Below are 57671 nucleotides of genomic sequence, written 5' to 3'. Positions count from 1 at the left end.
GCAGGTAGTCGAATCGTTGTGTTGCAAATCGATCGTCGCGAAGAACGTTTCCTAACGCCACCGGCTCCGGGGCTCGCCCGCTCATCAGCATGCTGGAGCGGGCGATTGCCCAGCTCTCATGGTTTAGTTCCTGGCCGGACAGGAGGACGTTGGCCTCGGGGTTCATGTCGGTGATGCGGTCGGCCGCCTCGCCGAGCAAACCGCCAGCGCCACAGACAGGATCGTGGACCGTCCTAACCAATCCGGGAGCAGCGAGTTGTCCCGAGTCGGGCTCGGTGACGAGCGCGGCCATGAGCTGGCTGACGTCGCGAGGTGTGGTGTGCTCGCCACTAATCTCACTTGACTGTTCAGCGAAGCGCCGTACCAGGTCCTCAAAAATAAAGCTCATCTCGTGCACGGAGAGAGCTGGACCCAGATCCAAGTGCTGGAATCGGCCAACGACGTGATGGAGCAGATCGGAATAAGATAGGCGCTTTATGGTGGCGTCGAATTCGAAACCTTCGAACACCTCCTGAATATTTTGCGAGAAGCTGCGCACATAGTCGAGGAGAAGCCGCTCGGTCGTCTGTGGGCCATTGGCAACGATGTCCCCCAGAATAAAGTGACTGGTGTTGTAGAAAGGGTGACCGGAGGCATCCCGGAGTGCCGCGTCCGAATCTGCGGAGCCCTGACCCAAACGCTCTAAGGCGTCGAGAACGCTGCGACGGGTTGACATAAGAAGACAGTCGAGGCGGCGAAGCACAGTGAACGGCAACACCACACTGTCGTAGTCTGACCTCTTGAAGTCGCCGCGCAGTAGGTCGGTAACTGACCAGATTAGCCTAGATAGCTGCGTCACCGAATCACTCATACGTTCCCCTCACCTCGGGCACGCGGTTCTTCCGTCCTCACCCGCTGTTCCCCTCGATTAGTCTCGAGAAGCCTACCTGGAGAAAGGGTTGCACGTACACGAGATTCGGGAACCGCCGAGGTCCGACAGTCTCGAAAGTGTTCGTGGCGCGCGTGTACTGTCATCACCCTCCAAAACCTCGGCGATCGCGCAACCCGGACGGTGTTGCGTCGTGGCGCATCCTGCTTGAACCCGTGATGACCGCCACCCCAGTGCTCGTTCACTACGCCCGGTTCGTGCGGCAGGCCCAGTGCCGCACCTACTGGGAACTACCGAACCTCGGTCGCCCTCGTGTAGGTCCAGGACACCATCCGGAACCAGCAGTTGACGGACCGCGCTGCCCGCGATCACAACTTGCTCAGCCCATACCGCGCCGGTCTCGACCTGCGTGGGCGCCCTCCAAGGACCGCCTGGCCCACCCGACCGGTCAGGCTCGCACTGTTGCGAGTCCTATCGGCCGTATGGCGGGACCGTTACACCCAATGGAGTGGCAGTACGGCCTGCGTCCGGCAAGTTGCTTCTTGTTAAGCAGTTAGATGTCCGCCTTGGTCACCATGGAGGCGGGTACGGCAGTTGCTGTCAAGGTGAGTGCTCTGGCAGCCGCGCTCCGTCTGTACTTGACCGATACGGGTGTAGGAGATTCCACCGGCGGCAGAACGGACATCTACGCTGCTCCGACCTACGTGGAGTGGTGCAGTGGAGGTCGCCATGGCCGAGCTGACTCTGGTGTTGGAGACGGCCGAGGGAACCTTGGTTCGGCGCATCCCCGATGCCTCGCTGTTGCCTGCGGTTGACGAGCAGGGGTACGAGGCCGAGGACGCCTCTCGTAACGCCGCTTCGACGTTCGGCATGCCGGACTTCATGTTCTTGCCGAAGCAACAGCGCAACGGTTCCGGCATGCGGGAGCTGGGTGACGGGACCGTGGTCGTCGGTCCGCGTGCCGCGGTGTTGCAAGTCAAGAGCCGGGTGGCACCCAGTGGTGACGCGGCCAAGGAATCCGCCTGGCTCACCAAGAACATCTCCAAGGCATACAGGCAGGCGAGCGGGACCGTCCGACGCCTGACCAACACACCAGCGGTCCTGAGCAACGCCAGGGGACGGTCGATCCACGTCGCCGGATCCGCGCACCAGTGGCTGTCGATCGTGATCGTCGACCATCCCGACGTGCCGGAGGGGTACCGACCGCCACCCGGACCGGAGGACACACCCGCAGTCGTGCTGATGCGGCGCGACTGGGAGTTCCTGTTCAACCACCTCTACTCGACTCGCGCGGTACTGGCCTATCTGCATCGTGTCGCTGGCGAACCGCTGGACCTGGGCGGCGAGCCGTGCCGCTACCACGAGTTCGCGCTGGCCGACCTGGAGGCGGAACCCGACCCCGTCGCCCTGGACCTCGCCGGGTTCGGCACCGCGGTGTCCACGGCGCGAGCACCCCTGAGCCCGGCGGGACGTGACGACATGGCGGCTCACCTATTGCTGCGGGTCATCATGGAGGACATCGCCCGCGCGCCTCTCGTCGAGGAACGGGAGGCGGATCGGATCAAGGTGCTCGCCGACCTCGACGGGTTTCCGATCGACGCGCGCACCGAACTCGGGCGGACGCTGTTGGGTTTTATGTCTGCCATTGGCTCGTGGACCGGGGAAGGCGTCCGCACCGAAACCCGGCTCGTCGCCCCCAACCCAGACGAGTTCACCCCGATGGTGTTCATGGTCGCCTCGCAACTCGACGAGCACGCACGTGGCGTATTCGAAGGACGGGTGCACCTGTTCCACTACGACCTGCACGGTTCGGAAGCCGCAGATCGCCAGCGTGGTCGGCGTGATGCTCACGCCCAGTCGGCATCCCGAGCGATTGTGGGACACCACGATGTTCGCCGTGGACGGCCCGCAAGGGTACGAGCCAGCAGGCATGGAGGAGGTCCGCGCAGTGTTCGCGCAGCACGCCCCCTGAGCCGTCAGACGGCACCGAGGGCCCCACCAGCGGCTCTGCACTGAGTGCTCGGCGTAGCGGGGGAGGGCGACGATCGGTAGGCCCGGAGACACCATCGGCGGGCCAAGTATGCGATCGAGCGTTCGGCGAGGTGACCACACTTGGTCTTGCACGCTCCGTATGTGGTCACTCGTGTACGAGGTTTGTCGCAGGTGCGGTTGAGTGCTGTTACCTGCGGTTTCGTGCTGTTGAGCGCAGTTGGTCACGTCTCCGAGGACTCCTACTGTGTCAACGTACATCGCCATCTGGTCTGACCTGCGGAAACGCGCCTTCTGCAGGCTGTGTGGGTGCAGTTGGCCGCGGCTGAGAGCCGTTGGATGCGGTTGGGCGCGTCTTGCGGCTCCCAATCTGCTCCCACAGCGCTGCTCCCAGGCGGTTGGTCGTACGTGGTGAGTCGCCACCGCTCATGTCGCGAGTCGCGCGTTTGGAACGGATGCGACGACAGCGTGGACCAACGCGACTGGGCGATGGATGATCGTCGCCGAGCGCGGGGTGCTGCAGCAGTCGCTCGTGCCGCACCCGACCACCGCACCGGTGGCGAAGCTGATCTTCTCTTCACGTCTGACGGGGCACAGTGCTGCGAGCATCGCCCGACACCTCATAACCCGTCACTCCTTTGGGTGAAGAAGTGGCCGGGGGTGCAACGTAGCGTCGGTCACTCCGACAAACGGGTACGAGATGGGATCAGGTTCGCATGAACGATCACCTGCAGCCGTTGCGGACGCGGGTAACGCGCCATCTGAAAAGCGGAAGAAGATCGGCCCATGGGTGATGACACCTTCTCCGTCGAGACGTACATTTTGGATGACGCTTCTACACTGCGTCTCGCGGATGTCCTGAGTGTTAATCGTAACGACAATTGCCGGTTCTTGCGAGGGCTTCGTGACTACGAACACCGGGAGGTCAAGCGATACAATATCCTCATGTATTTGCTGGCGGTGGTGTTGGTTGCCGTATTGTCCGGTCTTATCGTCGCGACATTTTTCACAAATGACCGGAACTGGGTAGAGGTAGGCGTGAGTCTGCTCGGCACGATCGCGAGCGGCACGGCCGTCGCGTGGATCGCCAAACAACGCAATGAACATCAGAAGCTGATGAACAAGTACACGCGGGCGGTCGACGCGGCATGCTCCTCCGCCGGTTGATGCGGAACTTCTCCAGCGGTATCGCTATCGGGGGGTGTATCTGCGGGAATTTCGAAATTCCGCTCCCTATGGGATTGGGCAGCGTCGCGGAATCCGTTGAGAAGAGTTGTTCGTAACCGGTCGGACGTATGTTCCGAAGGTTGTGCTGTCGTCCGACTCGTCACGCCTGTGAGGTTCCAGAAGTCGGCCATACGGTCTGACCTGCGGTTAGGCTGTTGTGGGTTCGTACTTGTTGATAAGGCCGCCGAGGACTGGTCGGCGGCGTTTCGAGACAGCCCGGCTCTGCGATCGGTCGGTCGGGTCGTGGTGGCGCGAGTTGCCGGGCTTGGTGTGGTCGGCGGTGGTTGTAGTGGGTCGCGTAGCGGTCCAGGACCGCCCGTAGGTGGTGTTCGTTGACGATGAGCAGTCGGTCGGTGACTTCGCGTCGGACGGTTCCGGCGAACCGTTCGGCGTAGGAGTTGGCCTGCGGACACTGTGGCGGGATCTTCACGACCTGGATGCCGGTGTCGGAGAAGACTGCGTCGTACGAGGCGGTGGACTGGCTGGCCCGGTCGCGGATCAGGAACCGGAAGCCGTCTGCCCGGTCGGCCGGGTCCGTGGGCAGGTTGCGGATTTGTTGGGTGGTTCGGGGCGCGTTGGGGTTGGTGGTGGTGCCGAGGATGTGCACGTAGCGCGTGGCGAGCTCCATCACGAAGAACACGTAGACCCGCTTGAGCGTGTCGGCGCAGTCGACGTGGGAGAAGTCGCAGACCAACATGCTCGCGGCCTGCGCGTGCAGGAACCGTCGTCAAGAGCTGTCAGTGTCTTGCTGGGGCGCGGGCGGTACCCGCAGGCGCTTGAGCACACGGCGCACGGTCGAGGCGGCTATACGGTGACCGAGCTTGAGCAGCTCTCCCTAGATTCTGCGGTAGCCCCGACCGGCGTTGTCCCTGGCCATCCGCTCGATCAACGCCACCACGGCATCGTCGACCGGTGGACGCCCGGTCGGGTTCGGATAGGTCCATTTCCTCGCGACCAGGCGCCGGTGCCAGCGTAGGAGGGTTCCCGGTGTCACAAACCGGTGCTCGCGCAGCTGTCGGGGGAGTCGGCGAACCAGCGCGGCGAGCACAGCTCGATCGGCCCACTCCAATCGCGGGCGGGGATTGGTCCGGTGCAGCACGGCGACCTCGTGCCGCAGCACCAGCAGCTCCACGTCCTTGGCCGCCGATGACCGGCCCAGCAGAACCAGCCGACCGCCGAGCCGGACGAAGATCAGGTACAACAGTCGTAATGCCACCCCTCACGATCCTGCCCTGAAGCCCAGAGTGCAGGATCACCGCAGCTCAACGCTCGAGTACAGAGTTCTGGCACCCCACACGGATTCGAGATCACCCGTTCGGACGAGCCGTTGTCCCGGACTTGTCCCATTGGCTGTCCCCGGACCTGTCCCGGGGTGCGTCGCATCCTCTTCTCGGCCAGCCATCCGCTGGCTGCTACAGGAGAGGAGGACCAGGGATGAGCCCGTTCAGGTCCCACGTCCCACCACCGGACCAGGCGCAGCCGCCGCGTCCGTGTTTGCCCTTCCCCGCCCTGTTCCGCCTCCACCGGCAGGGAAGGGGGGTGAGGACATGATCATCACACTCATCGCGGTCACGGTGGATCGGTTCCCGTGCGACCCGAAGACGTCGGACGAGGCCTGACATGATGTGGACAGGAGAAGTGTGATGCACCGCCCACGTATCAAGTACGAGCACTTACCGGTCCGCCACGGCGACGACTCGGTGCAGATCGGTGGCTCCCTGCCGGGAATCGCCGCGACGATCCCTGACCCGGACGGCACGGTGTGGACGCTGCTCACACTTCTCGACGGGACGCGCACGGTGGACCAGGTGGTCGCCGACCTGGTCCACCGCCACCCCGACGAGCCGCCCGACACGATTCGCACGGCGATCGACACGCTGGCCTCCTCCGGCTACCTGGAGGATGCCGACGAACCGCCACCGGAGGCGCTCTCCGACGCCCAGCGGGAGCGATTCGCGCGTAGTCGGGCGTTGTGGCGGTGGATGGACGCCGCCCCGCGCACCAACGGTTGGCACGCGCAGTTGGCGTTGCGGCAGGCGCGGGTCACGGTCGTCGGTGTCGGTGGGGTCGGCAGCACCGCGGCCCTCGCGCTGGTCCAGTCCGGGGTGGGGCGGTTGCACCTGGTCGAACCGGACCTGGTGGAGCTGTCCAACCTCAACCGGCAGGTCCTCTACACCGAGCACGACCTCGGCCGCGCCAAGGTCGACGTCGCGGTCGAGGTGCTGCGCCGGCACAACGGCGAAGTCGAGGTCACCGGCGAGGAGACGACAGTCGACGGCGTGGGGACGCTGCGGCGGCTGGCGGCGGGGTGCGACGTGCTGCTGATGGCGGCCGACACCCCGCACGAGATCCGGTCGTGGACCAACCGGGCATGCCTGGACACCGGCACAGCCTGGGTCCACGGCGGCTATCACGGGCCCAGAGCGGGCGTCGGGCTGTTCGTGCCCGGCGATGGACCTTGCTACGACTGCGCACGCACCGCCGCCGCGCGGGAACAACTTGCGGCACCGCCGCCGACCCCGTGGCCGGGCACGAGCGGGACGATCGGGACGCACGCGGTCAACGCCGTGTCAGCCGGGATCGCCGGGCACCTGGCCGGTCACGCCGTGATGAGTCTGATCACCGGGATCCCCCGCCTGCGGACGAACCGCCAGATCGGGTACAACCTCATCACGCTGCAGCACAGCACGTTCTACGAATCGCCGGAACCGGAGCCGGACTGCCCCGCCTGCGGGCGGTCCGCCGGCTGACCTGGCCCGTCGGCGCGTGCCGAGGCGAGATCCTCGGCACGTCGCCGAACCAGTTCGGCGCGCGGGTCGTCCAGGTCCGTCAGGATCGTGGCGGCCCGCCGCAGGTCGTGCACGGCCCGGTCGTCCCGGCCGGTGGCGGCCAACGAGACGGCCATCGCCTCCAACGCCGCGGCCAGATGTGATTCCGCGCCGCTGTGCCGCGCGTAGACCTCCGTAACTTTCTCCCACAATCCGATGGCGGTGTCGTGCTCACCCAATCCTTGTCGCGCGAGCGCCAGGTCGTCCTCGGCATAGGCGATGACCAACGGATTACCGGTGCGGCTGCGCAGCTCCCAAGCACGTTGGGCGTAGTCCAACGCCTCGTCGAACCGCCCACGCTTCGCGTTCACCAGGCATAGGTTCCCCAACGCGATGGCCTCGGCCGCGGAGTCGCCCTCTTGCCTCGTCGCCTCCCACATCGCCAGGTAGTAGTCCGCCGCTTCGTCGTAACGCTCCTGTGCCTCCCTCAGGCTCGCCAGGCCTGCCAACGCTCGCCGCCGCAGGACCTGATCGCCGGACCGCGCCGCTGAATCCAACACGGTCTGGAAGTCGGTCTCCGCCGCCGCCTGGTCACCCGCACTTCGGTGACTGTGCCCGCGCAGGACCCGGAGGAACGCCTCGGCCTCCTGGACTCCCGACACCCGAGCCGCCTCGATCCCGCGCGACTTCGCTTCCAACTCCTCTGGCCACCACGACCGCGGCCCCAATCCCAGATGGCGCGACGACAACGCCAACGCGATCACCACTTCGTGCATGCTGTGGTCCAGAGCCATGCGCTGTACCGCGGACAACACGACTCGCTCAGAACGCAACCACCCCAGCGCCTCCTCCCGGTCGCGCACCGGCGCCTGCACGACGGGAAGTTCCACAGGTAGCCGGGCTGACACTGGGTACACGAGACGATCTGCCGAGTCCGCCACTGCGGCATACCAACCCAGCAGGCGCGACGCCGCCTCCTCCCGAGCCACAGGTGTTTCGTCCAGGTCCGCGCGGTGGGCGGCATAGTCGTGCAGCAGATCGTGCATCCGATACCGCCGACGAGCCACCGGCTCGACCAGGTGCTGTTCCGCCAAGTCCTCCAGGACGTGCGTCGCGGAGCGCAGGTCGAGCGCGGCCAGGGCGGCTACGGCAGGTGCTCCGAACTCCGGCACCGGGTGCAACCCCAGCAACCTGAACACCCGAGCGTGCACCGGGTCGAGTCGGGAATAGGACCAGTCGAACACCGCCCGCACGCCACCCAGCCCGCGCCACGGCCCGTCCATCCCGATCAGGCCCCGTTGTTCCTCCCGGATCTCCTCCACCACGTCGGCCACCGACAGGAACGGGCGCGACGCCACCCGCGTCGCCGCCACCCGCACCGCCAAGGGCAACCGCGCGCACACCCCCACCAGTTCCTCCACCGCATCGGGCTCCGCAGCGGTTCGGGCCTCACCCACGACACTTTCCACCAGACGCACGGCGTCCACGGCGTCGAAGACGTCCACCGCGACCCGCCGGACCGCCTCCGACACCAACAACTCCGACAGTGCGCCCCGGCTGGTCACCAACGCCAGCGACCCCGCCGCGCCGGGCAACAACGGACGCACCTGCTCGGCGGACCCGGCGTTGTCCAACACCACCAGCGCCCGCCGGACCGTTACCAGCGATCGGAACAACGCGCCCTGCGCCTCCACGCCCTCGGGAATCCGCCGCTCCGCGACACCGAGCGCGGTGAGGAAGTCCGTCAGCACGACCTGCGGGGGCAACGGGGCGCTCGGACCGAAACCGCGGAGGTTCACGAACAACGTGCCACCCGGGAACCGGTCCTGGACGCGGTGTGCCCACCACACCGCCAAGGTCGACTTGCCCGCTCCCGCCGATCCGTCCAACGCCACGACCGTCGCCCCGCCACCGGCATTCCGCTCCGATTCCGCCAGCAGGGCGTCGAGAGCGGCGACGTGGGTGAGACGTCCGCAGAAATCGGGGACCGCGGTCGGTAGCTGTCGCGGCACCACTACGGCTTCCGGAGCAGGCACTACCACCTGATCGATCCGGCCTGCTTGCACCACCACGCCCTGGACCGTGCCGCTCATGTCGTTGCTGACACCACCATCGGCCATGAGCTCTGAGTATGGCTTGCAACTCCGCCAAAAACGGCCCAGAGTACCGATAATCACCCGGTCAGCTACCAGCGCCCCACGGGTCCAGCCTGTGACGAGCGAGCGGGCGTCGGTCTCGTCGTCAGAAGATTGCTGTGCCGGCGAAGGCCAGCAAGCCGATCGCGACAAGGGCGGACAGGAGCAGGAGGATGCGGGCCACCAGGCGGCCACGGTCGGTCGATGTCGTCATGGGGTGGTTCCTGTCAGCAGCCAGTGGATGGGAGCGGCCGGGTCGTCGTGGGGGTCGGGGGAGGCGGTGAGGTAGGTGACCACGAAGTAGTGGACGTGGGGGAAGTGGTGTTCCGCGGAGTGGACGAGATCGGCATGGCCGTGGGTGATGAGCCACGCGCGGACTGCGGCGGGGCGGTCCGGGGGCTGAGTGGAGTAGGGGTGGAGGGAGTCGGGGAGGGTGTCGCCCTTGGTGACGACGACGGCGATACGGCGGGGCGTGGCGGTGTGGTGCTCGGTGAGGGTCTCGGTGAGCAGGTCGAGGACGGTCTTGGGGTCGATGCCGGACGACCGCGTGCCGGCGAGGACGTCAGGGTCGGCGCGGGCGCGGACGGCGGGGAGGGCGAGCGGGTCGACGACGAGAACCACACCGTCGCTGAGGGCGAGGAAGGCCGAGTCGGCGATGCGGTCGGCGTCCTGCACGATCTCGCCTGCCGCGTCGTACAGGTGTAGGAGCCGGTTGCGCACCTGCAGGGTGTGCGAGACCGGTTGGCTCACCGGCGTGCGCGGTGGGAACACGCCGTCGGCGAGGAGCGCGTCGGTTTCGGCCAGCCTGCTGTCGGTGAACGGGTCCGCGGGGACGGCGTCGTGATCGGATCGCATGCGGGCGACCGCGGTGTGCAGGAACACCGACTTGCCGGCGCCGGTGCCGCCGACCACCGGGACGTGGCGCGTGGGCATCGTCTGTGTCGCGGAGGGCAGGGAGGCGTCGCAGCCGCCGCAGCGCGGTGAGAGACCGTTTTTGCCTGCGATCAGCAGTGTGGGCAGTCTCCGGCCGCAGTGGCAGGTGCGGAGGAAGGCACCCTGCGCGCCCGGGATGAGCTCGTGGTGCTCGCGACCGCAGGGGCAGACGAACACCGGGCGGGCGAGGCGGGCGTGGCAGCGCGGGCACTCCGTCGTGATTCCCCTCAGCGCCAGGGAAAGAGACTCGAACAGCCACAAGACGCCGGCGAGAAGTCGGAAACCCGCTACCACGGCGGTGAGGAACACCAGTTGCACCGACCAGGTGGTGGCCAACAGGACGAGCGCGATGGTGTAGCCGATGGCGAACCCGGTGCGCGCGGCGATCGCGAGGAACGGCACCGCGGGCGAGCGCGTGACGACCTGGGACTCGCGGATCGGGCGCACCCGCCGAAGCCCGTTGCCCGCGAAGCTCTCGTCGAGCTGGGTCGACATGCGCTGGTGCAGCGCCACGAAGCAGGCGACGCCGAGGCGCCGGTGATCGCGCAGGGCCGGGCCGGACAGGTACCGCCGGTCGGCGGGATCGGGCAAGGTGTCCAGCTCCAGGTGCTCGGTGCTCGCCCGAACGGCGAGGCAGTCGAGCGCTTCCCGGGTGACGACAACCAACGCCAACGTCAGGCTGAGCGCGACCGCGGCGGCGAGGACCGGCCCGCTGATCACGAGCACGACCGCGCCCAGCAGCAGGTAGAGGAAGAGTTGGGCGATCACGATGTGGTCCTCTCCGCGCCCCGGAAGGCCGGTATCGCGCCGAACTCGGCGAGCAGCCACAGCAGCGGGTCCTCCACCCGGTAGGGCACCGGTTCGCGCCTGCCGTCCGCCCGGTCGCCGAGCGCTGTCGCGGCGAAGCAGCGGTGGCGGCGGAAGGCGGTGCGGGCACCGCGGATGAGGTCCGCCTTGTTCCAGCGGCCGAGCCAGGCGGTGGTCTCGTGGTGGACGTCCACACCGTCGGACACCGCGTAGCCGCCTGTCCGAGGCACGGGTCGCAGCAGCGGCGACCCGGGGTCGACCATGTCCCACACTGTGTCCAATTTGGTCAGTACAACGGCCAGCGGAAGGCTGATCCGGTTGTCAGGGCGCAGACCGCGCGCGGTGCGCACGGCTTCGGCGAGCCGGGCGATCCCCGCGTCGCCAGGCTCGGCCCCGGGTTCGACGGCCAGGACGAGGCCGTCGGCGTGCGCCAGGCTCTCCGCGGTCCCGTCGGTGCTGTCGTGGAACGCGATCACCACCGCCCGCGCCCGCGGCCGGACGCGCAGGCTGACCAGCAACGGCTCGGGGCCGGTGGTGCGGTGCAGGACGGTTTCGGCGACCAGCACACGGTCTCGCTCGTGCCGCAGCCTGCTCTTCTCACCGAGCACGTCGAGGGACATACCGGGGAATCGGTCGTCCAAGTGTCCTTTCGCGACCGACCGGATGACCGACGCCAACCAAGTGCTCTTACCGGACCCCACCGCCCCGACCACGGCGACCACCTTCGGGTGGCCCTCGACGTACTCACGCGGCACGGCCTGCCCACAGGCCGGGCACACCTGGCGGGCCATCGGAGCACGCCCGTGCGGGCATTTGCCCTTGCGTGCGGCGGACACCGGGAATTCGATCGCGGTCTCGCCGCAGCGCGAGGCGCACTGCCTCAGGTACGCCTTGACCGGCGTCCGGGTGTGGCAGTAGGGACAGGCCGGGACGCGTCGGGTCGGGACGTTCCAGGTCGGAGCACGCACAGCGGTCTCCTCTCGGGTCAGGGCACGACCAGGAGGTGCGGGGCCGGGTGGGCGAGCGCGACGGTCTCGTCCAGGGAGAACGCGCGCAGGAACACCGGCCGCCGCAGGTGGCGCGGCACCCGGAGCCGGACGGGCTCGGACGGGCCGGGGGCGGGCAGCCTCAGGACCTCGACGCCGTCCTCGGGTGCCAGCGGGCGCGACCCGGACTTGGCGACGACCGCGATGTCGGGGGCGGGCTCCGGACCGTGCACGGTGACCAGCAGTTCGCCCCGTCGCCACCAGGCCACGCGCCGGACGCTGTAGCGCACCTCGCGCAGCCGGATCGAGCACACCGTGACCATGGGGCCGAACCGACCGGACTCCAGGACCGACACCCCGAACCAGTGTTCGCCGGGCAGGGTCGCGGTGATCCGCGCGCCCCGGCCCTCGTACGCCGACCTGCTGATCTCGAACGCGGTGGCCTGCGGGTCCAGCGGCCCGGTGGGAGGCCCGTCGAGCCGCCAGACCACCCGCACGTCGGTGGCCCACATCGGCCACTGCCACGTCAGCACCACCTGCGGGCCGAACCGCCTGGCGTGCAGGCCGCTGACCGGCTCCAGCGGGGGAGTCACCCGCGTTGCCGGACCGATGGCGGCGAGTGGGCCGGACACCGTGACCGGCACGAGCACCCGATGCCCTGCCAGTTCTGCCAGAGGGACCGAGGCCCGGCCCGTGTCGCTGACCGCGACCACCCTGCCCGCGACCACCGCGTCGGCGGCACGGAGAACCTGCGGCGCGGGCGCGACCCCGTCGTGCGGGACGCGGATCACCAGCGGAGTGCCGCTCTGCCTGGTCCAGGTCAACTCCACGGTGTCGCCCGAGAGACCGGCCCGCAGGTCGTCGACCTGGCGGGGGTTCCCCGGACACTCGCCGCAGACCACCAGGCCCGAGCTGTCCTGGGGCTCGCCGGCGCGGCCGGGGTAGCGGGCACGCACGACGTAGCGGTACTGCACACCGGGCACTACGGAGACGTCGTCGAACCGCGTCCCGTCGGACGTGGCGATCTGCGCGGTGTCGCCCGACGGTGCGATCCTGGTCACCGATGCCCCGACCGCTCCGGGAGGCAACCGCCAGCGGCCGTGCACCGACAGCATCGTCGACTCGACCGCCAGGTCCAGCACCTCGGGCGCCAGCACGACCTCCCCGCTGTGCGCCGTCCCGCCAGGGATGCCGTTCCTCAGGGTCTGCACTGTGTACGACGTCGGCACACCGAAGGGCGGCACGTCCGACACCGCCAGGGCGTCGGTGTCGTCGGCGATCACCGATCCGCCTCGGCTGACCCGATAGGTCAGGCGTCCCGCGGTCGATGTCGACTCCTCCCACGTGATGACGATGGCGTCGTGGTGCACCCGCGCGGACACTTCGGCGGGAGCCATGGCCGGACAACGGTGCAGGCCCGACATGATCGCGGGGTCGGTCAGCTCCCGGCCCGCCGCCAGGTAGCGGGCAGCCGCGTCCTCCGGCGCGGTGTCCTCCAGTTCGCGGGCAGCCGTGAGATCGGCGGCCAACCGGTCCACGGTCGCGGCCAGCGCGTCCCGGACACGCTCCCAGTCCCCGGTCAGCTGCCTGCTCGACAGCACCCCGAGCGCGGCGTGCAGCCTGCCGTCGGCGACGGCTTGCCGGTAGTCGGACTCCCAATCGGATCGGTGCGTGCGTCGGCACCAGACAGCGTAGGCGAGCGTGTCGGGGTCGCGGGGGAGACCGCTCGCGACACTGCGCTGCGGCTCGGCCGCCGCGAGGAAGCTGACCTCCTGGTAGCCCAGCAGCACGGCTACCGACAGCTCGGTGAGGAACTCGTGGCGCAGCAGAGCGCTCAGTCCTTCGGGCTCCTCCAGCGCCTGTTCGACGATCTTGAGCACGGTCAGCTCAGCCTCGACACCTGCTCCTCGTCGGGTCCGCAGATGTGCGCGCCTGCGCCGAAGTGCGTCGGCGTGGACGTCCGGGCCGCCGGAGGACAGGTTCCTGGTCAGGTACTCCCACAGGCTGGGGATCCCGAGGTCAACCAGTGCGTCGGTGATCCGGCGCGACCGGGACGTGTCCGGCGTGAAGTCGAGGCTCGCGGGCTCGCGTTCGACCGCCCGGTGCTGTTCGAGCGCGGCCAGGACGTCCGGGCGGCTCCAACGGCCGGCGGACTGCCGGACGAGGGCCGCGACGGCGGCGGCGGGCATGCCTGGCGCGGACCGCAGGAATTGGTCGACCACCTTGGCGAGGGCGGTGCGTTCCGCCGCTACGGCGGTCCGGTGCACCGAGCGCTCGCGCGGATCTGCCAGCGTCCGCGCAGCGGTCGGGTGCCCGCGCCGCAGCCGCTCCGCGGCCCGAGTGTGCTCGCGCAGTTCGGGCGTGCCCCACAGCGCCGGGGTGGAGGTCAGCGCCGAGTCGACCTCGTCGGCGGTGCAGTCGGCGGGCAGCCGGTACACCCGGAACAGGTTCCTGTGGGGCGACCACCCCGTCTCGACCGGCGTGATGACCTCGTCGAGGTAGGCGCGGACGTCGGCCTCGCGGAGTCCGGGAAGGTCCGTCTCGGCCATGTCACCGCCGCAGACCGGGCAGCGGTGCGACGGTGTCGGTGTCGCGACCGCGGACCTGGGTCTCGATCTCCAGCCGCGCGCCGTTGGCCGCGCGGGCGTCGATCCGCAGCACCCCGTCGGCGCGGAGTGAGAAGTCGAGCTCGACCGGGTCGCCGCGTCTGCCGTCCTGCGGCAGCCCTTCCATGGTGCGCTCGTCGAGCCGGAGGTGGTCGGCTTCGTCGTCGGACAGCACATCCGTCATGGACTCGTAGACGGCGATCCGCATCGTGGCCTGTCTGTCGCGCACGGTGCACAAGGTGTGCCGTCCGCTGGTGGGCAGCGGGGTGTTCGGGGCGATGATCCAGTGCACCGCGCTGCCGAGTGAGGGGCGAGCGGCGTCGCGCGTGATCAGCACTCCGTACCCCTTGGACGTCACGTCCACAACCTTGCGCGACTCGCCGGCAGCGACTTGGGCGGCGCCCTTGGCGACCACCAGTTCAGCGTCGGCCGCGAGCCGGGGCGCGGGTAGGCGCGGGAACGCCTCGTCGAGCCTTCTCGCCACGGCGGGCGTTCGTGACATCCCGCCGACCAGCAGGACGTCGTCGATCGTCGACACCCCGGCGGCGCGGGCCTGCTCGATGAGGTCGGCGGTGAAGTCGATGGTGCGGTCGAGCAGGTCGGAGGTGGCCTTCTCGTAGTCGCTGCGGGAGATCACCATGCGGTGCACGCGGCCCTGCGCGGTCCGCAGGGTCAGCATCTGCTCGGTGGAGGTCGACAGCGCGACCTTCACCGCCTGCGCCTGGCCGAGCAGAGCCGCCATCAGTCGCGGCGACGTCCGGGGATCCTCCTCGACGGAGACGTCACCCAGCTGGTCGAGGACGAGGTCGACGAGCACCCGGTCCCAGTCGGCGCCACCGAGACGGGCGTCCCCGCCGGTCGCCACGACACGGACCTCGTCGGGGAACATGAGCACGACGGTGACGTCGAAGGTACCGCCCCCGAGGTCGTAGACGAGGACCGCCCGACCGGCGGGCGTGCCGCGCAGGCCGCTGGCCAGCGCCGCCGCGGTCGGTTCGTTGACCAGGTCGAGCACGTCCAGCCCGGCGATGCGGGCCGCCTCGCGAGTGCGCGCCCGCTCCGCCGTCCCGAAGTAGGCAGGGACCGTGACGACGGCGCTGGCGAGCGGACCGTCGGCGGGCACTTCGGTGCCGAGCGTCTCGAGCGCGTCCTCGACGGCCTGCCGCAGGATGAGGGCCGAGATCTGTTCGGGCCGCAGGTGCCCGCCGGGGACCGCGACGGTGTAGTCGCCACCGATCTCGCGCTTGATCTCGGTGATCACCCGCCCCGGCTCTTGTACGCGCTGGTCGAGCGCGAGCTCACCCACCGCCGCCGTGCCGTCCGCACCGAGGTAGACCGCCGACGGAGTGGTTGCGCGGCCCTCCCGGTTGGTCAGCACCCTGGCCTCCCCGGCGCTGTCCACCACGCAGACGCACGTGGCGGTCGTGCCGAGGTCGATTCCCAGGCGGGGACGGTCAGCGCGGGTCGTCATGCTCGTCCTCTTCCCGGTCGTAGGCCTCGGTGATCTGCGCCGGCTGCGGCCGCACGTCCTCGGTGTCCAGCACCCACACGGGAAGCTGTCCGTCACGCCGCGAGACGCCACGGACCCGCCTGGGGAGGTCGAGGGCCCCGGGGTCGTTCGACGCGACGAGAACCTGGGGGACCTGGCGGCTCGCGTCGATCCGCGCCATCCGCTCCGCCGCGACCTGGTCACGGCCCAGGATGCGGACGTCCTCCTCGAGCTTCGCCGACCGCTTCAGCTTCTCCTGCTTGATGCTCTCCCTCTCCAGGTCCGTCTCCACCGCCGCGTTGATCAACTGCTGGCCGAGTTGCCTGCTCTGCTGCCGCAGCTTCGCGATGTGCCGGAACTCCTCGTTCATCTCGTCGGACTGGAACTTGATCGCCCCGATGGTGGTCAGCCGGGGGGAGACGTTCTGCTCCCGCAGCGCCTGTTCGACCAGGGTCTTCAACTCGGCGCGGACCTGGTTCTGATCGCTGATGAACTCCTCGATGAGGTGGCTGTTGGACACCTCGTTGAAGTAACCCTTGACCACCACACCGAGCAGGCGGGTGACCAGGCGCTGCACCGCGGCCGACTTGCGCACGCCCGCGGTGCCGTGCTCCTCGTCGTCCTCGCCGAACCGCTTGACCAGGTGCGGCGCGGTCTCCGGCGGGATGACGAAGGTCTGGGTCAGCTCGACCGACACGTGGAACCCGTCCAGGGTCACCTCGATCAGATCCAGTTCGGAGTCGTAGCGGTCGGCGCTGACGTCCTTGCGCCCCCAGGAGAGGATCAGTTCGCGCGAGGGAATCCGCACCACGCGGGCGAAGAACGGGTTGATCGCGTAGGTGGAGCCCCCCGGGAGCACCTCCGACTGCGGACCGAACTGCCCGCCGTTGGCCAGGAAGATCCAGGGGAACTGGAAGCTCTCGTGGCCCTCGATCTTCGGCGCGGGCTCGGAAGCGTTGACCGGGTGCAGGCCTTCGGTGACGATGACGACACCGGTCTCCTCGCTCTCCACCGACACCAGTCGCAGGTCCTCCGGCTCCAGGTAGTGGTGGGACAGCGGGACCGTCTCGAGGTCCAGGTGGTTCTCGGTGAGCACGTTGAACATGTCGGTGTTGATGGCGTAGTAGCCCCCACCGGGGAGCAACGCCTGCTGCGGTCCCTGCTGTCCACCGTCGTCGAGGAACTTCACCCCGTCCTGGAAGTAGTCGCACTCGACGTGCCGGGCGAGTGTGTGGCCGTACGGCATGATCTCGCCCACCTTGGCCACCACGACGCCGATAGTCCTCAGCGGGACGTAGGTGCGTTTGACGATCTTCACGTCGAAGACGGTCGGGTGGATGGCGTACTGGCCGCCGCTGTGCAGGACCTCGATCTGCGGTCCCTGCTGTCCGTCCTTGTCGAGGAAGGTCTTGAAGTCCTGGAAGTGGTCGCACGGCACGTGCCGGGCGATGGGCTGCCCGTGCTCGAGTGAGCCGCCCATCTTGGCGTGCACGATCCCGATCGAGTCGACCGGAATGCTGATCATGTCTTGCACATCCACCCGGAAGAGCCAGCGTGGCCGGAAGTAGATGCGACCGCCGCGCAGCAACCGGCTTTGCCGGTCCACCGCCTTTGCGAGGGAATCGGCCTGCCGGAACGAGCTGTACCTGCGGGTCACGATGGCGAACCGACCCAGCGGAACGTTCACGGCCGACTGCTTGACCTGCTGTACGACCAGCACGAGGACACCCAGCCCGGCCAGCACGAACAGCCCCGACACCACGAACCCGATGACGTCATCCACTGCGCCGCTCCTCGCTGATCCGGTCGTGCACCGCGGTGACCGTCATGCTCCAGTTGTCGTACCAGCCGTATGACCGCTTGGGTGAGCGCAGCGTCGGGAAGAACCCGGGGACGTCCCCGCGGTCGGCCACCCACGTCTCGTAGTCGTCCGATATGAAGCCCTGACTGCTCCACCCGAAGGCACGGGCCAGGGTGAACATCCTGTTTCGCGAGTTCTCCGGCAGCAGCGCTCGCTGGGCGTGGAAACCGTGCCTGCCGCCGGTTTCCTCCTGCCACACCCGGGCGAAGTCGCGCAGGAAAGCCGTTCCGACGTGGTTGACGTGGGATCGGGTCATCCAGCCCTCCTCCGACCGCCCGGCTGCCGCCAGCAGCATGTCGGTGGTCAGCCGGTCGGCCGTGACGAGATCACCCGCTCGCAATGCGGTCCGCACCGCCGCGATGAGCGCCGCCGTGCGGTCCACCGGACTGGTGGCGTCGTGCGTCCGAGGCTCCGTGCGCACCAGGGCGCGTAGCTGCACGAGATGGGCCGGACCGGGCAATGCGCTGGCACGCGCGTCGAGAAAGGCGTCCGGCTGCCGCGGACCGGCCAGGACGATCCGCCGGACGGGGATGCTACGCCATTCCGCGGCCTGTCTCATGTCGACGGTCTCCGGGGAGGGCCGGTCGGTGTCCAGGATCAGCAGCACACCCGCACCGTTGAGGGTGTCCGGAATGGTCGAGATCCGTACGGTGAAGCCGTTGTCCACCAAGAGTTTCCGAAGCCGGACCGCGTAAGCGTCCTGGGGTGAACCGCAGACCACCACGGACGCGGATCCCGATTCCAGTTCTGCGGCCACCTGGTCGGAGTCCGGCCGATCCCGTGCCCGTTTCGACAGCGCCAGCCCGACCATCTCGCGCACCTCTCCCGGCACCGCGCGCAGGTCCGGATCCGCGCCGAGGATGGCCGGGATGACCTCGCCCGCCGCGCCATCGCCGAACGGCCCCCGCCCGGTCGCGGCGTAGAAGACCACGCAGCCCCACGCGAAGATGTCGGACTTCACCGACGCGGTGCTGCCTCCCTTGACGAGTTCCGGAGCCTGGTAGGGCAGGGTTCCCATCACCTTCCCGGTGCTCGTCAGGCGACCGATGTCGGCGACGGTGGTCGCGATGCCGAAGTCGATCAGCACGGCCCGTGTCGGGCCGACCATCACGTTGGAGGGCTTGAGATCCCGGTGGACCAGCCCTTCCCTGTGGATGTCGCGCAGCGCCCGCGCGGTGTCGCGGGCGAGCGAGACGACGCGCTCGGCGGGCAAACCCCTTCCGGGCACCGCCAAACGGTCCAGCGCCTGTCCCTGAACCACCTCCGTGGCCACGTAGAGCGGGTCGCCCACCGCTTGTGAGTCGACCACCGTTGCGGTGTAGTCCGAGCGCACCGCCTGCGCCGCCGCGATCTCCTGGGTGAACCGCTTGCGGTACACGGGATCTGCTGCGTGCGACGAGTGGATCACCTTCAGGGCCACCCGTTCTCCGGACGACTCCGCCAGGTACACCGTTCCCATCCCACCTGATCCCAGTCTGCCCAGAACCCGGTAGGGCCCCAGGCGTCTCGGATCACCGGGTCTCAATACCTCAACCTGCGCAATGACCATTCGTCACCTTCCGGCACACGAACGTCCCCCCGACGCGTGCCACGCGCGGACCCCGCTTGCCCGCCGTGCGTCGCAAGGATGATTCTAGACCGGTTCACAACAAAATTGTCCGGCTATCACGCTTTTGCCCTACGACAGTCGCTTCGTTGCGTTCCGCAGCGCCCAAACCTTCATGATCAGGTGTCCAGTACGGTGTCATGACGGGGAACTGGCCGCCCTTGCCGTAAATTTGCGGATTCCGGATCCGAAAAGGGGATCTTGGAATAAGGTCGCCGATCACCCGGGTGTTGACCTCTTCAGCGCTGATTCCGCTGCCCACGGGTCCGATGGAATCCGCGACGACATCCACGAGGTATTCCTGAGGCCGGCTCGCAGCATCCATCTGCCGGTGCCGCCCGCGCGACCTCTCGCCGAGTCAGGAGTTCTGCTCCTCTCACGGCCACCAGCGCCGCGCGTCGTCGACCGCCTCGGCCAGGCTGTCGCGAAACCCGGGACCGGCGAGCTCCGCCAGCCTCGGGGCGGCCAGGTCCAGAAGCGCGAGGCAAGTCGTCCGACTGACCGACCGCATCGTGCGGCGAAGCAGGACGACCAGGTCCGGGCCTCGCAGGACCGCCGCGGCGCGAGTCACCACCGCGACCAGCAGCCCACGGTCCCGGCTCGGTGCCGCCGCCGCGGCCCGTGCCAGCTGAGAAGCGGAGCCGAGGACGGGCACCAGGCCGGTGAGCGCCCGCGTCCGAGCCTCCTCGGGGAGAAGTTCCGCGGCGGAAAGCGCCACATCCACCTCGGCGACGGTCAGACCCGGTGCGGCCGAAGCCAACGCGCGAGCTCTGCGGAACGGGTCGTCCATCGCCAGGATCTCGGACAGCGTGCGGACGAGCGGCGGGGGAGGCCTGTGTCCCACGGCGGTGGTGCGCTCGTCGGGCAACGCGTACCCAGCCAGCACGCCGGCGCGGGTCCGGCGGTTGGCCGCTGCGAAGGCCTCGTCGAGGTCGGGGTCGGCGGGGGCGGTGGTGATGGTGCGGGCCGCGGTCAGCGCGGCGGCGAGCACCGGTGGCCGTTCGCCGACGGGCAGCCGGGCCGCGACCGCCGTCAGCAGGATGGCCCGGGCGTCGAGGTCGGAGATCCCCGTCGCGGCGGCCAGCACCTCGGCGAGATCGTCCCCGGAACTTGTCGGGATGAGAGCAACGATTTCGTTAACCCGGGCGAGTTCGCTGCCGTCCGCGGTGGTGCTCTTCAGCAGCGCACCGATCCGCGGCCGCGGCACCTCGCGCGGCGGGGTGGTTCCGGCTGCGGCGGACACCGCGTCATCGACCAGGTCATCGGGCAGATCCGGCAGGATCCGCCGGACGGCCTCCGCGCGATCGTGCTCACCGGCAACGGACATCGCCGAGTCCAGCGCGTCCCGGAGCAGGTTCCGCCTGGACTGCCCGTCCAGGCGTCGCGCGATCGCCGCCTGCGCCGCGGCACGCCATCCGCCGTGCCTTACCCGGGACGCGACCGACACCGCGTCGGCCACGTCCGTCAGGTGCGGCGCGATCCGGGTCAGCACGTCGCCGGTGATGTGGGTGACGGGATCACGGGCAGCGGCCAGCGCCCACGCCACCGCCGGAGGACGAAGGTGATCCGGCAGGAGCGGGACCAGCGCGGCGAGCAACAGCGCCCTGGCAGGCGGGGCGTGCAGCCTGCGGGCGTGCGCGACCGCCCGCTGCGGCGTCCACATCCCGGCCTTCACCAAGGCGACAACCAGGTCGGCCGGGATGTTCGCGGTGAGGCTGGTGATCGAGGAGGCCGCGAGCGCGCACCGTGCCTCCTCCACCAGCGTCGGCGCGGGTCTGCCCGCGGCCAGCGCCTCATCGGTTCGGCGTGCGAGCCGCGCCCACAGGGCGGAGATGTCGGCGAGGTAGTCGTCGACGGCGTCGGCGTGCTCGTGGGCAGCGAACCACAGGTTGCCCGTCCGGCCCTCGGCGGTGAGGAGCCGGCAGAGGTCCTCGATCCGCCCGGCGTCGAGCATGTGGCCCGCCAGGTGTCGCACCGCGTACGCCGACCCCGCGGTCAGCAGGTCGAGGTCGGCGGCCAGCCGCGGCAACCCGGCGTCGAGTCCGCCGAACCTGGCGAGGTGGTGGTCGACGATCCGGTGACGTGCGGTCGCCGCCGCCACACCAAGGGTCTCGCTCCAGTGCCAGTCCTGCTCGGACCCGAGGTCGTCCAGAGGGCGGCCGTTCAGGAACTCCCGCAGGCTGGTGTGGTGGACGGCGAACCTGCGGGCCGTCTGCCCCGCGCGCTCCGCGGCGAGGAACGGCCGAAGGGTGCTGTGGCACCAGCGCCGGACCGCGGTCTCATCGGCGTCGGTCAGCAACGCGAGGTCGGCGGCGTCGAGCGGCTCTCCGATCACGGCGACGACGCCCAAGAGCCGCAGCAGCCCTACGTCCCAGTCCGGACTCCGGCTCCAGCGGTCCACGGTGTCGGTGTAGTAGCGGGACAGGCCTGAGGGCAGAGTGGCGAGGTCTCGCACGTCGCGAACCCCGTTCCGCAGTTCCTCGACGGCGTAGCGCAAGTACACCCAGACGCCCTGGCACCGGTCCGACAGCGCGGTCAGGACCTCCTCGCCGGCAAGCTCCGGCGGCAGCACCGCACGCAGGTGCGCCTCGACGTCGAGGCGGTTACGCGGATCATCGGCCGCCAGCCGCACCACGGCCTGGTTGCCGCCGGTGCGCGGCGGCGGGTGGCCGGTGCGATAGGTGCCCACCACGAAGACCCCGTCCGGCAGCGCGGACGGCAGCCCCCACGGCTGCCCGTCGATCTCCGCCTCGTCCGCCCCGTCGACGACCAACACCAACGGGCTCCCCGCTGCCCGCGCACGCTGGGCCGCCGCGTGGAGAACCACGTCGAACCCCTCCGGGGTGAACGCCCACTCCGGCACCATCGCGCTCGGCGCGATGTCCGCCAGTGTCCACCGCCGCACCAACTGGCCAACCAAGTTCTGCAACCCGACACGCACCGTCGCGCCCCTGCTCACCCCGGTGAAGTGCCCCACCCACCCCCGCTCCAGCACCAGGAACGCCGCCAACGCCGTCTTCCCCACCCCGGCGTCCCCCTCGACCCAGACGTAGCCACCGGACATCTCGGCCAGACGTTTGTCGATCTCCGCGAGCACCCATGTCCGCCCGGTGAACCCCTCGCTCAACACCCGGTCTGTCACCTGCCGGTGCTCCCGGACGGCGTTCTCCACCGACACCGCGGCGGGGCCCGCCAGCACGGGAGAGCTGGTGTAGCCGTGAACCACGACCGTAGGACTGCCATGGACGACGTTCGGTGCGGCTTGGTGGCCGGTGAACGTGGGTGCGGGTGGTGAGTGCTGGTGGATTGCGGCGGTCGCGTGGCGGGCTTGATCAAGTGTGCCCGCGGAGGGCTCGGCGCCGTAGACCTGGCGCATCAGGGCGGTAAGGCGGTCGATCCAGGCGGGAACATCGATGTGGCGTCCGAGTGCGGACAGGGCGCGGACACCGAGGAGTAAGAACTCGTCGGTCGGGTGGTGCTCGACCAGGACGTGCAACTCTTGCAGCACCCGGTCGGCGTGGCCGCTGTCCAGCAAGGCTTGCAGGTGGTGCTCTTTGACCGTTCGGTGCCGGGTGACCATGTCCTGGCGGCGGCGGTCGGCCCAATCACCGCCAACTCCGGCCAGCGGGGCGCCCCGCCACAGGGCGAACGCCTCGTCAAACCTGTCTGGGTCACGGGCCTTTTGAGCAGCGTCGGCCAAGAACAGGAACTGGTGATAATCCACCAGCATTGGGTCGATCGCGAGCATGAAGAACCCAGGACGTGAGCTGCTGTCCAGCCAGGAGCCACTGCCACCCGCGCGGATGAGGGCACTCCGGATGCGCTTGGCATAGGTCCGGATGGTGGACTCAGGATTCTTGGCCTGTTTGCGTTCCGGGTTGTCTGGCGACCACAGACAGTCGATCAGCATCCCAACGCTGACCGGTTTGCCCGGGGACAAGGCCAACACGGCCAGCATGCACTCCTGCGTTCTTGTTTGCAGCTTGTGTTCGCCCTCGTCACTGCGAATCCCGACACCGTCCAACAGCCGGATCTCCACCCGCCCCCTACTGGAAGGCTCGACCTGTCCGGAGTGTGACAGGCGGTCGGTCAGCGGCTCCCGCGTGCGCCGGGGAGGAGAAGGGATCCGATCCCGGCGCACTGGCTCGGGTCGATCCCGCTCCACCATGCCGACCGTGACGGAGGACCCGTCACGCGCGTTGATCACCAAGTTGTAGTCGCCCGCGACCACCGGTCCGTCGGTGCTCCCGCCGACGTCCACGTGGCGACTGTCGCCTTCGTGCTCGCCTGGCCGTCCGAGGTCGTCCGGCATCCGGCTCACTGCCCGCTTCCTCCTCGTGACATGGGAAACCCGGCGTCGGAGGTCCCGTTACAGCAACCGCCACCAGGCATCGCACGAGGTCTCCTTGACGACCACCGCCACATGGCGATAACCGGCGGGCCCGATCCGGCAGTAGCCCTCGTTCACCACGCGCTTCACCGCGTCCGACACCACCAGCGCCAGGCACGCGTCGCCGGCCTCTTCGAGCGAGCGCTTCACTTCGGGCGCGTCCACCAGGCGTGCGGCGTGCACCAACGGGGTGCCCGACCACTCACCACCCACCCGATCGACGTAACCCACGTGCACCGCGGCCCGCAGGACGATCCGGTAGGCGTTACTGGCTGCCGCGTTGTGCTCCCGCAACGCCTTCGCGACCGCCTCGACGAACGTGTCGAGGACGTCGACCAGCGTGACCGCCTCCGGCATCACCACCTGCACGCCGTCACCGCGGTCGACCACCTCGAGACTGTCCCCAACCACCCCGAGCGCCGCAGCCCCCGCATGGACGCACTCCTCCAGCGCCCGGCGCATACGTCGCTGCCCGACGTTGTTTCGCGAGCTCGACCTCTGGACGTCCGTGGTCACCACAACCCGATGCGCCGCCAGCAGATCGGGCCGCCGACCCGCTTCCGGCCCAACCGCCGCGTCCCGCTCGGGGCCATTCACATGGATCACATGGCCGACACCGGCCGCCACCGGACCGTGGGCGTCCCCTCCGATCTTCACGCTCACATCGCCGACCGGTCGCCTCTGCATCACGACTCCTCACGGCCGAACCGCACCCAGATCCAGCTACCTGCAGCGATCGTTCACCCCACGATGAGACCCGGTGAACGCAGTTGTACGGACCAACCCACGCACGTTTCGAGTCATATGACGCACAAGTCGCCCGTTCAGCCGCTCGGCCCACCCGATTGGTCGACGGCCGGTACGCCCCGTCCCCCCCAGACGCCGTGCGAGCCGACGAGCCCGTGGAACACGAGCACCCCGCGGCCCATCCCGGGCTCGTGTCCTGCCCGCGCTTCTCACCTGCATGAATGGAGTCATCGGCAGGCACAGCGCGGAGCGAAATGGCCACGGTCAGGCCCACCGATATGGCCGCCATAGTGGCACCGCGCTCGGCGTCCCGGAACTCGCGCTCGAACGTGCGCACGGCGGCCGTGACGGTCCGCCGGAAGAACCCGAACGACGCGGCCATCGCCCGGATCGACGCGTACGTGGTACTCGTCGAAGAGACGGATGGCGCGTCGGCCACCAAGCTACGCGAGCTGCACCGCCACCCGGATGACCGAGGTCGCACCGTTCGGTCGCTGTTCCGGTTCACCCTGACCGGTGATGCTGGATACGGCTGTTCCGGCTCACATCACCCGAAGGAGTCGAAACTCGTGCGGAGACTGTCGTACGCCCTCGTGGCCATCGTCGGAGTCTTATCCCTCGTCACCCTGCCCTCGACGGCTCAGGCGGCCGGCCGGGCCGATTCCCTGGTCGGTAACCAGGCTGCCGGCCTGGAGTGCACGATCTACCCCTACTGGACCTATCCGCCCGTCTACAGCGGCTCCTGCGTCTCGCCACGTCCGTCGTACAGCTCCACCATCCAATTCCGGGTGCAGTCGCCGACTCCCGGCGCCACCTACTCGTGGTCGCTGAGCGGCGCCCCTCTGCCGTCGTCCTGCACGTCCACGTCGTCGACCTGCACCGTGGTGGTGAACACCACCCGGACCGACCGCTACGTCACGGCGACCGTCACGTCCTCGGCCGGTGACCTGACCTCCGACGCCTGGGCGCTCGCGGCCTGCCCCGGACCCACCGGCGTCGAATTCTGCTGAGGTCGACCGCGGGGTTGACGAACGGGGATCCCGTTGATCTGCAGGTTCACCAGCTCGACGCGCCCGCGTGGTGACCGCGCCGGTGACATTCTCGTCGACGGTGATCAAGCTGCCGAGCAGCGAGACGTCCGCAGTGCGGGCCCGTGCCGGGGCGGTGCGCGTCGTGCGGACGGCAGGGCCGCTGCCCTTGAGAAAGTACTGGCGCAGCGAGCCGTTGGTGTTTCGTTGGCACCACGCCCCAAGGGCGGCGAGTGCGGGTCGTTCGTAATCGGCCCAGCGACGTCGCAGCTTGGTGCGCATAGCGGTGACCACGCGGTGCCGCGCGCGGCGGACCGCGCCATGCGACCGTGCCGCAAGGACCGCGACCAGCCCGTCGTGCATGGGGGTGCCGAACTCCACCGTCAGGTTGGCTCGTGGGCACTGTGGTGGTGTCTTCACGACCTTGATGCCGGCGTCGGCGAGGACTGTGTCGAATAGGGTGCTGAACTGGCTGGCTCGGTATCGGATGAGGAACCGGAGGTTTCGAGGAGTTCGCCGTGGGTGCGGCGGTAGCCCCAGGTGGGGTTCTCCCGTGCCAGGTGCAGTACCAGGAGGCGGATCGAGCGGATGGTTCGTGGTCGGCCGGGCCGTTTGGGGCGGGATTTGGCCGCGTGGCGGCGGGCGAGGGCAGCCGGGTGTTCTGCTTCGGGTCGAGCGCCCGGCGGACGTTGCCGGGCAGTTCGCCCACGGGCTGCCGAGCCGGGCCGGGATTCCCAGTCGATCACGGATCTTCGGGGACGGTCAATGCTTGGAGGTCTGCGCGGATCGCGGCTGCTTGAGGGCTTCCGATCGTGTCGTAGATCTCCGCGGCACGTCGCCAAGCGGCAACCGCGGCCGGGATCTCGTCCATCGAACGCAGGATGTCGCCCAAGCTGGCCTGGACATCCGCCTCACCGAGCAGGTTCCCCACCTCCTGGTGGGCGAGGATCGACTCGTGCAGCAACCGGACCACCTCCTGGTGGTCGCCCAGTGCAGTCCGGGTCAGCGCCAGGCTGTGCAAGCCGAACCCCTCGCCGTGGCGGTCGCCGATCCGCTTCCGCAGCTCTACCGAGCGTTCGAGGTGGTCCAGCGACTCCGACAGCTTGCCCAGGTCTCGGTACACCGATCCCATCCGGCCCAGGGTGATCGCGTCCGGCCACCAGCGGGGAGATCGCTGGCCATCTACGGGGCGGTAAGTGGCCGCCCATGGAGATTCTTCACGGCTCTGTCAGTGGTTGCGTGATCAACTTCGTCGACCTGGCGGTCCGTGCTGATCGAGAGTTTGCGATCAGGGTCGGCGTGTGATCGTCATTGGTTGGACGCGCTGCTGCCGCACTTGTCCGGGGTTGCGGTCGAGCGGACCGAGTCGGGCGTGCTGATCTGCCGCGCACGATAACGTCAGCCACGTGGTCATCTTGGACAGGTGAACCGATGCGACGATGGCCAGTTACATCGGGTACGAGCAGGCTGGCGACGGCGGTACGCGCCATCGGGTGATCGCGTACCCGTACTTCGGTGGCTACCAGATGAGCCCGTACCGGGCCTCAAACCGATACTGCAGTTCAGGGCGTTGTCGGCGGTGTCCACGTCCTCGGTCCATGAAACAAGGAGCAGTGACACACCAGGCTGGGTGGCACTACGTCATCGTATTCATGTCGAATGATGTGCGACTGCTCGACCAGCTGGGCCATCTGCGGACCCGGTATGCTGCGGGCCTCCCAGATCAACTCGCTGGCCTCGGATGCCGCAGGGTCCGTCGGCCTGGCCTGCTCGGGCAGTTGCACGCCGGCCAATGCGGCCAGGTCACCAGCCGGGATGCCGAGCACGACCGCAGACGCGGCCACCAGATCGCCAGGCACCTTGCGTCCTCTGCCCACTATGTTCAGCGTCGAGGCAGACCACGGGCCAAACCCGGCCAGCATGTACAGCACCTTGACAGCGGCACTCACGCCCATATTCCGGTTGCCGAACAAGCGAAGCAGCACGGCACCGAAGCCGGGCATGAACCATTTGTCGTACTCCAGCTCACCAGTTGGTTGCGTGCCCGCCTGCCCGACCATCGTCCGCAGCAACTCATGCACACGCCGCCCAACCTGCGGTAGGTAGACCAGGTCCCACACCAGCGACTCGACTCCCGTATGACGCCCCGCGGGCGCCAGGTCATCGGGCACCGTGACCCCAGCGACCAGGAACAAGTCCGATGCGTGCAGCCCGAACACTGGCGCGAGCCGGCGCAGCAGTGACGCAGACGGTTGCGCCCCGCCGAACACCGCCGTCAGCTCCGTGTCCGGCACGCCAACGGCCTGCGCCAACGCTCGCGCGTCCAGCCCTCGCCGGGTGGCCACACGCGAGAGCATCCCTGCGAAATCCGCCATGTGGTTGTTCTACAGGTATCGGCGGCCATAGTCTGCGCCGCGGCGGGAACCCGGCGAAGCCCACCCGGTCAATGCGGCGATACAGCACACGACGACTCCCGCCGTCCGCCAGTAGCCGCGTGACACCCGGCAACTGAGGTTGGGTCTGCTGCACGGATTGGTGACATCTGAGTCGGCTTGCCGTGATGGCGAGCTGGGAGGATGTCGCTGTGCCCAAGCCCTACCCCCGGGAGTTCCGCGACGATGTCGTGCGGGTCGCCCGTGACCGTGAGCCCGGCGTGACCGTCGAGCAGATCGCCAAGGACTTCGGGGTCCACCCGATGACCTTGTTCAAGTGGCTGCGCCAGGCCGACACCGACGAGGGCATCAAACCCGGTGTGAGCAGGAACGACTCGGCCGAGCTGCGCGAGGCGCGCAAGCGGATCAAGCTGCTGGAGCAGGAGAACGAGGTCCTGCGCCGCGCGACCGCGTACTTGTCGCAGGCGAACCTGCCGGGAAAAGGCTCTACCCGCTCGTGAACGAGCTCGCCGCCGACGGGATCCCCGTCGCGGTGACGTGCCGGGTCTTGAACATCGCTCGACAGCCGTACTACCGGTGGCGTGCCCGGCCGGTCGCCGATGCCGAACTGGTCAAGGCGTATCGGGCGAACGCGTTGTTCGACGCCCACCGCGACGACCCGGAGTTCGGATACCGGTTCCTGGCCGACGAGGCGCGCGACGTCGGCCTGTCGATGGCGGATCGGACCGCGTGGCGGATCTGCTCGTCCATGGGCTGGTGGAGTGCCTTCGGCAAGAAACGCGGCCGCAATGGGAAGAAGGCCGGTCCGCCGGTCCACGACGACCTGGTCCGTCGCGACTTCACGGACGCCACGGGCTGGCCGGCTCGATGGGCAGGATGGGCGCGGCGGGTGACAACGCCGCCATGGAGAGCTTCTTCGCGTTGCTGCAGAACAACGTTCTCGACCGGCGCGCCTGGCACACCCGCGACGAGCTCCGGATCGCGATCGTGACCTGGATCGAACGCACCTACCACCGCCGCAGACGCCAAGCCCGCCTCGGCAGGTTGACCCCCATCGAATACGAAACAATCATGACCACGCCAGCCAGCCAGGCTGCGTGACTACCACTGTCACCTACTCGTGCAGCAGACCCGTTCCCCCGGTAGCTCGATGGCTTTCCAGGCATGGTCCGATAGGGCCTGAAGGGAGTCGTCCGTGGCACGACCGAAGAAGTACCCCGACGAGTTGCGGGCCCGTGCGGTCCGGTTGTACCGGGAGTCGGATCCCAAACCGGTGATCCGGCGCCTGGCCGAGCAGCTGGGCGTGCACCCGGAGGCGTTGCGGAACTGGATCCGGCAGGACGAGGCCGACCGCGGCGAACGCGGCGACCGGCCCACCGCGACCGAGTCCGAGGAGCTGCGCCGGCTGCGCAAGGAGAACGCGGAACTCAAGCGGGCCAACGAGATCCTCAAGTCCGCGTCCGCGTTTTTCGCGGCGGAACTCGACCCGACCCGGCGACGGTCGTGAAGCTCGTCGAGCAGCTTCGCGACCGCTTCGGGGTCGAGTTCGTCCTCCGGGTCCTGGGCATCGCCTCCTCCACCTACCGCGGCTGGGTGGCCCGCCAGGCCGAACCCTCCCGCCGCGAGCGCGACGACCGGGCGATCACGACCGAGATCAGCGACATCCACGTCGCCTCGGGCGGGACCTACGGCAGTCCGCGGGTGCACCAGGTGCTGCGCCGCCGGGGCATCCGCGTGTCGCGCAAGCGGGTCGAGCGGCTGATGCGCCAAGTCGGTCTGCAGGGCGCGTTCCTGCGCAAACAGTGGCGTGCTTCGTCGACAAGGCGGGATCCACGGGCCGCACCGGCGCCCGATCGGGTGAACCGGGACTTCAGCGCACCCGCGCCGGACCGGTTGTGGGTCGCCGACGCCACCCGGATCCTGTGCCGCTCGAAAAGTCATCGCTGCTGGTCAGGCGGCTTCTTTGTATTCGTTGATGAGGCCGCCGAGGATGCGGGTGCGGAGCACTTTGTGGGTGTCGAGGTCGTGTACCGCGGCGGGGTGTTGCTGAGCTTCGGGTGGTAGCTGGTCTCGGGCTTGGTGGGGGCGGTGTCGGTTGTAGTGGTCTTCGTAGGTCTTGAGGACTTGTCGTGCGTGGCTCTCGCCGGTGATGAGGATGTGGTCGAGGAGTTCGCGTCTGATGGTGCCGATGACCCGTTCGCAGTGGGCGTTCATCCGGGGCGCCTGTGGCGCGCTCTTGATGATGCGCAGGTCGTCGGCCAGGAAGACGGCGTCGAACGCCTGGCCGTACTTGCCGTCGCGGTCGCGGAGCAGGAATCGGAGTGACTCCGTCCGGTGTCCGAGGTCGGCGGCGAGGTTCCTGGCCTGTTGCGTGGTCCATACCTGGGTTGGGTGGGCGGTGACGCCGGTGATGTGCAGGCGTCTGGTGCCGTGTTCGAGGAACGCGAGTGCATACAGGCGTGTGCCGAGCACGGTGTCGAGGTGGAGGAAGTCCGCCGCGATGATGCCCTGGGTCTGGGCGGTGAGGAACTGTCGCCAGGTCGGGCCATCACGGCGTGGTGCCGGGTCGATGCCCGCGTCGTGCAGGATCCGCCAGACCGTCGAGTAGTCGATCCGGTGTCCGAGACGGGCAAGTTCGCCCTGGATCCGCCGATGACCCCATCGGGAGTTCTCCTTGGCGAGCTGCAGTACGAGCCTCTTGGTTGCGGCTCGGGTCGGTGGGCGTCCGGTGCGTCGACGGGCGGAGTAGTCCCACTTACGAGCCATGAGTCTGCGGTGCCAGGCGAGCAGGGTGCCCGGTGTAACCGGAAAGACCTCCCGCCACCGGTGACGATCCACCAACCCGGACAGGGCGGCGAACCAGAGCCGATCCGCGGGCTCGTAGCGGGCCCGACCTGCGAGTTGCCGACGGAGTACGGCGTTCTCGTGCCGCAGTACGAGCAGTTCGGCGTTCTTCGCCGCCTCGCTTCGGAGGAGCACCGACGGGATGGACAGCAGCTTCCGGGTCGCCTTGTACAGCAGGGACACGATCACCTGGCCATGGTCCCAAGACGGTGGTGCCTCGCTCTACCAGCGGCGATGACTTTTCGAGCGGCACACGCAGCACTAGTCACGCCGTACGCCTCAATCACTCTTGTGAAGTGTCCAGGGCCGGGCGAGGAACTTACGCTAACCTACTTGAGGTCGGAACGGTACCGGTACAGGCCTACCGTGACGACTTCTGTCAATGCGCGGCTTGTGGAGGTGTCCGCAGTGACAAAGCGGGAAGAGATCGTTCCGCATGAAGTCACTACGATCCGCAATGAAGTTTCCGCGGACTCGACGACCAGCGTCGTGGTGCAGGCCGGCGCGGTACACGGTGGACTACACTTCCATTCAGGACCCCGTCCGGTCGTACCGCGACAGCTACCGCCTAGGCCAGACGCGTTCGCGGGCCGCGTTGAGCAATTGAATGAACTAGACGATCTGTTGCGCATCCCGTCGGCCGTCTCTTCGACCGCGCCGCCCGAAGAGGTCGAACCGATCAAACCTACGCCGCAGGCACCGCAAACCAACTCTATTGTGTCGATATCAATTATCGGTGGGGCTGGAGGTATCGGCAAGACCTGGCTAGCCGTGCACTGGGCCCACATGCGGCAATCACAATTCCCCGATGGACAGCTATTCGTGGATTTACGCGGATTTAGCCCAGACAGTGCGCCGATGGCACCCGAGGTGGCTTTACACGGGTTCCTGAATGCGTTGGGAGTCGAACCCACCCGCATCCCGGACAACCTGCAAGCTCAGGCAGGACTGTTCCGCAGCATCGTCGCCCAGAAGCAGATGCTGATCTTGCTAGATAACGCTGCCAACATGGAACAAGTCGTGCCTCTGCTGCCGGGCCAAGGTTTGTCAGTCGTTGTGGTGACCAGTCGCAAGGCTCTTCTTGGGTTGAGCACCCGGTACGGCGCTCAACACCTAACGCTCGGCACGCTGCGAGACGATGAGGCCCATGCTTTCTTGACGCGACGTCTAGGCGCGCCCCGAATAGCAACTGAACCGAGGTCTGTGCGGGATTTAATAAGATTGTGTGGGGCTTTTCCACTGGCGCTCGGCATTGTCGCCGGCCGGGCCGGCGCCTACTCCGACGTCCGCCTGTCGGAACTTGTTATGGAACTAGCTGAATCGCGTCTCGACGCCCTGGAGGAGGACGACCCGCATACTAGCCTGTCGACCGTGTTGTCCTGGTCCTATCAGACCCTAACAGTTGACCAGCGATCCGTGTTCGGACTTCTCGGGATCGCACCCGGCCCCGACATCGGTCTGCCTGCCGCAATCACCCTCACCGGCCTACCCTCGATCCGCACACGACAAGTGTTACGGAGTCTAGAAGAAGCATCGCTGATCAATCGCAACCCCCGCGGCCGCTACTCGATGCACGACTTGATCCGTCATTACGCCGCCGAGAAGGCACGGCAACTGCTATCTGACAGCGTAAGGACGGCAGCATTGCGGCGAGTCGTAGACTTCTACCTACACACCGCCCACTTGGGCACCAGGCATCTGGATCCTCATCGTCAGCCCATACGACTCGAACCCGCAACACCAGCATGTCTCCCCTACCCTCTGGCCGACAGCACGGCAGCCATGGCCTGGTTCGATGCTGAGCATCATTGCGTGTTGGCCGCCCAGAAGGTCGCTGCGGAAAGCGACCGGCATACCATTGTATGGCAATTGGCTTGGACGCTCGATCTCTTTCACTGGCGGCGGGGTCACCGCCGGAGCAATCGTGAGGTATGGCAAGCAGGATTGATCTCTGCGAACCGCAGTGGCGACCACAAAGCTCGAACTCTCGCCTACCGTCTTCTCGGGGTCGCCTACTTGAGGGAAAAGCGACTCGGCAAAGCGGTCGAGCACCTGGAACAGGCGCTCACCTTGGCGCGTCAACATGGAGATCGCGTCAGCCAGGCCCACGTACACCGAACTCTTGCCGACACGTTGGGACAACAAGGGGACTACCGACCTGCACTGAACCACGCAACCCGCGCGCTTCAGCTTTACGGCATGGTCTCTAATCCAGTTAGGCAGGCGGATACTCTCAACCAGATGGGCAGAATCGCCATGCACATCGGTGACTATGGCGAAGCACGCCAGCGTTGCCAGGAAGCATTAGCAATCTCCCGTAGTAACAGTCACCAGGACGGCGAGGCTGACGCTCTCAAACAGCTAGCTGACATCGACCACAACACAGGATACTACGAGCAGGCCCTACAGAGGTACCGCCAGGCTCTGGTCCTGTATCGCAAGCTCGACCACTCATATGCCACCGCAGATACACTTGCCAACATCGGCCTAACTCAGGCAGCGCTTGGCAAACACGAGCAGGCGCGCCAGGCATGGCTGGAAGCCGTCCAGATGTATGGCGCGCAGCAGAGAACCGATGATGTAGGGCGAGTCCATGAACAACTCAAGCGGTTGGAATTGCTTACAAATGACTAATAACCGACATAGTTCACTTTCGGTAGCCGACCAGTCGGCCGCGACATTGTCGCCCGAATGGAGCGGCGCTGACACAGATAGCTCATCCGCGACGCGGGCTTAGACGGTGTACCTGCCGAAAACGTCATCCGTGCAGGTCAGGCTGCGTGGTGGTACTCGTTGAGGATGCCGCCCAGTCGTTGCCGACGGCGGATGTCGAGTCGGGTGACCGCTGCTTGATTGGTGACGGCTGGTGGCAGCGGTTGTAGCGGTCGGGCGTTGGCGATGCCTTGGTGGGTCGGTGGGTGTTGTAAAAGTGCCCGTACTGGCGTAGTGCGTGGAGTAGGTGCTGTTGGTTCCGGATGAGGGTGCGGTCGAGTAGTTCGCGGCGGCAGCTGTGGATCCAGCGTTCCATGATCGCGTTCATGCGGGGGATGCGGACTCCGCTGAGGACGACCTGGATCTCCGCGTCGGCGAGGAGGGCGTCGAACAGGGTGGGGAACTTCCCGTCGCGGTCGCGGATCAGGAATCGTGCGGTGCTGCCTGCGTCGTCGAGGTCCATGGCGAGGTTTCTGGCGGCTTGGGTGACCCAGGATGCGGTGGGGTGTGCGGTGGCGCCCAGGACCCTGATTCGGCGGCTGGCGTGTTCGATGACCGCGAGTACGTACAGTCGGGTGCCGTTCAGGGTGGTGGTCTCGAAGAAGTCGCAGGCTAGGAGCGCGTCGGCCTGCGAGCGGAGGAAGGCCGACCAGGTCGTCGAGGTGCGTTCGGGTGCCGGGTCGACTCCGGCGTCTTTGAGGATCTGCCAGACGGTGGAGGCTGCGACCTTGATGCCGAGCACGAGGAGTTCTCCGTGGATGCGGCGGTAGCCCCACGTGGGGTTCTCCCGTGCCAGGCGCAGCACCAGGAGCCGGATAGAGCGGACGGTTCGTGGTCGGCCGGGTCGTTTGGGGCGGGACTCGACTGCGTGGCGGTGGGCGAGGAGGTGTCGGTGCCAGCGCAGTACCGTCTCCGGCCGCACCAGTAGCCGGAGCCGATGGAGCGTGGCGGCCGGGAGTCGGTGCAGCAGTGCCGCGAGGAACGCGCGGTCGCCGGGGGAGAACCGCGGACGGGCGTTGCCCAGTTGGCGTTCCAGAACCATGATCTGGTGGCGTAGCGCCAGGATTTCCGTGTCCTTGTCCCGGTTGCTCATGCGCAGTAGGCGCAGTAGCGCGAAGGCGTTGGTCACGCCGAGGTAGGCCAGTCGGAGCAGCACAGCCGGTCATCATGCCGTGTTGGCGGACGGCGCGGTGGACCTGCGGCTGCGCCCACAAGTACTTCGGCCCTACAAGCTGTACACGGCTTCAACCTGCATGGATGTAGTTATCGGCAGGCACACGCGTGGCGGCGGGCGATGAGGCCCCGGTGCCACCGCAGCACCGTCTCCGGACGGACCAGCAGTCGGAGCCCACGAAGCGTGGCGACGGGAAGTCGGTGCAGCAATGCTGCGAGGAACGCCCGGTCGCTGGGGGAGAACCGCGGACGGCCCTTGCCCAGTTCGCGTTCCAGGATCGTGATCTGGTGCCGTAGCGCCAGGATCTCCACGTTCTTGTCCCGGTCGCTGATGGGCAGCAGGCGCAGCAGCGCGAAGGCGTTGGTCACGCTCAGGTAGGCCAGTCGGAGCAGCACAGCCGGTGATCATGCCGCGTCAGTCGACGAGGCCGTGGAGCACGAGCACCTCATGGGCTATCCCTGGACCTTATCCTGCTCACGCCTCTCACCAGCATGGATGGGGTTATCGGCAGGCACAGGGTGCCGCTCAGGGTGGTGGTCTCGAAGAAGTCGCAGGCCAGGATCGCGTCGGTTTGGGAGCGGAGGAAGGCCGACCAGGTCGTGGAGGCGCGTTCTGGTGCCGGGTCGACCCCGGCGTCTTTGAGGATCTGCCAGACGGTGGAGGCTGCGACTGTGATGCCGAGTACGAGTAGTTCGCCGTGGATGCGGCGGTAGCCCCAGGTGGGGTTCTCGCGCGTTAGGCGTAGTACCAGGAGTCGGATCGAGCGGATGGTCCGTGGTCGGCCGGGCCGCTTGGGGCGGGATCGGGCTGCGTGGCGGCGGGCGAGGAGGTCTCGGTGCCATCGCAGCACTGTCTCCGGGCGGACCAGTAGGCGGAGTCGACGAAGTGCGTGCGTCGGGAGTCGGTGCAGCAGTGCCGCGAGGATGGCCCGGTCGGCGGGGGAGAACCGTGGTCGGGTGTCTCCGAGTTGGCGTTGCAGGACCATGATCTGGTGGCGCAGCGCCAGGATCTCCGTGTCCTTGTCCCGGTCGCTCAGGGGCAGCAGGCGCAGCAGCGCGAACGTGTTGGTCACGCCGAGGTAGGCCAGTCGGAGCAGCACAGCCGATCATCATGCCGTGCTGGCCGACACCACGGCGGATGGCAACCGTGACCCTGAGCCCCCTCGATGCCCTGGGTGCCGCGCGTCCTCTACCTGCATGGATGAGGTTATCGGCAGGCACAGGGGCCGTGGCCGTCCCATACCTCGGCGACGAAGGGCGTGTTGGCCAGTTCGGCACGCGTGTAGAAGTCCGACAGCAGGACGACCCGCCTGAGATCGCCAGCGTGCTCCGCGTAGCTGCACGGCAGGAAGTCCTGGTAGTGCGACCAGTATACGGGTGGTGGGGTGCTCGGTTGTCGAGATCCAGGGTGCGCTCGCCGGGGCGGTCGAGGAACTGCTCGGTGAGGATGACCTTGTTGGGCTCGTCGAACTCGGTGAAGCCGACGGTGTCACAGGGGACGAGACCGAGCAGTCCGTCCAGCGCGGCCCAGGGCATCGCCCGGTTCGGCTCGTCGCGGCGCCCGTCCTCGATGACCGACACGAGACGGCGCAGGTCCCAGTCGGAAAGAGTCGCGGTCATAGGCCACCACCCCCTGCGGTCCACGCTACGCCGTCCGACGGTGTCCGGGAATGCAGTGGCACACCCTGCCGACCAGGCATGATTGTCGAGCCGGTTTCATGTTCTGTGAGTCCATGGAAATACGCCTGAAGGCGAATACCTGACCGTGCCTGCTGGAACGCACGCTGTGGACATGACGAACACCTCGAATGTAGACGACGTGATCACGAAGCTCGCCCAGTCGTACAAGATCTGGTCGATCGGGTCGGGACCGGCGGTGCCCGTGCTGCCGCAGCGGAACTTCGCGGAGGGTTCCGCCCGCAACTACAGCCTCAAGGGCAGCCCGCCGCGCAAGTACCTCCGGTGGGAGAAGCAGACCTTCGGCATCAACCTCGGCTGGACCGACGACGCCGAGCCGGCCACCCGGCTCAAGGTGTCCCGGTGGTTCTTCACCCGGCACGGAGCCGACACCGGTCCGGTCAAGTACGGCGAGCGGATCGCGCTGGGCTACGGCATCGCGCCGTCGTACCTGCGCTACGAGGAACGCACCGTCGGCATCAACCTCGGCTGGTCCGTAACACCGGTCTTCGAATGGACGCTGTTGGGCGGACCCCGCGGCGGACCGGTCGGTACCGGCGAGCGGCTCGCCATCCACAACGCGAAGGCCTGCACGGCCACCGTGCCGGGTGTTCTGATCCACTTCGACCGGACCGTTGGGTGCGACATCGGCTGGCCGGACAGCCAACCCTGGTGGGACCAGGCCAAGGACAAGCTGGCCGGCTTCACGAAGGAAGCCATCACCAAACTCGTCATGGCCAAGCTGAACGGCTGCTGATCGTCATGGTCGGCCAAAGACACCACAATCCCTCCCCGGCCGCCGTCCGCACGGCCGGTGAAGGGGCACACGTGGGCATCGCTGCCGGGTTGGCCGCGGTGGGAAGTGTTTGCGGCGCGGTGGTCACCGATGCGGTGCAGCATGTGCCGCAGGGTTCCGCGTCCGGGTACTGGAACCTGGCGGGGTTGGTTCTCGGTGCCGTGCTCCCGCAGTTGGTCGGAGCCGCGGGCGCGTACTGGCGGTTGCGGGCGACTGTGGGAATCGCGGTCACGGTGGCGGCGATCCTGGTCGTCTACAGTGGACTCGCGACCGCTCGGAAGGTGCGGGCGCTGGAGGACCTGGTTCCGTCGCTTCCCGGCGTGGCCGCGGTGGTCGACCGCGACCCGCCCGTGGTGCGTGGCTCCGCCGCCGAGGCGGGCGCGCCCGGTATCGAGGTGGTCCCCGCCGGGCCGCTCACCTGCACACCCGCCGGGTGTCCGGATCCGGTGACCATCCGCAGCACCGGCACCTCACCGTTGCGGATCGACAAGATCGGCTTCGACGGGCCGGCGGCACAGGAGTTCGAACACCGGGGGCAGTGTGAACACCGGCAGTTCGCGCCCGGCGAGAAGTGCCTCCTCCGGATCGGGTTCGCGCCGTCCGAGGCCGGCACCAGGCGGGCGAGGCTGGTCGTCAACCAGAACCTCGCGGGACCGCCGTCGTACCTGGCGGTGGAAGGACAGGCACCAATCCGACAAGCGGACCTCGCCCCCTCGGCCCGGGGAGCCGGTTGCGAACTCGTCAAGGCGGGCGGGCGCCATCAGGTCCGGGTGAAGTTCCTGCTCGTGCACGACGGCGCGAAGATCGGCACGTCGAAGGTGGGCGTCGCGGCACGCGGGGACACCGGCACAGCGGTGGCCTACCGGTCGGCGATCGGTCCGTCGTCCTTCACGATCCCGGTCGTCCTGGGGCACAAGGCGGTCGTCGTTGTCACCGTGGACCCCGCCGGGGAGGTCGCCGAACGGGACGAGGCCAACAACCGGATGCGGATCACCGCGACGGTGCCCGCGAAGCCTGGCGAACGCGTAGCCTGCCAGTTCGAAGAGTGAGCCGGAGCCGTTGCCGGCCCTCCGATCCGTCAGCGGCGTCGTGCGGCGGCGGTCCACGGCATCATCCGTGCGACCGCCGCGCTGCGCGTCCGGACTCCGGTCCGGTCGAAGATGTGCTCCATGTGCTTGCGGACCGTGCTCAGCGACACGAACAACAACCGGGCGATGTCGGCGTTGCTGTGGCCCTGCGCCGCCAACTCCAGCACCTGCCATTCCCGGGTGGTGAGCCGCGGCGCCCCTTCCCTGCCGCGTCGAGCGTGGAGATAGACCTCGTAGAGGTGTGGCCGGAGCAGCTCCAGGATGAGCTTGTCGCGGTCGCTGAAGTCCCGGCCGCTGTAGCGGCGGAACAACACCCTGCGGGTGCGTCCGGGTGCGGCGGGCAGGCAGGCGGCCATGGCGTGCTTGAGTTCCGGCGCGAAGAACTCCGCGTACAGCGGCTGGTCGCGCAGTTCCGTCGGGGTGTAGAGGTCCGTCCAGCGGAACACACCCTGGAACTCCCCGGTGCGATGAGGATCGATCGGGGCGATGAAACTCCACATGTGCCGCCAGAAGAACTCGTCCTCGGCCGGCTCCGAGGACTCGGGCGTCTCGTCGTCCAGCGCCAACCTGACCAGCGGTGCGGCCCCCTCGTGGACGAACTGCTCGGTCAACGCCCGGTGACCGACGACATCGAGTTCCACCAGCCCGACGTGGTCCGAGCGGATCAAGCCCATCAGACCGTCGAGCAGCGCCCACGGCACAGCGGGACCCGGCTCGTCCCTCCGCGCATCTTCGATCACCGCCACCAATGCCCGCAGGTCACGGTCAGCCAGCGAACCGGACATGACGCCCCCATACCGGAGTAAGGATCCCAACGGTACGGACGAGCGTCACGACATCGCGCCCATCCACTGGGAGCTTCACTCGATCGGGTTTCGGTAACCGGGCTTCGGTGTCACCAGGCGTCCGCCGGCGCGACGAGGAACCGCCGACACCACGCGCGCGTTGCGGCCCGCATCAGGAGCCTGTGCGACGGGCACGGGGTGCAACGCGCCCGTCTGGTGCTCAGCGCAACCACCGTGGCGGTGCGCTTGCCGAGAATGTCGTCCCCAGGATGCCGTGCCAACTGATCTGTCAGACAGCGGAGGTTGTGGCCTTGATGCCGAGTACGAGGAGTTATCCGTGGACACGGCGGTAGCCAGGCAGGATTTTCGCGTGCCAGACGCAACACCAGGTGCCGGTTCGAGCGGTTGGTCCGTGGACGGCCGGGCCACTTGGGGCGGGACCTGGCGGCGTGGCGGCGCGCGAGGAGGTCGCGGTGCCACCGTACCGGATCAACGATCGGGAGCCGACGCCACCGACGCAGGAGGCGGCCCAGACCGGGCCTCGGATGGCGCGCGGAAGATTCCGCTCGTGGGGCGAACAGGTGCGTGTGCCTGCCGAAACGTCGTCCGTGCTGGTCAGTCGGCGTAGTGGTCGTGCGTTGGTGATGCCTTGGTGGGGTCGGTGGGCGTTGTAGTACTTCTCGTATCCGCGCAGGGTGTGGAGTAGGTGCGGTTGGTCCAGATGAGGGTGCGGTCGAGGAGTTCGCGGCGGCAGCTGCGGATCCAGCGTTCCATGATCGCGTTCATCCGCGGTATCCGGACGCCGCTGAAGACGATCTGGATGCCGGCGTCGGTGAGGACGGCGTCGAACAGGGCGGGGATACTTGCCGTCGCGGTCGCGGATCACGAACCGCGCGGAACTACCCGCGTCCTCGAGATCCATGGCGAGGTTCGTGGCGGCTTGGGTGACCCAGGAGGCGGTCGGGTACGCGGTGGCGCCGAGCACGTGGATCCGGCGGCTGGCGTGCTCGATCACCGCGAGCACGTATAGGCGGGTACCGCTGAGGGTGGTGGTCTCGAAGAAGTCGCAGGCCAGGAGCGCGTCGGCTTGGGAGCAGAGGAAGGCTGACCAGGTCGTCGTGGTGCGTTCGTGTGTCGGTCGCTCCCGGCGTCTTGGAGGATCTGCCAGACGGTGGATACGGCGACCTTGATGCCGAGTACGAGGAGTTCGCCGTGGAAGCGGCGGTAGCCCCAGGTCGAATTCTTCCGTGCCAGGCGCAGCACCAGGAGGCGGATCGAGCGGATGGTCCGTGGTCGGACGGGACTCGTGGAGGGGATGTGGCTGCGTGGCGGTGGGCGAGGAGGTCTCGATGCCACCAGAGCGCCGTCTCCGGGCGCACCAGTAGTCGGAGTCGACGAAGCGCTTGCATCGGGAGTCGGTGCAGCAGTGCCGCGAGGAATGCCCGGTCGGCGGGGGAGAACTGTGGGCGGGCGTCTCCGAGTTGGCGTTCCAGGATCGTGATCTGGTGGCGCAGCGCAAGGATCTCCATGTCCTTATTCCTGGTCGCTCATGGGCAGCAGGCGCAGCAACGCGAACGCGTTGGTCACGCTCAGGTAGGCCAGTCGGAGCAGCACGGTCGGTCATCATGCCGTGTCAGCCTAGGGCGCTGCGGACCTGCAGTCGTACTCACGAGCACCTCGGCCCCTCACGCTACGCACGGCTTCAACCTGCATGGATGGAGTTATCGGCAGGCACAGCCCCAGCGCGCGGGTGATCTCGATCCTATGGCCCCGCTGTCTATACGCTGTATTCATGTTCGGTCGTCGACAGGTTGTGCAGAACGAAGTTGTCGCCAAGCACATGCGAAGGTTTTTCAGGTCCAGTCGGGTACACCGCATGTCGCCGGGTCGGGTTGCCGAGGCGTACGGCCGGGCCATGTGGAGTCGCCGGAACGCCGCGGTGGTCGACGAGCAGAAGCTCAAGAGCGAGACGTTCACCGTTGCGTTGGCGACCGACCACACCGGCCAGGACTTCCATACCATCACCAAGCGCGCCACGTTGATTTCGGACACGCTCCTTCTGACGCACACTGTTTCGGGACAGTTTCACGCCCTTGGTGTGCAGAAGAATCACACGCGGTGGGCGAGGAGCGAGCGTGACAGGTATGAGGACTTCATCCTGGACGGGGACCAAATGGGCGAAATATACAGCAACCACTTGGACGGACTTGATGACACCGTGTGGCTCAGTGAGGAGTGGTACGGCATGTACTGCCCGAAGCTGACGCATCTGGGCGAGTGGATTCTGAGTGCTGAGTCGCTGCTCAAGGCGGGGCTGGCCTGGTATCTGCCCTGCTACGCGACCGGATCGGCCTCTGGTTCTGTGCGTTCGGGCTATCAGCTCGACAAAAAGCACCTGTACGCTCACCAGCCTTACCCGGGCGTCGACTATCTGATCAGGGATCGCAGGGCTGTGGACGCCTCCGGTGCCAGCCCGCTGAAAAGCCGTCTGGTGCGGCCTATGCTGACAGTCGACCTCCCGTTCGTCGATGGCGTCGACCTCCGCGACTTCAGCGACATCACCACGCAGGAGTTCGCCTCCTACGCAGCGTTTCGAGACTTTCTCCGGCTGACATTCAACGACATGGACGATGCCCTTGACGCCGTTCAGTCGGAACGCGAGCTCGTCAAGCACGGACTCCAGATCAAGGAGGAGATCCGGGCCGTTCAGTCCGAGATGACGAAGGTGAAGCGCAAGCGGGCCGTAGCCGTCTCCGGCGCCGCGATCGGGACCGTCGGCGCGGTGCTCGTCGCCGTGTACGGACCCGCGATGCAGGCGGCGATCGCCACCGCTGGTGCGAGCGGGAGTCTATGGGGCATCATCCATGCCGCAACGGAGAACAACATACGAACGCTGCGCGACAACAAGTGGTATTACGTATGGGTTCTGGCGCGGAAACGGAACCCCCACGTCATCTGAGCGGCGGCGGCTTCGAGCGCACCAGAGAGGGATATCGACCGGGTAGGCGCTGTGCGCCGGTTACAACCGATTGTGATCACCAGCTGCGTAACGACCCCAGGTGGTGCTGGCGATCTCGGTGCGCCGCCGCAGCCGGTGTCGCGGGTACGGCGCGAGCGCCTCGGCGGCGCCGAACAGGTCGTCTAACCGCTCCAGGTGGTGGGTCAGGGTTGCGCGGTTGTCGGCAGTGAGCGCGACGTTGCGGCACCGCGGCGGTTGGATGATCGCCTCGGCGAATCTAGTTGATCGAGCTTGCACGGCCCCTGTCGTGATCATGAAGCGTGAAACGCATGGCCGCTGAGCTACAAGCATGCCCCTGAAGGGCCGAGGTGTCAGGCTGCATCCCCAAAGAATCCATGGTTCGAGGATTCGGGAGTTCATCGGGCTTCACGGTTGCAGTGGAGGCGGGGTGTCCCGGATATGCACCCTGTCCATCGTGACGAGGGGCTTGTCGGCAGACCCCTTGATGTGGGCGGGCACGACTCGCTCCTTGTGTTCGCATCCGCCGTCAGCGTGGGCGCCGGGTTGAGGCAGGTGTTGCGCCGGTAGGGGCGGACCGGCCAGCGGCGGGTCCATTGCGTTGCGCGGCGGCCGTGGGAGGCTGCCGTGTCCTCGACGTCGGCCTGCGTAGAGGTCCGGTGGCGGGTTGTGCACTCGAACCTGTGGGGTGTCGGAGTCAGCGCAGAGACTCTAGCTGCGCTAACGTCGGAGGCCTCGTGTCGTTGAGCAGGTAGTCGAGCTCGCCTGGCGTCGCACTGCCGGGCGGCGGTTGTTGCATCGGGCGGCAGTGGGAGGGTTCCAGCGAACACGTGGGAGCGGACCGTGGGAGCAAACTGGGAGCCGTAGAACGCGTACAACGGTGTCGGACCGCATTCAACGGCTCCCAATAGTCGCGTTTTTCCCGCGCTAATTCTATTCCTACTGGCAGAGGCGTTATGTCGGCTTCATTCACACCGAAGTGCTCATCGAGGCGCGCTCAACTGCGCCGAACGGCGTGAAACCGCAGGTCAATGGCGGTGACGGCAGGGCGGTCGGACGGCGTTGCGGGCTGAGCACTTCTGTAACTCTGAAGTGCTCTGTGGCGGCGATATTTACTTCTATTGTTGCACTGTCGGCGTTGCGTAACCTGTCGTTGGTCACAACATAGGGCGTCGGGGTGGCACTGTGTTGCTTTGATATGTCAAGTGGTGTTGGTCGTTGCGTGCGTAACCTCAGTCATGCCGTTTCGGTGACTGGGGTAAGTGCGTTCCGCAGGACGCGCTGTTGGTTGGGCCGAACCGATTTCGTCAGGCCGATTCAGCCGCCCAGAACACGGCCCTGCCCGTGTCGTGTGGGTCCGCCGTGCGCCTCACCTTCCGTGCTGATCGAGTGATCGGTTGGTCATTGACACGGAGGCTCGTAGGGTCGGTCCGGCAAGCACTGCTCCCATTGCCGTCGGGTGATTGGATTACCTGCCGCGTTGCAGAGGTCCTTGGCGATGCTCGCGGGGTCGGTCTCCCGCAGGTCCACCCCGACGCCCGGTCGTACGACGGCAAGAGTCTCGTTGTTGGGGCTGAACGCGAGTGTTGAGAAGGCGAGGATGGAGTCGTCGCCTGGCAGGTACGACTGCCGGACGGGTGTGTGGGTCGGTCAGGTTCCAGATCTCGGGGCGCCACTCGTGTGACCCGTCGGCCACGGGTCGTGCGATTAGGACGAGACGGGTTCCGTCGGCGCTGAAGGCCATCGGACCACCACCACCGCTGCTGACGCGCGCGATCACCGGCTCGTCCACGACCCGGCCCCTGTCGACGTGCTGTAGCCGTAGCGTCCTGGTGGTCGAGTAGGCGGCGAAGAGCCCGTCGTCCGGGCGGTACGCGAATCGGCGAACCTCTTCCGGCGGCAGTTGCCGTGTCCACGTCTCGGTCGGGCGGGCGGGGTCGGTGAGGTCCCGGCTGCGCAGCCGTGCCCCTGCGATCGGCCGAAGTTGCTCCGGCTCGTCGGTGGGTGTGATCGCTGCGGTGAGTGTCGCTCCGTCGGGGGGAAGGTGAACGAGAAGAACCTCGTCTCGATATCCGGGAGATTTGCCGTGGCTGTGGGGATCGGCGATGTCGAGTTCGGCTCGCAGCGACATGGGATGCAGGCTCGCGCTGTCCGGCGTTGGCCGACCCGAACGTGAATCAGGAACCGCAAGCCGGTCAGCCTCGTCACAGCCCCGGTCCACGGACTGGCCCAGTCAGACCCCCTCTTTGAGTGCGAGGACGTCCATGCTGTCCACCGCCGCGCGCGCCCAGTCGATCGCCGCAGTCGTGCCTGGGTGCGGCTGGCAGCTCCCTGCTGCGGGCGCGGTGCCGGCCACCTCGGCGGTCGTCAGATGTTGGCAGCGACCGGGTCGAAATGTCGGCCTCGTGACATGCGGCCAGGACGCGAGCAGGTGTAACACCTGCTCGAAGGCCGAAGGGGTTCGGCGGCGTAGATGGCGAGAGCCGATCCCCTGATCTGCCGGCGATGCGTTGATCAGTGACGTAGCCCGTTTGGTTGAAGTGTTCGCTGAGTGCGGTGCCGAATGTCCCCTGCGGTGCCTTTTCGCGGAGTTCAGGGGTAGACGCGCTCGTCGGTGGCGAGCGCACTGAGCTTCCGCGGAGGAACGATGGTTGCTTCGGATAGGGGTGTCGGCACGGAGACGAGCCTCGAGCCCGCCACCGGTGGCGGGGAGTCGTTGGTGTTCACGCCGGCGCGTGCAGCGGAGTTGTTGGCGGTGCGGGAGTCGTGGCTTCGACGCAAGGCGGGTCGTCGTGAGGTTCCGTGCACGTTCGTCGGTAAGCATCTTCGGTTCTCGGCCGAGGATCTGCGCGCGATCGTCAGCGGAGGGTCGCGTCCCGCTCGTGGTCGCCGGTCCCGGTCCCGGTCCCGGTCCCGGTCAAAGCTGTAGCACCCGACGTTTGTGCTGCGGAAGGTTCGTCCTGCTGTGTTCCGTAGTGGAGGTGATGTCGGATCGGTGATTGACGGACACTCGGCTTCGGATGGGTGTGGTGACCACATACGGGTTGACACCGGTCCTTTATGGAGCGTCCATACCTGCTGCGTCCGCTGGGGCGCGGTTTCGTCGTCGGCGAGGAGTGACGGGTATGGCGTGGGTGGAGAAGCATGGTTCGGGTTTCCGGGTGCGGTACCGGTTGCCGGACGGTTCCCTGGGGTCGGAGACCGGGTTCACCGATCGTTCGATGGCGGTCGGTCGGGCGAGGGACATCGAGTCGGATCAGCGTCGGGGAACGTTCGTGGACCCCTCGGTGGGCAGCCTCCCGCTGGGGGAGTGGGTACCTACCTGGGCGGACGCCCATGACGTGAGCGCGACGACGTGGGCGAAGTACGACTCGCACCTGCGCAACCATGTGCTGCCGCGGTTCGGTGACGTGCCGTTAAAGGAAATTTCGCGGATCGCGGTGAAGGGGTGGGTCAAGACGCTGCGCCGGTCGTTGGCGGAACGCACCGTGGGTGATGTCGTAACACTGTTGTCGATGTTGCTGGGTGAGGCGGTCGACGAGGGGTTGATCGGGGCGAACCCGTGTCGGCGGCTGCGGGTCAACACCGGTGATCATGACGAGCGGCCTCATGCTTCGCCGTGGCAGGTGCGGACGATGGCGCAGCGGTGTTCGCCCGCGGACAGCGTGTTGGTCGTTACGGCGGCGTACACGGGGCTGCGGTGGGGTGAACTGGCCGGGCTGCGGTGGGGCCGGGTGGACCTGGCCCGCGGGGTCATCACTATTGACCCGGACAAGGGGGCGCTGCACGAGGTGGGCGGCCGGTTGGAGCTGGGGCCGCCGAAGTCGAAGGCCGGTGTCCGCACGGTGCACCTGCCGCCGTTCCTGGTGAACCTGCTCACCGAGCATCGGGCTGGCCGGATGCAGGACCACGTGTTCACCGGTCTGGACGGCGGGTTGCTGCGCCGGTCGAACTTCCGGCGGCGGGTCTGGCTGCCCCTCGTCAACGGCGATCGGAGCCGAGGGTGCGCGCCCATCCACCCTGGTCTGCACTTCCATGACCTACGTCATAAGCACAAGACGTGGCTCATCGAGGACGGCGTGCCGGAGATCCTCCAATGCAAGCGACTCGGACACCGGATGGCAGGGGTCCGGGGCATACTCACATGTGACGCAGGTCATGGTGGACGTGATGCTCGCCGGTCTGCAGCGTCGGTGGGAGCGTTCGCTGGTCGCTCCTACTGGTCCGGGAGGGGTGACCACATACGGTGTCGACGATCACTCCATGATCGTTTGCTCCCAATTTGCTCCCACGACAGCAGAACAGCCCGCCGGTGAAGATCACCGACGGGCTGTCTGACCTGCGTTTATAGATGGTGGACGATACTGGGATTGAACCAGTGACCCCTACCGTGTCAAGGTAGTGCTCTCCCGCTGAGCTAATCGTCCGAGGCGGAGACGGGAATCGAACCCGTGTACAGGGCTTTGCAGGCCCTTGCCTAAGCCACTCGGCCACTCCGCCACGATTCCCGAAGGCTAGCACCCAGGAGTCAGGCCTGAGCCCAAGGGGCCCTCTGCCGAGCGGATGACGAGACTCGAACTCGCGACCCTCACCTTGGCAAGGTGATGCGCTACCAACTGCGCTACATCCGCATGCCCCGTGGATTTCCCGAAACTTTTGCCCTTTTGGGGCTTGTCGTTCCGGTGTTCCCCGGTGCGAGAGGAACTTTATTACATGCACCGCAGCGGGATCAAATCGGGGGTGCGTTGACCCCTGCGCAGGCCCGCTACCTGCACTTTTACATCAGATCGTTGGAGATCAGGTGGGTCAGGGCCTCGTCGACGTCGACCCACAGGTGCTCGTTCCCGGGCACCACGACGTCGTAGGTCCGGTCGAGGAAGTCGGCCAGTTCCTGTGCGGACGCTTCGAACATGGCGTGGCCCGACGGGGAGCTCAGTTCGATCACCACGACCTCGGGGTCGTCGGCGGCCGGGCGGATTCGGACGTCGCCGTCACCCGCGTCGGCGATCAGGCCGTCGGCGAGCAGGTCGCGGGCGAACACCCACTCCACCCAACCGGCACGGCCGGTGCGGAACGCGGCGACTACCGCGTACGGGTCTTTCGTGTCATAGCGAAGCTCCACCTGCACCGGCACGGCCGGAGTCCTCGGCGCCAGCAGGTCGAAGACCGCTGTTGAGCGGAGTGTCACGTGGTCGTTGCGCATCGTCGTTACCCTCTTCTCCCTTCCCGGCCAATCGAACGACCGAGCTCTCTACTTGTGACGTATATGTGGCGAGGAACGCTCGACTCTACGTGGTTTATCACCCGATTGGGGCCATGCAACTCCACTGGGCGACCACCTCGATGCGTTCCGTGTCCACTGGGCCCCGGCTGCTCCCATCTTGCTGGGTTTAACCTGAACCCGGTACCGGCTGTTGCGCGAATGTTGGACGTGAGGACCTCTCTGGTGGCTGACGCACCCGCGCCGCGACGCGAACCCGAGCGGCGTCCCACTGACGTGGAACTCGCCGCGCGGGTGACGGTCGGTGACCGCACGGCGTTCGGTGAACTCTACGACCGGTACGCGAAACCGGCGTACTCGCTCGCCCGGCGGATCTGCGTCGACCCCGGCCTGGCCGAGGACGTGGTCCAGGAGGCCTTCCTGGCGCTGTGGCGCAACCCCGCGGCCTACGACCGCACCCGTGGCAGCTTCGGCACGTGGCTGATGACCGTGGTGCACCACCGCGCGGTCGACGCGGTGCGCCGGGAGAACACCCAGCGTAGACGAAGTGTGCCGCTGACCGACGAGGTCACGGAGCGCGACGTCGCGCCGGCGGACGGGGCCGATCACGCTGCGTTGACGGGCGTGGTCGGCGCCGAGGTGCGGGAGGCGCTGAAACGGCTGCCCGACGACCAGCGGCAGGTGATCGCGCTGGCCTACCTGGGCGGGTACACGCAGATCGAGGTCGCGGCATTGACCGGCATACCCCTGGGCACGGTGAAGTCGCGCACGTTCGCCGCCATCCGCAGGTTGCGCACGGTGCTGCACTCGGTGTGGGCAGGGGAGACCGGCGGCGACGCGCCGGGCAGGACGACGGGAGCACAGCGGTGACCGGGGAGCGGAGGGACGACGCGTGCCCTCAGGAAGAGCTCGCGGTCGGGTTCGCGATGCACGCGCTCGAACCGGACGAGGAAGCGCGGATGCGCGCCCACCTGCCGGGGTGCGCGCGGTGTCGGGAGTCGGTCCGCTCCACCCAGGAGGTGACCGCGGCGCTGGGCGGGTCGGTCCGCCAGTACGACCCGCCGGAGCGGTTGCGGGCACGGCTGATGGCCGCGATCGAGGACACACCCCAGGTGCACGTGCCCGAGGAACGGGTCGAGCCGGTGCTGTTGGAGTCCAGGCGGCGTCGGTCCGGTGGGTGGGGGCGCAAGCTGCTCGTGGCGGCCGCGGCGCTCGTCGTGGTCGCCGGGATCGGTGTCGCGGGCGTGCGGTTCGACCGGCTGAGCGATCAGGTCGCGCAACAGGACGTGCGGGCCGAACAGCTTGAGCGCGCGCTCCGCATCGCGGCCGACCCGGGGACGAACCGGGCTGTGTTGCAGAACACGTCGGGTGACGCGTTGGCGGTGCTGCTGTCCGACGACGACGCCGCCGCGATCATGCCGATGAAGCTGCCGGCCAACGACGCCACGCGGCAGATCTACGTCGTGTGGGGCACCAGCACGCAGAAGCCTGTGGCGTTGGCCACGTTCGACGTCACGGTGGGTGATTCGGACGTGCGGCTGCTGACGTGGTCGCCGGACGCACATCAGCACCGCGGCTTCGGCATCTCGCTGGAAGAGGGCCGCGCGGCACCGGTGGAGCCGTCGACCGTGCTGGCATCGGGCCAGGTCGGTCCCGTCTGAGCCACGAATGAGCGATGATGTGCGTATGAGCACAGAGCAGCGCGAAGACACCGACAAGGGCGCGGGGCACCGCCGCGGCTTCCGCCGCAACCCCGCGCTGAACATGACCTACCGCATCGGTGTGGGCGTGGTCGGTGGCTTGGTGCTGGTCGCCGGCGTGTTGATGATCCCGTACCCGGGACCGGGTTGGTTGGTCGTCTTCGCCGGTCTCGCGATCCTCGCCACGGAGTTCGAGTGGGCGGGCCGGGTGCTCAAGTTCGCCAAGCGCTACTACGACGCGTGGATCGCGTGGCTGAAGCGGCAGAACCTCTTGGTGAAGGGGTTGGTGCTGGCGGCCACCGGCCTGGTGGTGGCCGTGACGTGCTGGCTGCTCGGCGCGTTCGCGCTGGTAGGTGGCTGGTTCGGGCTTGAGTGGTCCTGGTTGCAGAGCCCGATTTTTGGTTCGCGGGGATGATGTTGTAGGCTATGGCCACACCGCGAGAGCGGGAGTGAGAACCGAATATGGGCGTTTAGCTCAGCGGGAGAGCGCTTCGTTCACACCGAAGAGGTCACTGGTTCGATCCCAGTATCGCCCACAGTGTGTTTTACCTGGTCAACGGCTCGTAGACGATCTTCGTCTGCGGGCCGTTGATCGTTCGTGGGAGCAAAATGGGAGCAAAAGATCTTGACCACATTTGCTGCTCCGAAGGGGTCACAGGGTTTTGCTCCCATACTGCTCCCACCGGGCTTGGAGTCCGGCGAGCATCGCGTCGATCATCGGGCGGGTGACGTGGGAGTAGACGCCCATGACGCCGCGGAACTTGTGCCCGATCCTCTTGTGCTGCAGGACCTCCGGCACGCCGTCCTCGATCATCCTGTGGGGTACCAATAGTGGATCACACGGTTTGACCTGCGGTTAGGCGGCTGGGTTCGTACTCGTCGATCAGGCCGCCGAGAACTGGTCGGCGACGTATCGACGTGCAGCTCGGCCCTACTGCTGGCTTGTCCGGTCGTGGTGGTGTGAGCTGGCGTGCTCGGTGTGGCCGGCGGTGGTTGTAGTGGGCCGCGTAGCGGTCCAGCACTATCTGCAGGTGGTGTTCGTTGAGGATGAGCAGTCGGTCGACGGCTTCTCGTCGTACGGGCCGACGAACCGCTCGGCGTGGGCGTTGGCTCGCGGACATCGTGGTGGGATCTTCACGACCTGGATGCCGGTGGCGGAGAAGACCTCGTCGAACGAGGCGGTGAACTGACCGGCTCGATCGCGGACGAGGAACCGGAAGCTGTCGGCTCGGTTGCCGAGGTCCATGAACAGGTTGCGGGCCTGTTGGGTGGTCCTGGGGCCATCGGGGTGGGTGGTGATGCCGAAGATGTGGACGTAGCGGGTGGCTACTTCCATCACGAAGAACACGTACACGCGTTTGAGGGTGACGGCGCAGTCGACGTGGAAGAAGTCGCAGGGCAACGTGCTCGCGGGCCTGGGCGCGGAGGAATCGTCGCCAGGAGGTGTCGGTGTCGCGCTGGGGCGCAGGCGGGATGCGCAGGCGCTTGAGCACGCGGCAAACCGTTGAGGCGGCCACCCGTGGCCGAGCTTGAGCAGTTCGCCCTGGATCCTGCGGTAGCCCCAACCGGTGTTCTCCCGCGCCATGCGTTCGATCAACGCCTCGATGGTGTCGCCGACCGGGGGTCTGCCGGTGCGGTTTGGGTAGGTCCACTTCATCGCGACCAGGCCTCGATGCCATCGCAGGATGGTTCCTGGGGTCACCAACCGGTGCTCGCGCAGCAGTCGGGGAGTCGGTGCACCAAGGCGAGTACAGCACGGTCAGCCCAGTCCAATCGCGGGCGGGGGTTGGTCCGGCGCAGCATGGCGACCTCGTGCCTCAGTACCAGCAACTCCACGTCCTGGTCGCAGAGGACCGGCCGAGCAGAACCAGCCACGCACCGACTCGGACGAAGATCAGGTACAGCAGTCGTAACGTCACACCTCACGATCATGCCCTGGAGGCCCAGCGTGCGCGATCGTCGCAGCTCAGCACGCCGGTGCAGAATTCTGACACCCAACAGGACGAAGACCACGTACAGCCGTCGTAGCGCAATGCCTCGCGATCATGCCTATACGGCTCATGGTGCGCGATCACCGCAGCTCAGCGTCCAGGCGCAGAATTCTGGCACCCCATAGGGCGGCGGCGGGCGAGGAGGTCTCGGTGCCACCGGAGCACCGTCTCCGGACGTACCAGTAGGCGGAGTCGACGAAGCGCTTGCACCGGGAGTCGGTGCAGCAGTGCCGCGAGGAACGCCCGGTCGGCGAAGGAGAATCGTGGGCGGGCGTCTCCGAGTTGGCGTTCCAGAACCATGATCTGGTGGCGCAGCGCCATGATCTCGACGTCCTTATTCCGGTCGCTCATGGGCAGCAGGCGCAGCAACGCGAACACGTTGGTCACACCGAGGTAGGCCAGTCGGAGCGGCACAGCCGGTCATCATACCGTGCTGGTCGATGCCGCGGCGGATGACAACCGTGCCCGTGAGCGCTTCGAGGTATCGGGCTTCGTACGTCTACTACCTGCATGGATGAGGTTGTCGGCAGGCACAGGGTGTCGCTGACGGTGACTGTCGCCGTCCGCACGTTTCGGAGCTGTCAGCCGTATCCGATGCAGAGATACGGCCGGTGGAACGGGTTGCGTCTGCTCACCTCGGCGACAGCACGGGCGGGCGATTCTCCTTGTGCCAGAGCTGTGTGGATATCGCGCATTGCTTCCGCTCCGGCGGCCACGCCGACGTCTCCGGCTGCAACGACGACCGTGCGCACCCCGGCCCTCAAGAGGCCGTCCGCCAGTCCGAACTCGTGCTGCCGACCGTACCGCCACTCCGCGCCGACGCTTGGGCCGTCGAGCACGACTATCTCCGGTGGGCGGGCCAGTTCCACGAACTCATGAGCGAACACGGCCCGGTCGACCAACTGGATCGCAGAAAGCGCGGTGTTCTCGTGTTGGTTTGAAGCGTGCACAGCCAGATGAACCAAGCGCGCACCATCCATCGCGGCGAGAACGGACGCACCTGTCGCTCGGTCACCTGTGAACAGGTCGGCATGTGCGTGATGGTGGACCAGTTGCGTCACGTCAGGGCTGGCGTGCGGCCCCGCGACGACAACGACTCGGCCGTCGTCACGAGGATGCTCGCGGGTGGCCCACATCGTCGCGGATGGAGCCACGACGATCGATCGATTCGACAACGAGGCAAGGCACCCCCACGGCACCGTGTGCAACGCCCAAGCAGGCAGGATCACCAAGTCGTGGTCACCGATGAGTCCGACCAAAGGCTTGACCAACGCATCGTCGAGCCACCGGGCCGCCTTCTGCGCCGAGGCTCTGAGCACGGATCCGACTGGCCCTCGCTGCGCTTCGTCCAGCGCGAGAGCGCTGAGGTCAGCACGGAGCCTCGCCGCCGCTTCGGCTGTGACGTCTGGCGGGCCCAACGACACGATGTGCGCCGCGTTGGAGGCGATCACGAGTGCCGAAAGTTCGTCCCGGGAGACGGTGAAGCTGACGAGGATCCGATTGCCGAGAGCGTGGCGGAGGTCGGCCGCGCTCACAACGTCGGGTGACTTCTCGGTCCAGCCCAGCAGCGCGGCATCCACGCGCAGTCGCTCCAGTCGGGTGTGCAGCGTCGACTGCTCGACGCTCGACCGAGTCGACAACGACAGCTCTCGGGCCAGATAGCGCATCTCGGTGAGCAGGTCGTTCAACGCGGGTGTAGGAGTTCGCTTCACCGACGAGCGAGAAGCAGCGAGCCGAGCCTGTTCGGTGACCTGCAGCACCTCCCACGGGTCTAGCGTGTCGAACGCGAGATGCGATGCCAAGGCACTGAGCCAACGCCCATGGATCTCTGTGAGCAGCCGGAACTTGGTGACTTCGCGCCGGGCGGTCGTGAGTTCGCGAAGCGATCGAGGACGCCATCTACGCCTTCCTCGGCCCCGACCTGCCTCCCCTCGCGCCCGTGCACGTCCAGCTCGCGGACCGTGTCGGCGAGTTCGGCGCGGCGTCGTTCGGGCATCATGGCGCAGTCGATGTGGAAGAAGTCGCAGGCCAGCATGCTCGCGGCCTGCGTGTGCAGGAACTGTCGCCAGGAGGTGTCGGTGTCGCGCTGGGGCGCAGGTAGGGACTTGCAGGCGCTTGAGCGCGCGGCGAAGCGTTGATGCGGCTACTCGGTGGCCGAGTTTGAGCAGCTCGCCTGGATGCGGCGGTAGTCCCAGCCGGTGTTCTCCCGCGCCATCCGCTCGATCAGCGCCTCGACGGTGTCGTCGACCGGTGGGCGTCCGGTCCGGTAGGTCCATTTCTTTGCGACCAGGCGTCGGTGCCATCGCAGGATGATGCCCGGCGTCACCAACCGGTGCTCCCTCAGCAGTCGTGGCAGTCGGCGCACCAATGCGGCGAGTACCACGCGATCGGCCCAGTCCAGCGGCGGGCGAGGGTTGGTCCGGCGCAGCGCCGCGACCTCGTGCCGTAGCACCAGCAGTTCCACGTCCTTGGCCGCCGCTGACCGGCTGAGCAAAGTCAGCCAGCCGGCGAGCCGGACGACGATCAGGTAGAGCAGTCGTAACGCCACACCTCACGATCATGCCCTGGAGGTCCAGAATGCGCGATCGTCGCAGCTCAGCGACTTAGTGCAGAGTTCTGGCACCCCACACCGTTCTACTGTCGGCGTCGTAAATTCCATAGCGGCGCGAATGCGCCTCCCCGCAATACGATTATGATGTGAGTCACATCCAATGTTTCTCCCGCGCTCACTATCACGATGCGGGCATGATCGAGCCGTCGGTATTACTACCTGTGATCCACCTTTGGGGGGATGATCACCGTGGCCATCCGAAGATCATTATTTATCCTCGCCTGCTCCCTAATTACCGCGACTCTCGTCGCCGTGCCCGCCCAGGGGGACGCCACAGCCGGTGAGCCGCAGACCTTCGGTTCCGTCTCCTACACCGGTTTCGACGACAAGGGCGCGCCGCGCCAAGTGACCACGACGGCCGAGGGGGATCTCGACGCGGCGGCGCGGCAGAAGGCCCGGGAACTCGGGCACACGTCCGCGCTGGACTCGGTCGCCGCGGCGGCCGCGACACCGCCGCGGCGGCCACCGGCCGAACCGGAAGGCACCGAGTTCCAGGAGTGCCTCGACAGTGACGGCGCGAACTCCGTCACCGGTCGCGTGCACAACCGCTTCCTGTGGTGCCAGCGCTGGACATTGGAGGCCAAGCGCTTCACCACCGGCCCGACCGGGACGCGAGTGGTCGCGTCGATGACCATGAAGTACTCCGCCGTCGCCTACGGGCGCGACGACGGCAACCGGGGCGTTACCGTCTTCTTCCGCGGTGACGACGCCGACTTCTGGCCGACTCCGAAGGGCTACATCCGGCCGGAGTCCACGCTCTACCAACGGGTCGCGTGCCAGGGCGAGAACGTCTGCCACGACGACGCCGCCCACACCGGCAAGCAGATCAAGGACTGGGTCGGCCGCTGGACTCGCTTCGACGTGACCTCCGACGGCTCGGGCAGCTCCCGTGACGACAAGGTCACCCGTCACCAGTGGCTGTTCAACGGTTATGTCATCGACAGCTGGAACATGCGCCTGCTCGACGGCGACTCCGACCGCCACACCATCCGCTGCGACTCCGCGGCCTACTTCGGGCTCAAACGGCGCGGGGCGTGCGTGTTCGACGACGTGACACCGCACCTGCAGTACTCGCTCGACGAGGAGGCTGTGGACGAGGTCGCCGAGCACATCCGGTGCGCCCAGGACGAGCCTTTCTGCCTGCGCGACGGACAGCCGCACAAGACGTACCCCCGCACGGAGGGGCCGAAGTTCATCCCCGGCAAGTTCATCGCGGGCGACCGGGACGACTTCCGCGCGCTACACCGGATCAACGCCAGCCGTGCCAACCCGGACGCGCGCTACACCGCCAACCGCAACACCGTGCGCTCCACCTGCGCCAAGCTGCCGACGGACGTCTACGACACCTCCAAGGGTCAGGAGTGCGACGAGTATCCCTTCGCCTCCACCGCAGAGGGCGCGGCCTGCTGCCAACCACCCCTGCAGGACTGGGACTTCTCCGTTGAAGGCGTGTTGAAAGCGGACAACGGGTGCGCGGGTAACGCGCTGAAGAAGTACTACCGCGATGACCGGGTCCTCTACCAGCAGGACGGCTTCTTCGTCCGCATCACCAACGCGCCACCGTCCGGGCCGGCGGTGTGCGAGGCGATCCCGCCGGATGAGGACGAACCGGACGGCGACGGCGGCACCCCGCCGGTCAACCTGCCGCCGACCGCGAACGCGGGCCCGGACGTCAGCGGGTTGGAGGGCAGGCCCGTCGTCCTCAACGGGTCCGCCTCCGACCCGGAGGGCGCGACCCTGGCCCTGGGCTGGTCGGCCACCCCAGGGCCCGGCGTCGACCCCGGCGCGACCTGCTCGTTCGGCACCACCACGTCTGCGGCGACCAACGTGAGCTGCACCGACGACGGCACGTTCACCGTCACGCTGACCGCCCGCGACGGCGCCAACGGCCCGGTCTCGGACAGCGCCATCGTCACGCTGTCCAACGTCCGCCCGGGGTTGGGAGGGCTCCGGCCGGAGGTCGTTCCCTCCGCCGACACCCCGCCGGACGTCCCCGGCATCCACGCACCGACGCCGTGGCAGGTGTTCCGCGTGGGCACGCCGGTGAACCTTGTGGCCGCCTACACCGAACCGGGGGCGAACGACACCCACACCTGCGTCACTGACTGGGACGACGGCACGACCTCGACTTACAAGGGCGAGGACCTGACCTGCGCTGCCGGTCACGCGTTTGCTCACCCCGGCATGTACACGATCCGGACCAGCGTCACCGACGACGACAGCGGCAGCGACACCGCTGAGGTCATGGTCGTCGTCTACGACCCCGACGCCGGCTTCGCCACCGGTGGCGGCCACTACAGCGACCCCGGCAGGACGCACTTCCAGTTCAACCCGAAGTACCTGCCGCATGACGAGGGACCCGTGCCGGGCAACGGCAAGGTGACCGTGGGCGACGTCAGATCGGCCTCGCTCGAATGGCTGGTGGTGACGCCCGACGACAAGATCGCCGTCAAGGGCGTCATGGAGGGCGGCACCCACGGGTTCGTGCTCTACGCCTACGACGATCCCGACTCACTACGGCTCGTGCTGTGGCCGCTCGCTGCGGGGCCCCACCCGACAACCGTCATCACCCGCGACACCGTGAAGGGAGCGTCGTTCGACCTCGACGCCGCCCGGCCCCGACCGATCGACAACGGGTCCGTCCAGGCCCACAATTGAGCGCGGCGGCCCGCTTCCTCGTCCCGGGGGAGCGGGCCGTGGCAAGGTGGTGTCCATGCCCGAAGTGACAGCCGAGGTGACCACCGAGGTGACGGTGGAGCGCCGCTCGTTCGACCTCCTCGACGACGGCGGACCGCAGGAAGTTGTCCCGGACTACAACAGCGGCTGGCTGTTCGCGGGCCGCAACTCGATCACTGTGGTCACGGGGACCGGTGTGGACTTTGCCGAGGTCACCGTCGAGTCCTGGGACGGCGAGCCGCCCGCTACGGCCGAGGGGTACAGCATGACCGGAACGGTCGAGTTGACCCTCGACAGCGGGGACGTCGAGATCAACCCGCTCGTGGAGGACGAGGCCGAGTGGCTCTCCGTCGGCCCAGCGGGTCACTACGGGGTACGCGCCTACGCCCACAACCAGCGGTATCTTTTCCGGTTCTGGCGGAAGACGTGACCAGAACGGGTGTCGACCGCTGACGCGTGGCGTCGGCGCAGATCACCGCAGATCGGCAGCCCGCGTCCAACCCTCAGGCACCACACAGCCATGGAGCAGCGCCCAGCGGGCCCCGCTCGTCACCACATCCCTGCCGCGGCTGCGCGTCACAACCCTTGCGCGGCGAGGGCTGTGCATGCGGTGGGTCAGGCGATGACGCGCTCCCAAAAGGTGTGCCGCTCGAAAATTCATCGCTGCTGGTCAGGCGGCTTGTCTGTACTCGTTGATGAGTCCGCCGAGGATGCGGGTGCGGAGCACTCTGTGGGTGTCGAGGTCGTGCACTGTGGCGGGGTGCTGCTGTCTCTCGGGTGGTAGTTGGTCGCGGGCCTGGTGGGGGCGGTGTCGGTTGTAGAGGTCCTCGTAGGCCTTGAGGACATGGCGTGCGTGGCTCTCGCAGGTGATGAGGGTGTGGTCGAGAAGTTCGCGTCGGATGGTGCCGATGACTGGTTCGCACTGGGCGTTCATCCGCGGTGCCTGTGGCTCGCTCTTGACGATGCGGAGGTCGGCGGCGTGGAAGACGGCGTCGAAGGCCTGGCTGTACTTGTCGTCGCGGTCGGGGAGCAGGAAGCGCAGAAGTTCCCTGCGCGTTCCGAGGTCTGCGGTGAGGTTCCTGGCTTGCTGTGTTGTCCAGGATTGGGTCGGTGGGCGGTGACTGCGGTGATGTGCAGGCGCCTGTGTCGTGTTCGAGGAACGTCAGGGCGTAGAGCCTTCGACCGAGCACGGTGTCGATGTGGAGAAAGTCGGCCGCGATGATGCCTTCGGCGTGGGCGTTGAGGAACTCCCGCCAGGTCGGGCCGGTGCGGCGTGGTGCAGGGTCGATACCCGCGTCGTGCAGGATCCGCCAGACGGTCGAGTGGGCGATGTGGTGGCCGAGTCGGGCCAAGTTCGCCCTGGATGCGTCGATGACCCCATCGCGGGTCCTCCCTGGCGAGTCGCAGCACGAGCGTCTTGACCGCCGCTCGTATCGGTGGGCGTCCGGTGCGTCGACGCGCGGAGTAGGAGTAGTCCCACCTGCGGGCCACGAGTGCGCGGTGCGAGGCGAGCAGGGTGCCCTGTGGGACGCTGTTGCCCAATTGAGTATGCGCTGGTCACGGGCGGTTTCTATGGCGTGATCGCCT

46 protein-coding genes, 4 tRNA genes and 1 pseudogene (1 of these 51 running past the window's edge) are annotated in these 57671 nt (G+C 67.4%); 19 read left to right on the top strand and 32 right to left on the bottom strand.

The window, feature by feature from the left end; genetic code table 11:
- A protein-coding gene (locus tag ACYVLT_RS37730; RefSeq protein ID WP_461124947.1) for a type I restriction-modification system subunit M crosses the window boundary here: on the bottom strand, nt 1-850 show its beginning. 2420 nt of this gene lie to the left of the window's left edge; only the first 850 of its 3270 coding nucleotides appear in the window; its start codon is at nt 848-850; the stop codon falls past the left edge of the window.
- A 747-nt stretch (nt 851-1597) separates the two neighbouring features.
- Between ACYVLT_RS37730 and ACYVLT_RS37725 the strand changes: the two genes are divergently transcribed.
- Together ACYVLT_RS37725 and ACYVLT_RS37720 are read left to right on the top strand one after the other, a co-directional pair.
- Nucleotides 1598-2884 (top strand): hypothetical protein, encoded by a 1287-nt coding sequence (locus ACYVLT_RS37725; protein ID WP_461124946.1) that lies wholly within the window; start codon nt 1598-1600, stop codon nt 2882-2884.
- Nucleotides 2885-3643: 759 nt separating this feature from the next.
- Complete coding sequence (locus tag ACYVLT_RS37720) at nt 3644-4024, top strand: hypothetical protein (protein WP_461124945.1); 381 nt, start codon at nt 3644-3646, stop codon at nt 4022-4024.
- A gap of 160 nt (nt 4025-4184) precedes the next feature.
- Here ACYVLT_RS37720 and ACYVLT_RS37715 read toward each other — a convergent pair whose 3' ends face one another.
- Nucleotides 4185-4724 carry an integrase core domain-containing protein gene (locus ACYVLT_RS37715; protein ID WP_461124944.1) on the bottom strand — a complete coding sequence of 180 codons (540 nt, stop codon included), beginning with the start codon at nt 4722-4724 and terminating at the stop codon, nt 4185-4187.
- Between the two features lie 195 nt (nt 4725-4919).
- On the bottom strand, nt 4920-5300 hold the full coding sequence (locus ACYVLT_RS37710; protein WP_461124943.1) for an integrase: 381 nt from the start codon (nt 5298-5300) through the stop codon (nt 4920-4922).
- 427 nt (nt 5301-5727) lie between these two features.
- On the opposite strand from ACYVLT_RS37710, the gene ACYVLT_RS37705 reads away from it, so the two are divergent.
- The gene (locus ACYVLT_RS37705) at nt 5728-6834 is read left to right on the top strand and encodes a HesA/MoeB/ThiF family protein (protein WP_461124942.1); all 1107 of its coding nucleotides are present in this window, start codon (nt 5728-5730) and stop codon (nt 6832-6834) included.
- Here the strand turns inward: ACYVLT_RS37705 and ACYVLT_RS37700 are convergent.
- The 10 genes from ACYVLT_RS37700 to ACYVLT_RS37655 form a co-directional block, all read right to left on the bottom strand.
- A complete protein-coding gene (locus ACYVLT_RS37700) occupies nt 6777-9182 on the bottom strand; it encodes an ATP-binding protein (RefSeq protein WP_461124941.1) in 2406 nt (801 codons plus the stop codon). The genes ACYVLT_RS37705 and ACYVLT_RS37700 overlap by 58 nt on opposite strands.
- 15 nt (nt 9183-9197) lie before the next feature.
- Nucleotides 9198-10688, bottom strand: coding sequence for a TRAFAC clade GTPase domain-containing protein (locus ACYVLT_RS37695; protein ID WP_461124940.1), 1491 nt, complete (start codon nt 10686-10688; stop codon nt 9198-9200).
- Nucleotides 10685-11695 carry a hypothetical protein gene (locus ACYVLT_RS37690; RefSeq protein ID WP_461124939.1) on the bottom strand — a complete coding sequence of 337 codons (1011 nt, stop codon included), beginning with the start codon at nt 11693-11695 and terminating at the stop codon, nt 10685-10687. The genes ACYVLT_RS37695 and ACYVLT_RS37690 overlap by 4 nt, the downstream gene beginning before the upstream one ends.
- A gap of 17 nt (nt 11696-11712) precedes the next feature.
- Nucleotides 11713-14262, bottom strand: coding sequence for a hypothetical protein (locus ACYVLT_RS37685; protein ID WP_461124938.1), 2550 nt, complete (start codon nt 14260-14262; stop codon nt 11713-11715).
- Nucleotide 14263: 1 nt separating this feature from the next.
- Complete coding sequence (locus ACYVLT_RS37680; protein WP_461124937.1) at nt 14264-15790, bottom strand: Hsp70 family protein; 1527 nt, start codon at nt 15788-15790, stop codon at nt 14264-14266.
- A complete protein-coding gene (locus ACYVLT_RS37675) occupies nt 15774-17591 on the bottom strand; it encodes an SPFH domain-containing protein (protein WP_461124936.1) in 1818 nt (605 codons plus the stop codon). Before ACYVLT_RS37675 ends, ACYVLT_RS37680 begins: the two co-directional genes overlap by 17 nt.
- A complete protein-coding gene (locus ACYVLT_RS37670; protein ID WP_461124935.1) occupies nt 17584-19218 on the bottom strand; it encodes a protein kinase domain-containing protein in 1635 nt (544 codons plus the stop codon). Before ACYVLT_RS37670 ends, ACYVLT_RS37675 begins: the two co-directional genes overlap by 8 nt.
- Before the next feature lie 94 nt (nt 19219-19312).
- Nucleotides 19313-19567 (bottom strand): hypothetical protein, encoded by a 255-nt coding sequence (locus ACYVLT_RS37665; RefSeq protein WP_461124934.1) that lies wholly within the window; start codon nt 19565-19567, stop codon nt 19313-19315.
- A gap of 84 nt (nt 19568-19651) precedes the next feature.
- Nucleotides 19652-23587 (bottom strand): AfsR/SARP family transcriptional regulator, encoded by a 3936-nt coding sequence (locus ACYVLT_RS37660; RefSeq protein WP_461125047.1) that lies wholly within the window; start codon nt 23585-23587, stop codon nt 19652-19654.
- A 57-nt stretch (nt 23588-23644) separates the two neighbouring features.
- Entirely contained in the window at nt 23645-24352 is a 708-nt protein-coding gene (locus tag ACYVLT_RS37655) for a hypothetical protein (protein ID WP_461124933.1), read from the bottom strand.
- Nucleotides 24353-24633: 281 nt separating this feature from the next.
- On the opposite strand from ACYVLT_RS37655, the gene ACYVLT_RS37650 reads away from it, so the two are divergent.
- A complete protein-coding gene (locus ACYVLT_RS37650) occupies nt 24634-25422 on the top strand; it encodes a hypothetical protein (RefSeq protein WP_461124932.1) in 789 nt (262 codons plus the stop codon).
- 760 nt (nt 25423-26182) lie between these two features.
- Here the strand turns inward: ACYVLT_RS37650 and ACYVLT_RS37645 are convergent.
- Nucleotides 26183-26581: a tetratricopeptide repeat protein gene (locus ACYVLT_RS37645; RefSeq protein WP_461125046.1), complete on the bottom strand. Its 399-nt coding sequence runs from the start codon at nt 26579-26581 to the stop codon at nt 26183-26185.
- Between the two features lie 421 nt (nt 26582-27002).
- Nucleotides 27003-27815 carry a hypothetical protein gene (locus ACYVLT_RS37640; RefSeq protein ID WP_461124931.1) on the bottom strand — a complete coding sequence of 271 codons (813 nt, stop codon included), beginning with the start codon at nt 27813-27815 and terminating at the stop codon, nt 27003-27005.
- Nucleotides 27816-28024: 209 nt separating this feature from the next.
- On the opposite strand from ACYVLT_RS37640, the pseudogene ACYVLT_RS37635 reads away from it, so the two are divergent.
- From ACYVLT_RS37635 to ACYVLT_RS37625, 3 genes and pseudogenes are all read left to right on the top strand, one after another.
- Nucleotides 28025-28934, top strand: a pseudogene (locus tag ACYVLT_RS37635) (transposase).
- A gap of 94 nt (nt 28935-29028) precedes the next feature.
- Nucleotides 29029-29340 (top strand): transposase, encoded by a 312-nt coding sequence (locus ACYVLT_RS37630; RefSeq protein ID WP_461124930.1) that lies wholly within the window; start codon nt 29029-29031, stop codon nt 29338-29340.
- A complete protein-coding gene (locus ACYVLT_RS37625; RefSeq protein WP_461124929.1) occupies nt 29337-29897 on the top strand; it encodes an IS3 family transposase in 561 nt (186 codons plus the stop codon). The genes ACYVLT_RS37630 and ACYVLT_RS37625 overlap by 4 nt, the downstream gene beginning before the upstream one ends.
- Here ACYVLT_RS37625 and ACYVLT_RS37620 read toward each other — a convergent pair.
- Complete coding sequence (locus ACYVLT_RS37620) at nt 29784-30599, bottom strand: integrase core domain-containing protein (protein ID WP_461124928.1); 816 nt, start codon at nt 30597-30599, stop codon at nt 29784-29786. The two genes, ACYVLT_RS37625 and ACYVLT_RS37620, sit on opposite strands and share 114 nt — an antisense overlap.
- Nucleotides 30600-31085: 486 nt before the next feature.
- Between ACYVLT_RS37620 and ACYVLT_RS37615 the strand changes: the two genes are divergently transcribed.
- On the top strand, nt 31086-33311 hold the full coding sequence (locus ACYVLT_RS37615; RefSeq protein WP_461124927.1) for an ATP-binding protein: 2226 nt from the start codon (nt 31086-31088) through the stop codon (nt 33309-33311).
- A gap of 124 nt (nt 33312-33435) precedes the next feature.
- Here the strand turns inward: ACYVLT_RS37615 and ACYVLT_RS37610 are convergent, their stop codons facing one another.
- From ACYVLT_RS37610 to ACYVLT_RS37600, 3 genes are all read right to left on the bottom strand, one after another.
- A complete protein-coding gene (locus tag ACYVLT_RS37610) occupies nt 33436-34545 on the bottom strand; it encodes an integrase core domain-containing protein (RefSeq protein ID WP_461124926.1) in 1110 nt (369 codons plus the stop codon).
- 107 nt (nt 34546-34652) lie between these two features.
- On the bottom strand, nt 34653-34958 hold the full coding sequence (locus ACYVLT_RS37605; protein ID WP_461124925.1) for an integrase: 306 nt from the start codon (nt 34956-34958) through the stop codon (nt 34653-34655).
- A gap of 50 nt (nt 34959-35008) precedes the next feature.
- Nucleotides 35009-35662 carry a helix-turn-helix domain-containing protein gene (locus ACYVLT_RS37600; RefSeq protein WP_461124924.1) on the bottom strand — a complete coding sequence of 218 codons (654 nt, stop codon included), beginning with the start codon at nt 35660-35662 and terminating at the stop codon, nt 35009-35011.
- A 692-nt stretch (nt 35663-36354) separates the two neighbouring features.
- On the opposite strand from ACYVLT_RS37600, the gene ACYVLT_RS37595 reads away from it, so the two are divergent.
- Both ACYVLT_RS37595 and ACYVLT_RS37590 read left to right on the top strand, forming a co-directional pair.
- Nucleotides 36355-36996: a hypothetical protein gene (locus ACYVLT_RS37595; RefSeq protein WP_461124923.1), complete on the top strand. Its 642-nt coding sequence runs from the start codon at nt 36355-36357 to the stop codon at nt 36994-36996.
- A 71-nt stretch (nt 36997-37067) separates the two neighbouring features.
- On the top strand, nt 37068-38084 hold the full coding sequence (locus ACYVLT_RS37590; RefSeq protein WP_461124922.1) for a hypothetical protein: 1017 nt from the start codon (nt 37068-37070) through the stop codon (nt 38082-38084).
- 29 nt (nt 38085-38113) lie between these two features.
- On the opposite strand, the gene ACYVLT_RS37585 is transcribed toward ACYVLT_RS37590, so the two are convergent.
- Together ACYVLT_RS37585 and ACYVLT_RS37580 are read right to left on the bottom strand one after the other, a co-directional pair.
- Nucleotides 38114-38908, bottom strand: coding sequence for a helix-turn-helix transcriptional regulator (locus ACYVLT_RS37585; protein WP_461124921.1), 795 nt, complete (start codon nt 38906-38908; stop codon nt 38114-38116).
- A gap of 615 nt (nt 38909-39523) precedes the next feature.
- Nucleotides 39524-39682, bottom strand: coding sequence for a hypothetical protein (locus ACYVLT_RS37580; RefSeq protein WP_461124920.1), 159 nt, complete (start codon nt 39680-39682; stop codon nt 39524-39526).
- Between ACYVLT_RS37580 and ACYVLT_RS37575 the strand changes: the two genes are divergently transcribed.
- Together ACYVLT_RS37575 and ACYVLT_RS37570 are read left to right on the top strand one after the other, a co-directional pair.
- The gene (locus tag ACYVLT_RS37575; RefSeq protein WP_461124919.1) at nt 39681-39938 is read left to right on the top strand and encodes a hypothetical protein; all 258 of its coding nucleotides are present in this window, start codon (nt 39681-39683) and stop codon (nt 39936-39938) included. The two genes, ACYVLT_RS37580 and ACYVLT_RS37575, sit on opposite strands and share 2 nt — an antisense overlap.
- Before the next feature lie 762 nt (nt 39939-40700).
- Nucleotides 40701-41867, top strand: a complete 1167-nt coding sequence (locus tag ACYVLT_RS37570; RefSeq protein WP_461124918.1) for a hypothetical protein — start codon at nt 40701-40703, stop codon at nt 41865-41867.
- A gap of 60 nt (nt 41868-41927) precedes the next feature.
- Here ACYVLT_RS37570 and ACYVLT_RS37565 read toward each other — a convergent pair whose 3' ends face one another.
- A complete protein-coding gene (locus ACYVLT_RS37565; RefSeq protein ID WP_461124917.1) occupies nt 41928-42182 on the bottom strand; it encodes a hypothetical protein in 255 nt (84 codons plus the stop codon).
- A 2828-nt stretch (nt 42183-45010) separates the two neighbouring features.
- Here ACYVLT_RS37565 and ACYVLT_RS37560 point away from each other — a divergent pair.
- On the top strand, nt 45011-46201 hold the full coding sequence (locus ACYVLT_RS37560) for a tyrosine-type recombinase/integrase (protein WP_461124916.1): 1191 nt from the start codon (nt 45011-45013) through the stop codon (nt 46199-46201).
- A 36-nt stretch (nt 46202-46237) separates the two neighbouring features.
- Here ACYVLT_RS37560 and ACYVLT_RS37555 read toward each other — a convergent pair.
- The 4 genes from ACYVLT_RS37555 to ACYVLT_RS37540 all read right to left on the bottom strand — a co-directional run bounded on the left by ACYVLT_RS37555 (nt 46238) and on the right by ACYVLT_RS37540 (nt 47088).
- A tRNA-Val gene (locus ACYVLT_RS37555) sits at nt 46238-46312 on the bottom strand.
- A 1-nt stretch (nt 46313) separates the two neighbouring features.
- Nucleotides 46314-46385: transfer RNA gene (locus tag ACYVLT_RS37550), tRNA-Cys, on the bottom strand.
- Nucleotides 46386-46443: 58 nt separating this feature from the next.
- A tRNA-Gly gene (locus ACYVLT_RS37545) sits at nt 46444-46516 on the bottom strand.
- A 146-nt stretch (nt 46517-46662) separates the two neighbouring features.
- A complete protein-coding gene (locus tag ACYVLT_RS37540) occupies nt 46663-47088 on the bottom strand; it encodes an SsgA family sporulation/cell division regulator (protein WP_360458820.1) in 426 nt (141 codons plus the stop codon).
- Between the two features lie 243 nt (nt 47089-47331).
- Between ACYVLT_RS37540 and ACYVLT_RS37535 the strand changes: the two genes are divergently transcribed.
- The 4 genes from ACYVLT_RS37535 to ACYVLT_RS37520 all read left to right on the top strand — a co-directional run bounded on the left by ACYVLT_RS37535 (nt 47332) and on the right by ACYVLT_RS37520 (nt 49342).
- Nucleotides 47332-47976, top strand: a complete 645-nt coding sequence (locus ACYVLT_RS37535; protein WP_461124915.1) for an RNA polymerase sigma factor — start codon at nt 47332-47334, stop codon at nt 47974-47976.
- Complete coding sequence (locus ACYVLT_RS37530; RefSeq protein WP_461124914.1) at nt 47973-48767, top strand: anti-sigma factor; 795 nt, start codon at nt 47973-47975, stop codon at nt 48765-48767. The genes ACYVLT_RS37535 and ACYVLT_RS37530 overlap by 4 nt, the downstream gene beginning before the upstream one ends.
- 25 nt (nt 48768-48792) lie before the next feature.
- Nucleotides 48793-49221, top strand: coding sequence for a TIGR02611 family protein (locus ACYVLT_RS37525; RefSeq protein ID WP_461124913.1), 429 nt, complete (start codon nt 48793-48795; stop codon nt 49219-49221).
- Between the two features lie 49 nt (nt 49222-49270).
- Nucleotides 49271-49342: transfer RNA gene (locus tag ACYVLT_RS37520), tRNA-Val, on the top strand.
- 116 nt (nt 49343-49458) lie between these two features.
- Here the strand turns inward: ACYVLT_RS37520 and ACYVLT_RS37515 are convergent.
- From ACYVLT_RS37515 to ACYVLT_RS37495, 5 genes are all read right to left on the bottom strand, one after another.
- Complete coding sequence (locus tag ACYVLT_RS37515; RefSeq protein ID WP_461124912.1) at nt 49459-49605, bottom strand: hypothetical protein; 147 nt, start codon at nt 49603-49605, stop codon at nt 49459-49461.
- A 222-nt stretch (nt 49606-49827) separates the two neighbouring features.
- Nucleotides 49828-50508 (bottom strand): integrase, encoded by a 681-nt coding sequence (locus ACYVLT_RS37510; protein ID WP_461124911.1) that lies wholly within the window; start codon nt 50506-50508, stop codon nt 49828-49830.
- A 379-nt stretch (nt 50509-50887) separates the two neighbouring features.
- Entirely contained in the window at nt 50888-51211 is a 324-nt protein-coding gene (locus ACYVLT_RS37505; protein WP_461124910.1) for a hypothetical protein, read from the bottom strand.
- Nucleotides 51212-51378: 167 nt separating this feature from the next.
- Nucleotides 51379-52599 carry a CHAT domain-containing protein gene (locus ACYVLT_RS37500; RefSeq protein WP_461124909.1) on the bottom strand — a complete coding sequence of 407 codons (1221 nt, stop codon included), beginning with the start codon at nt 52597-52599 and terminating at the stop codon, nt 51379-51381.
- A gap of 341 nt (nt 52600-52940) precedes the next feature.
- Complete coding sequence (locus ACYVLT_RS37495; protein ID WP_461124908.1) at nt 52941-53345, bottom strand: integrase; 405 nt, start codon at nt 53343-53345, stop codon at nt 52941-52943.
- Between the two features lie 243 nt (nt 53346-53588).
- Between ACYVLT_RS37495 and ACYVLT_RS37490 the strand changes: the two genes are divergently transcribed.
- Both ACYVLT_RS37490 and ACYVLT_RS37485 read left to right on the top strand, forming a co-directional pair.
- The gene (locus tag ACYVLT_RS37490; RefSeq protein ID WP_461124907.1) at nt 53589-56066 is read left to right on the top strand and encodes a NucA/NucB deoxyribonuclease domain-containing protein; all 2478 of its coding nucleotides are present in this window, start codon (nt 53589-53591) and stop codon (nt 56064-56066) included.
- A 55-nt stretch (nt 56067-56121) separates the two neighbouring features.
- Nucleotides 56122-56514 (top strand): hypothetical protein, encoded by a 393-nt coding sequence (locus tag ACYVLT_RS37485; protein WP_461124906.1) that lies wholly within the window; start codon nt 56122-56124, stop codon nt 56512-56514.
- Between the two features lie 240 nt (nt 56515-56754).
- On the opposite strand, the gene ACYVLT_RS37480 is transcribed toward ACYVLT_RS37485, so the two are convergent.
- Entirely contained in the window at nt 56755-57018 is a 264-nt protein-coding gene (locus ACYVLT_RS37480) for an integrase core domain-containing protein (protein ID WP_461124905.1), read from the bottom strand.
- Between the last annotated feature and the right edge of the window lie 653 nt (nt 57019-57671).

The sequence above is a fragment of the Saccharothrix stipae genome (assembly GCF_054781895.1).
The sequence above is the reverse complement of the archived record's forward strand: the minus strand, read 5'-3'. Positions and strand labels throughout refer to the sequence as shown.

Bases quoted from the DNA above. Each gene is read 5' to 3' on its own strand.
- ACYVLT_RS37725 (WP_461124946.1), top strand. From the start codon at position 1,598: ATGGCCGAGCTGACTCTGGTGTTGGAGACGGCCGAGGGAACCTTGGTT.
- ACYVLT_RS37720 (WP_461124945.1), top strand. From the start codon at position 3,644: ATGGGTGATGACACCTTCTCCGTCGAGACGTACATTTTGGATGACGCT.
- ACYVLT_RS37705 (WP_461124942.1), top strand. From the start codon at position 5,728: ATGCACCGCCCACGTATCAAGTACGAGCACTTACCGGTCCGCCACGGC.
- ACYVLT_RS37685 (WP_461124938.1), bottom strand. From the start codon at position 14,262: ATGGCCGAGACGGACCTTCCCGGACTCCGCGAGGCCGACGTCCGCGCC.
- ACYVLT_RS37680 (WP_461124937.1), bottom strand. From the start codon at position 15,790: ATGACGACCCGCGCTGACCGTCCCCGCCTGGGAATCGACCTCGGCACG.
- ACYVLT_RS37670 (WP_461124935.1), bottom strand. From the start codon at position 19,218: ATGGTCATTGCGCAGGTTGAGGTATTGAGACCCGGTGATCCGAGACGC.
- ACYVLT_RS37660 (WP_461125047.1), bottom strand. From the start codon at position 23,587: ATGCCGGACGACCTCGGACGGCCAGGCGAGCACGAAGGCGACAGTCGC.
- ACYVLT_RS37655 (WP_461124933.1), bottom strand. From the start codon at position 24,352: ATGCAGAGGCGACCGGTCGGCGATGTGAGCGTGAAGATCGGAGGGGAC.
- ACYVLT_RS37650 (WP_461124932.1), top strand. From the start codon at position 24,634: ATGGAGTCATCGGCAGGCACAGCGCGGAGCGAAATGGCCACGGTCAGG.
- ACYVLT_RS37640 (WP_461124931.1), bottom strand. From the start codon at position 27,815: ATGGCGGATTTCGCAGGGATGCTCTCGCGTGTGGCCACCCGGCGAGGG.
- ACYVLT_RS37620 (WP_461124928.1), bottom strand. From the start codon at position 30,599: ATGGCTCGTAAGTGGGACTACTCCGCCCGTCGACGCACCGGACGCCCA.
- ACYVLT_RS37595 (WP_461124923.1), top strand. From the start codon at position 36,355: ATGACGAACACCTCGAATGTAGACGACGTGATCACGAAGCTCGCCCAG.
- ACYVLT_RS37585 (WP_461124921.1), bottom strand. From the start codon at position 38,908: ATGTCCGGTTCGCTGGCTGACCGTGACCTGCGGGCATTGGTGGCGGTG.
- ACYVLT_RS37575 (WP_461124919.1), top strand. From the start codon at position 39,681: ATGATCGCGTTCATCCGCGGTATCCGGACGCCGCTGAAGACGATCTGG.
- ACYVLT_RS37580 (WP_461124920.1), bottom strand. From the start codon at position 39,682: ATGGAACGCTGGATCCGCAGCTGCCGCCGCGAACTCCTCGACCGCACC.
- ACYVLT_RS37570 (WP_461124918.1), top strand. From the start codon at position 40,701: ATGTTCGGTCGTCGACAGGTTGTGCAGAACGAAGTTGTCGCCAAGCAC.
- ACYVLT_RS37565 (WP_461124917.1), bottom strand. From the start codon at position 42,182: ATGATCACGACAGGGGCCGTGCAAGCTCGATCAACTAGATTCGCCGAG.
- ACYVLT_RS37560 (WP_461124916.1), top strand. From the start codon at position 45,011: ATGGCGTGGGTGGAGAAGCATGGTTCGGGTTTCCGGGTGCGGTACCGG.
- ACYVLT_RS37540 (WP_360458820.1), bottom strand. From the start codon at position 47,088: ATGCGCAACGACCACGTGACACTCCGCTCAACAGCGGTCTTCGACCTG.
- ACYVLT_RS37525 (WP_461124913.1), top strand. From the start codon at position 48,793: ATGAGCACAGAGCAGCGCGAAGACACCGACAAGGGCGCGGGGCACCGC.
- ACYVLT_RS37490 (WP_461124907.1), top strand. From the start codon at position 53,589: ATGATCACCGTGGCCATCCGAAGATCATTATTTATCCTCGCCTGCTCC.
- ACYVLT_RS37485 (WP_461124906.1), top strand. From the start codon at position 56,122: ATGCCCGAAGTGACAGCCGAGGTGACCACCGAGGTGACGGTGGAGCGC.
- ACYVLT_RS37480 (WP_461124905.1), bottom strand. From the start codon at position 57,018: ATGAACGCCCAGTGCGAACCAGTCATCGGCACCATCCGACGCGAACTT.